The 55402-nt window shown below is 70.2% G+C and carries 55 protein-coding genes, 1 tRNA gene and 2 pseudogenes (1 of these 58 cut by a window edge); 27 read left to right on the top strand and 31 right to left on the bottom strand.

Annotation, left to right across the window (positions count from 1 at the left end):
* From C464_RS13210 to C464_RS13190, 5 genes are all read left to right on the top strand, one after another.
* A protein-coding gene (locus C464_RS13210; protein ID WP_006114250.1) for an anthranilate synthase component I family protein crosses the window boundary here: on the top strand, positions 1-366 show its final stretch. 1296 nt of this gene lie to the left of the window's left edge; 366 of the gene's 1662 nt are visible here — the last part of the coding sequence; its start codon lies beyond the left edge, outside the window; the stop codon is at positions 364-366.
* On the top strand, positions 363-1016 hold the full coding sequence (locus C464_RS13205) for an anthranilate synthase component II (protein WP_006114249.1): 654 nt from the start codon (positions 363-365) through the stop codon (positions 1014-1016). The genes C464_RS13210 and C464_RS13205 overlap by 4 nt, the downstream gene beginning before the upstream one ends.
* Complete coding sequence (locus C464_RS13200) at positions 1013-1954, top strand: aminotransferase class IV (RefSeq protein WP_006114248.1); 942 nt, start codon at positions 1013-1015, stop codon at positions 1952-1954. Before C464_RS13205 ends, C464_RS13200 begins: the two co-directional genes overlap by 4 nt.
* Before the next feature lie 79 nt (positions 1955-2033).
* A complete protein-coding gene (locus C464_RS13195; RefSeq protein WP_006114247.1) occupies positions 2034-2633 on the top strand; it encodes a DUF5789 family protein in 600 nt (199 codons plus the stop codon).
* Between the two features lie 79 nt (positions 2634-2712).
* Positions 2713-3183, top strand: a complete 471-nt coding sequence (locus C464_RS13190) for a Rieske (2Fe-2S) protein (RefSeq protein ID WP_006114246.1) — start codon at positions 2713-2715, stop codon at positions 3181-3183.
* Positions 3184-3222: 39 nt separating this feature from the next.
* Here C464_RS13190 and C464_RS13185 read toward each other — a convergent pair whose 3' ends face one another.
* Complete coding sequence (locus C464_RS13185) at positions 3223-3672, bottom strand: DUF5788 family protein (protein WP_006114245.1); 450 nt, start codon at positions 3670-3672, stop codon at positions 3223-3225.
* 48 nt (positions 3673-3720) lie between these two features.
* Positions 3721-4833, bottom strand: a complete 1113-nt coding sequence (locus C464_RS13180; RefSeq protein WP_006114244.1) for an ATP-binding protein — start codon at positions 4831-4833, stop codon at positions 3721-3723.
* A gap of 111 nt (positions 4834-4944) precedes the next feature.
* Here C464_RS13180 and C464_RS13175 point away from each other — a divergent pair.
* Positions 4945-5740: pseudogene (locus tag C464_RS13175) on the top strand (YkgJ family cysteine cluster protein).
* A 39-nt stretch (positions 5741-5779) separates the two neighbouring features.
* Here C464_RS13175 and C464_RS13170 read toward each other — a convergent pair.
* Together C464_RS13170 and C464_RS13165 are read right to left on the bottom strand one after the other, a co-directional pair.
* Positions 5780-6685, bottom strand: a complete 906-nt coding sequence (locus C464_RS13170) for a dihydrodipicolinate synthase family protein (RefSeq protein ID WP_006114242.1) — start codon at positions 6683-6685, stop codon at positions 5780-5782.
* A gap of 101 nt (positions 6686-6786) precedes the next feature.
* Entirely contained in the window at positions 6787-7890 is a 1104-nt protein-coding gene (locus tag C464_RS13165; RefSeq protein WP_006114241.1) for a bactofilin family protein, read from the bottom strand.
* Between the two features lie 137 nt (positions 7891-8027).
* On the opposite strand from C464_RS13165, the gene C464_RS13160 reads away from it, so the two are divergent.
* Positions 8028-8438, top strand: a complete 411-nt coding sequence (locus C464_RS13160) for a TRAM domain-containing protein (RefSeq protein ID WP_006114240.1) — start codon at positions 8028-8030, stop codon at positions 8436-8438.
* A 103-nt stretch (positions 8439-8541) separates the two neighbouring features.
* Here the strand turns inward: C464_RS13160 and C464_RS13155 are convergent, their stop codons facing one another.
* Both C464_RS13155 and C464_RS13150 read right to left on the bottom strand, forming a co-directional pair.
* The gene (locus C464_RS13155) at positions 8542-9261 is read right to left on the bottom strand and encodes a class I SAM-dependent methyltransferase (RefSeq protein WP_006114239.1); all 720 of its coding nucleotides are present in this window, start codon (positions 9259-9261) and stop codon (positions 8542-8544) included.
* 132 nt (positions 9262-9393) lie between these two features.
* Positions 9394-9786 (bottom strand): PPOX class F420-dependent oxidoreductase, encoded by a 393-nt coding sequence (locus C464_RS13150; protein ID WP_006114238.1) that lies wholly within the window; start codon positions 9784-9786, stop codon positions 9394-9396.
* A gap of 151 nt (positions 9787-9937) precedes the next feature.
* Here C464_RS13150 and C464_RS13145 point away from each other — a divergent pair, with 151 nt between their 5' ends.
* The 4 genes from C464_RS13145 (at position 9938) to C464_RS13130 (ending at position 12587) form a co-directional block, all read left to right on the top strand.
* The gene (locus C464_RS13145) at positions 9938-10210 is read left to right on the top strand and encodes a MarR family transcriptional regulator (RefSeq protein ID WP_006114237.1); all 273 of its coding nucleotides are present in this window, start codon (positions 9938-9940) and stop codon (positions 10208-10210) included.
* Between the two features lie 103 nt (positions 10211-10313).
* Complete coding sequence (locus tag C464_RS13140; protein ID WP_006114236.1) at positions 10314-11441, top strand: glycosyltransferase; 1128 nt, start codon at positions 10314-10316, stop codon at positions 11439-11441.
* Between the two features lie 46 nt (positions 11442-11487).
* Entirely contained in the window at positions 11488-12306 is an 819-nt protein-coding gene (gene hisF, locus C464_RS13135; protein ID WP_006114235.1) for an imidazole glycerol phosphate synthase subunit HisF, read from the top strand.
* Positions 12307-12401: 95 nt separating this feature from the next.
* On the top strand, positions 12402-12587 hold the full coding sequence (locus C464_RS13130; protein WP_006114234.1) for a DUF7511 domain-containing protein: 186 nt from the start codon (positions 12402-12404) through the stop codon (positions 12585-12587).
* A 374-nt stretch (positions 12588-12961) separates the two neighbouring features.
* On the opposite strand, the gene C464_RS13125 is transcribed toward C464_RS13130, so the two are convergent.
* The gene (locus tag C464_RS13125; RefSeq protein ID WP_006114233.1) at positions 12962-15073 is read right to left on the bottom strand and encodes a glycoside hydrolase family 15 protein; all 2112 of its coding nucleotides are present in this window, start codon (positions 15071-15073) and stop codon (positions 12962-12964) included.
* A gap of 104 nt (positions 15074-15177) precedes the next feature.
* Between C464_RS13125 and C464_RS13120 the strand changes: the two genes are divergently transcribed.
* Entirely contained in the window at positions 15178-17493 is a 2316-nt protein-coding gene (locus tag C464_RS13120; protein ID WP_006114232.1) for an alpha-amylase family glycosyl hydrolase, read from the top strand.
* A gap of 85 nt (positions 17494-17578) precedes the next feature.
* Positions 17579-18640, top strand: a complete 1062-nt coding sequence (locus C464_RS13115) for a TrmB family transcriptional regulator (RefSeq protein WP_006114231.1) — start codon at positions 17579-17581, stop codon at positions 18638-18640.
* Positions 18641-18717: 77 nt separating this feature from the next.
* Here C464_RS13115 and C464_RS13110 read toward each other — a convergent pair whose 3' ends face one another.
* The 7 genes from C464_RS13110 to C464_RS13080 form a co-directional block, all read right to left on the bottom strand.
* Positions 18718-19758, bottom strand: coding sequence for a DUF7551 domain-containing protein (locus C464_RS13110; protein ID WP_006114230.1), 1041 nt, complete (start codon positions 19756-19758; stop codon positions 18718-18720).
* A gap of 76 nt (positions 19759-19834) precedes the next feature.
* Positions 19835-21070 carry an ABC transporter substrate-binding protein gene (locus tag C464_RS13105; protein ID WP_006114229.1) on the bottom strand — a complete coding sequence of 412 codons (1236 nt, stop codon included), beginning with the start codon at positions 21068-21070 and terminating at the stop codon, positions 19835-19837.
* 84 nt (positions 21071-21154) lie between these two features.
* On the bottom strand, positions 21155-22048 hold the full coding sequence (locus tag C464_RS13100; RefSeq protein WP_006114228.1) for an ABC transporter ATP-binding protein: 894 nt from the start codon (positions 22046-22048) through the stop codon (positions 21155-21157).
* Positions 22049-23263 (bottom strand): FecCD family ABC transporter permease, encoded by a 1215-nt coding sequence (locus C464_RS13095; protein WP_006114227.1) that lies wholly within the window; start codon positions 23261-23263, stop codon positions 22049-22051.
* Positions 23260-24273, bottom strand: coding sequence for an FAD-dependent oxidoreductase (locus C464_RS13090; protein WP_006114226.1), 1014 nt, complete (start codon positions 24271-24273; stop codon positions 23260-23262). Before C464_RS13090 ends, C464_RS13095 begins: the two co-directional genes overlap by 4 nt.
* Positions 24270-25526 (bottom strand): ABC transporter substrate-binding protein, encoded by a 1257-nt coding sequence (locus C464_RS13085; protein WP_006114225.1) that lies wholly within the window; start codon positions 25524-25526, stop codon positions 24270-24272. The genes C464_RS13090 and C464_RS13085 overlap by 4 nt, the downstream gene beginning before the upstream one ends.
* 217 nt (positions 25527-25743) lie before the next feature.
* Positions 25744-26658: a serine/threonine-protein kinase RIO2 gene (locus C464_RS13080; RefSeq protein ID WP_006114224.1), complete on the bottom strand. Its 915-nt coding sequence runs from the start codon at positions 26656-26658 to the stop codon at positions 25744-25746.
* Between the two features lie 145 nt (positions 26659-26803).
* Here C464_RS13080 and C464_RS13075 point away from each other — a divergent pair, with 145 nt between their 5' ends.
* The 5 genes from C464_RS13075 to C464_RS13055 all read left to right on the top strand — a co-directional run bounded on the left by C464_RS13075 (position 26804) and on the right by C464_RS13055 (position 31198).
* Complete coding sequence (locus C464_RS13075) at positions 26804-27661, top strand: lipoate--protein ligase family protein (RefSeq protein WP_006114223.1); 858 nt, start codon at positions 26804-26806, stop codon at positions 27659-27661.
* Between the two features lie 76 nt (positions 27662-27737).
* Entirely contained in the window at positions 27738-28574 is an 837-nt protein-coding gene (locus C464_RS13070) for a deoxyribonuclease IV (protein ID WP_006114222.1), read from the top strand.
* A gap of 69 nt (positions 28575-28643) precedes the next feature.
* The gene (locus C464_RS13065) at positions 28644-29135 is read left to right on the top strand and encodes a hypothetical protein (RefSeq protein ID WP_006114221.1); all 492 of its coding nucleotides are present in this window, start codon (positions 28644-28646) and stop codon (positions 29133-29135) included.
* Between the two features lie 67 nt (positions 29136-29202).
* A complete protein-coding gene (locus C464_RS13060; protein ID WP_006114220.1) occupies positions 29203-30033 on the top strand; it encodes a class I SAM-dependent methyltransferase in 831 nt (276 codons plus the stop codon).
* A gap of 76 nt (positions 30034-30109) precedes the next feature.
* Entirely contained in the window at positions 30110-31198 is a 1089-nt protein-coding gene (locus C464_RS13055) for an aminopeptidase (protein ID WP_006114219.1), read from the top strand.
* A gap of 52 nt (positions 31199-31250) precedes the next feature.
* On the opposite strand, the gene C464_RS13050 is transcribed toward C464_RS13055, so the two are convergent.
* The 3 genes from C464_RS13050 to C464_RS13040 form a co-directional block, all read right to left on the bottom strand.
* On the bottom strand, positions 31251-31940 hold the full coding sequence (locus C464_RS13050) for a DUF7095 family protein (protein ID WP_006114218.1): 690 nt from the start codon (positions 31938-31940) through the stop codon (positions 31251-31253).
* A 60-nt stretch (positions 31941-32000) separates the two neighbouring features.
* Entirely contained in the window at positions 32001-32465 is a 465-nt protein-coding gene (locus C464_RS13045) for a Mut7-C RNAse domain-containing protein (RefSeq protein WP_080510460.1), read from the bottom strand.
* 68 nt (positions 32466-32533) lie between these two features.
* Positions 32534-34345 carry a helix-hairpin-helix domain-containing protein gene (locus tag C464_RS13040; RefSeq protein WP_006114216.1) on the bottom strand — a complete coding sequence of 604 codons (1812 nt, stop codon included), beginning with the start codon at positions 34343-34345 and terminating at the stop codon, positions 32534-32536.
* A 107-nt stretch (positions 34346-34452) separates the two neighbouring features.
* On the opposite strand from C464_RS13040, the gene C464_RS13035 reads away from it, so the two are divergent.
* Positions 34453-34872, top strand: coding sequence for a DUF2237 family protein (locus tag C464_RS13035; protein ID WP_006114215.1), 420 nt, complete (start codon positions 34453-34455; stop codon positions 34870-34872).
* A 34-nt stretch (positions 34873-34906) separates the two neighbouring features.
* Here the strand turns inward: C464_RS13035 and C464_RS13030 are convergent, their stop codons facing one another.
* From C464_RS13030 to C464_RS13020, 3 genes are all read right to left on the bottom strand, one after another.
* On the bottom strand, positions 34907-36124 hold the full coding sequence (locus tag C464_RS13030) for an MFS transporter (RefSeq protein WP_006114214.1): 1218 nt from the start codon (positions 36122-36124) through the stop codon (positions 34907-34909).
* 102 nt (positions 36125-36226) lie between these two features.
* Positions 36227-37618, bottom strand: coding sequence for a signal recognition particle protein Srp54 (locus tag C464_RS13025; protein ID WP_006114213.1), 1392 nt, complete (start codon positions 37616-37618; stop codon positions 36227-36229).
* A 77-nt stretch (positions 37619-37695) separates the two neighbouring features.
* Positions 37696-38604 (bottom strand): pantoate kinase, encoded by a 909-nt coding sequence (locus tag C464_RS13020; protein WP_006114212.1) that lies wholly within the window; start codon positions 38602-38604, stop codon positions 37696-37698.
* 119 nt (positions 38605-38723) lie between these two features.
* Here C464_RS13020 and C464_RS13015 point away from each other — a divergent pair, with 119 nt between their 5' ends.
* The 4 genes from C464_RS13015 to C464_RS13000 all read left to right on the top strand — a co-directional run bounded on the left by C464_RS13015 (position 38724) and on the right by C464_RS13000 (position 41835).
* On the top strand, positions 38724-39236 hold the full coding sequence (locus tag C464_RS13015; protein ID WP_006114211.1) for a zinc ribbon domain-containing protein: 513 nt from the start codon (positions 38724-38726) through the stop codon (positions 39234-39236).
* Positions 39237-39331: 95 nt separating this feature from the next.
* Positions 39332-40168 carry a phosphatase PAP2 family protein gene (locus C464_RS13010; RefSeq protein WP_006114210.1) on the top strand — a complete coding sequence of 279 codons (837 nt, stop codon included), beginning with the start codon at positions 39332-39334 and terminating at the stop codon, positions 40166-40168.
* Between the two features lie 132 nt (positions 40169-40300).
* Positions 40301-40786: a FlaD/FlaE family flagellar protein gene (locus C464_RS13005; RefSeq protein WP_006114209.1), complete on the top strand. Its 486-nt coding sequence runs from the start codon at positions 40301-40303 to the stop codon at positions 40784-40786.
* Positions 40783-41835 carry a cell division FtsA domain-containing protein gene (locus tag C464_RS13000; RefSeq protein WP_006114208.1) on the top strand — a complete coding sequence of 351 codons (1053 nt, stop codon included), beginning with the start codon at positions 40783-40785 and terminating at the stop codon, positions 41833-41835. Before C464_RS13005 ends, C464_RS13000 begins: the two co-directional genes overlap by 4 nt.
* Before the next feature lie 202 nt (positions 41836-42037).
* Here the strand turns inward: C464_RS13000 and C464_RS12995 are convergent, their stop codons facing one another.
* Positions 42038-42526, bottom strand: a complete 489-nt coding sequence (locus tag C464_RS12995; RefSeq protein WP_006114207.1) for a hypothetical protein — start codon at positions 42524-42526, stop codon at positions 42038-42040.
* 234 nt (positions 42527-42760) lie between these two features.
* On the opposite strand from C464_RS12995, the gene C464_RS12990 reads away from it, so the two are divergent.
* Positions 42761-43186, top strand: a complete 426-nt coding sequence (locus C464_RS12990; RefSeq protein ID WP_006114206.1) for a low molecular weight phosphatase family protein — start codon at positions 42761-42763, stop codon at positions 43184-43186.
* 118 nt (positions 43187-43304) lie between these two features.
* Here the strand turns inward: C464_RS12990 and C464_RS12985 are convergent.
* A tRNA-Gln gene (locus C464_RS12985) sits at positions 43305-43454 on the bottom strand.
* Between the two features lie 69 nt (positions 43455-43523).
* Positions 43524-44114, bottom strand: a complete 591-nt coding sequence (locus C464_RS12980) for an AsnC family transcriptional regulator (protein ID WP_006114205.1) — start codon at positions 44112-44114, stop codon at positions 43524-43526.
* A 117-nt stretch (positions 44115-44231) separates the two neighbouring features.
* Here C464_RS12980 and C464_RS12975 point away from each other — a divergent pair, with 117 nt between their 5' ends.
* Positions 44232-44426 carry a heavy-metal-associated domain-containing protein gene (locus C464_RS12975; RefSeq protein WP_006114204.1) on the top strand — a complete coding sequence of 65 codons (195 nt, stop codon included), beginning with the start codon at positions 44232-44234 and terminating at the stop codon, positions 44424-44426.
* A 200-nt stretch (positions 44427-44626) separates the two neighbouring features.
* Positions 44627-44845: pseudogene (locus C464_RS12970) on the top strand (NAD-dependent epimerase/dehydratase family protein); the annotation flags it as partial.
* A 229-nt stretch (positions 44846-45074) separates the two neighbouring features.
* On the opposite strand, the gene C464_RS17655 reads toward C464_RS12970, so the two are convergent.
* From C464_RS17655 to C464_RS12950, 4 genes are all read right to left on the bottom strand, one after another.
* Positions 45075-45686, bottom strand: a complete 612-nt coding sequence (locus C464_RS17655) for a TasA family protein (protein WP_080510459.1) — start codon at positions 45684-45686, stop codon at positions 45075-45077.
* An 89-nt stretch (positions 45687-45775) separates the two neighbouring features.
* A complete protein-coding gene (locus tag C464_RS12960) occupies positions 45776-46894 on the bottom strand; it encodes a hypothetical protein (RefSeq protein WP_006114201.1) in 1119 nt (372 codons plus the stop codon).
* A gap of 63 nt (positions 46895-46957) precedes the next feature.
* Positions 46958-47491: a signal peptidase I gene (locus C464_RS12955; RefSeq protein ID WP_006114200.1), complete on the bottom strand. Its 534-nt coding sequence runs from the start codon at positions 47489-47491 to the stop codon at positions 46958-46960.
* A 3-nt stretch (positions 47492-47494) separates the two neighbouring features.
* Positions 47495-48604, bottom strand: a complete 1110-nt coding sequence (locus C464_RS12950) for a twin-arginine translocation signal domain-containing protein (protein ID WP_152420958.1) — start codon at positions 48602-48604, stop codon at positions 47495-47497.
* 950 nt (positions 48605-49554) lie between these two features.
* On the opposite strand from C464_RS12950, the gene C464_RS12945 reads away from it, so the two are divergent.
* Entirely contained in the window at positions 49555-50088 is a 534-nt protein-coding gene (locus C464_RS12945; protein ID WP_006114198.1) for a DUF7344 domain-containing protein, read from the top strand.
* A 943-nt stretch (positions 50089-51031) separates the two neighbouring features.
* On the opposite strand, the gene C464_RS12940 is transcribed toward C464_RS12945, so the two are convergent.
* The 4 genes from C464_RS12940 to C464_RS12925 all read right to left on the bottom strand — a co-directional run.
* The gene (locus C464_RS12940) at positions 51032-52372 is read right to left on the bottom strand and encodes a DUF5305 domain-containing protein (RefSeq protein WP_006114197.1); all 1341 of its coding nucleotides are present in this window, start codon (positions 52370-52372) and stop codon (positions 51032-51034) included.
* Between the two features lie 5 nt (positions 52373-52377).
* Positions 52378-53541 carry a signal peptidase I gene (locus tag C464_RS12935; protein WP_006114196.1) on the bottom strand — a complete coding sequence of 388 codons (1164 nt, stop codon included), beginning with the start codon at positions 53539-53541 and terminating at the stop codon, positions 52378-52380.
* 152 nt (positions 53542-53693) lie between these two features.
* Positions 53694-54629: a hypothetical protein gene (locus C464_RS12930; protein ID WP_006114195.1), complete on the bottom strand. Its 936-nt coding sequence runs from the start codon at positions 54627-54629 to the stop codon at positions 53694-53696.
* Positions 54630-54778: 149 nt separating this feature from the next.
* Positions 54779-55402 (bottom strand): CARDB domain-containing protein (locus tag C464_RS12925; RefSeq protein WP_275039720.1); only part of this gene is annotated, 624 nt, incomplete at its 5' end.

Raw genomic sequence — 55402 nt, 5'->3', positions numbered from 1 at the left:
GTGGGGCTCGCGGACGCGGTCGCGGCCTGCTTCCCCGGCGGGACGATCACGGGCGCGCCGAAGCCCCGGACGATGGAGATCATCGACGAGCTGGAACCAACGCGTCGGGGGCCGTACACCGGGTCGATGTTCGCGGCCGGGTTCGACGGCCGGGCGACGCTGAACATCGTCATCCGGACGCTGGTGCGGCACGCCGCCGAGTACCACCTCCGGGTCGGGGCCGGGATCGTCCACGACTCCGACCCGGACGCGGAGTACGAGGAGACGCTCGCGAAGGCGCGGGCGCTGGTGGGCGCGGTCGACGACGCGCTCGCCGCCGGCGGCATGGCGGTCGACGAGCCGGCCGAGGAGGTGGCGGAGCGATGACGGCCGGCGGGGCCGACTCGGGGACCGCCACCAGACCGGCCGACGGGGGCTGGCGTCCGGGCGCGGGCGACGCCGACGCGCGGATCCTCGTCGTCGACAACTACGACTCGTTCGCGTACAACCTCGTCCAGTACGTCGGCGAGGTCGCCGGCGCGGTGACGGTCCGGCGGAACGACGCGGTCGACCTCGCGGCCGTCCGCGCGCTCGACCCCGACGGCGTCGTCGTCTCTCCGGGGCCGGGAACCCCCGCCGAGGCCGGGGTATCGACCGCGCTCTTCGAGCTGGACCGGCCCGTGTTCGGCGTCTGCCTCGGTCACCAGGCGCTCTGCGCGAGCCGGGGGAGCCGGGTCGGCCACGCGCCCGACGTGGTCCACGGGAAGCCCTCGACGATCACCCACGACGGCGAGGGCGTCTTCGCCGGCCTCCCCGACCGGCTCCGCGTCGGGCGGTACCACTCGCTGTGCGTCGAGCGCGAGGACCTCCCGGACGAGCTGGTCGAGACCGCCCGCACCGAGGACGAGCGCGAGGTCGTGATGGGCGTGCGCCACCGCGAGAAGCCGCACGTCGGCGTCCAGTTCCACCCGGAGAGCATCCTCACGCCCCGCGGGAAGCGCATGGTCCGGAACTTCGCGGAGGTGTGCGAGCGATGAGCGGCGCGGGCGGAGGGGCCGAAGCGACCGGCGACGGCGACTCGCTGCGATACCACGTCGACGGCGAGGTGGTCCCCGCCGGCGAAGCGACCGTCTCGGTGGAGGACCGCGGGTTCGCCTACGGCGACGCGGCCTTCGAGACGATGCGCGCGTACGGCGGCGACCTCTTTCGGTGGGACGCGCACGCGGACCGGCTCGCGGACACCTGCGAGACGCTCGGGTTGGACCACGGGATCGCCGACGCGGAGCTGAGACGGCGGGTCGACGAGACGCTCGCCGCGAACGACCTCGCGGACGCGTACGTCAAGCTCTCCGTCACGCGGGGCGTCCAGCCCGGCACGCTCGACCCGCGGCCCGAGGTCGACCCGACCGTGGTCGTGATCGCGAAGCCGCTCCCCCGCGGCGGCGTCGGGAGCGATCCGGTTCACGACGGCCCCGCGGCGCTCCAGACGACCAAGGTCCGCAAGCCCGCGAGCCGCGCGCTCCCGGCCGCGGCGAAGACGCACAACTACCTCAACGGGATCTTGGCGCGGCTCGAACTCCGGGTCACGGGCGCAGACGAGGCGCTCATGCTCGACCCGGACGGCAACGTCGCGGAGGGCGCGACCGCGAACCTCTTCTTCGCCGACGGGGCCGCGCTCCGGACCCCGTCGCTCGACGGTCCGATCCTGCCCGGCGTCACCCGGGCGACCGTGATCGATATCGCGGAGTCGGAGGGGATCCCGGTCGAGGAGGGGACGTACGCCCCGGACGCGGTCCGCGAGGCCGACGAGGTGTTCCTCACGAACTCCACGTGGGAGGTCCGTCCCGTCGCGACCGTCGACGGCATCGCGGTCGACGGCGACGGCGAGGGGGTGGCCGGACCGCTCACGACCCTCCTCTCGCGGCTGTTCGACCGCCGGGTCGAGGAGCGGTATTACGACGGCGAGCGGCTGTGATCGGCCGAAACGCCGCCGTTCCGGCTCTTTCGACCGATATCGGGCGCACAGTTATGCCGCCGGACACCGTAGATGACGGATGGCAGACAACAAGGACGGACGGGAGAAACAGGCGGCCGACGAGGAGCGACGACAGCGCGAGCGCGAGATCGACGAGGAGTTAGCCCGCGGCGACGAGGCCGAGCCGCCGGTCGACGACGCGGCCGTCGACGCCCTCGAGGCGGCGCTCGAACCGCTCTCGTTCCCGGCGACGGGCCGCGAGGTGGTCGCCGCGGTCGGCGACCGGGAGCTCGAGTCGCCGGCGCGCGCGTACACCGTCGCCGAACTGATCCCCGACGCCGACGTGGAGGCGTTCGACGCGCCCGCGGCCGTCTCGGAGCGCGTCCGGCGACCGGCGGTCGCGGCGGCGATGAAGCGGGTCGTCGAGGCGGCGGCGGAACTCCCGAACGAGGAGTTCGGGCGGTCGCAACGCGAGGCGTTCGAGCGGACGTTCCGCGCGCTGAGCGACGTCGACGAGCTAGACGACGAGGAGGGGGTCCGCGCCGTCGCCGACTGGGTCGTCGACCGGATCGCGGAGACGGAGTCGGTTCCGGGGTCGCGGGCGGTGCGCCGAGAGGGGGCGAGCTACTGCCGAGACCACGGCCACGAGGTCCGCGACGACGAGTGGCTCTGGGTCTGACGGCGGTCGCCCGGAGGCGACAGATCCGCTCGGCCGGGGAACGCACAACGTTCAAGCCGGTCGCCGGCCTCCCACGGACATGGACGAGAGCCGCCGGATCGCCGGCGTTGAGGAGGTTCCGGAGGAGAGCACGCTGCTCGCGACGCTGCGCCCGATCGACTCCGAGACGGTCGACGAGGGCGAGGGCGACCTCGGGGAGGGCGAGGACGGGTCGCCGGAGGTGGAGGCGGTCCTCACCCGGGCCGCGGGCGAGGTGCGCGCGTTCCGGAACTACTGCCAGCACTGGACGGACGTTCGCCTCGACAAGGACGACGGGGCGTTCGTGCGTAACGGCGAGGTGTTCTGTCAGACGCACGGGGCCACCTTCGAGGCCGACGGCGGCTACTGTAACTTCGGGCCCTGCGAGGGGGCCGTCCTCGAATCGGTGGGCGTCGCGGTGGCCGACGGCGCGGTGTACCTCGACGACGACGCCTACGAGTTCGTCCGGCTCGGCCCCTCCGCCGGGAAGGGCGACGGCAGCGGCTCGCGGATCGACTTCACCGGGAACTGAGCGCCTCGGTCGGCGAGCGTCGTCGACGCGTCGGCCCGATCAGAAGCGCGTCCGACCGCCGCCCCCGCCGCCGGCGTCGTCGCGGCCGAGCGCCTTCTTCAAGAAGTTCATCCAGCGCTTCCGGTCGGCGGCCTCCTGCCGCTTCGCCTCCGTCTCCGGGTCGGGCGCGTCGAGCCCCTCCAGCGCCTCCAGCGCGCGGTCGATCCCGATGATCGACGACGCCAACCGCTCGCCCTCCTCGTAGCTCACCTCGTTCTCCTCGATCGGTTCGAGCCGGTCGAGCCGCTCGCGTCGGAGGTTCCGCTTCGCGCGGTCGACGCGGTCGCGCTCGCCGGCCGGGACCGAGTCGCGGCGCTTGATCTCGAAGACGAACGACCGCAGGTCGATCGCCTCGCCCTGGATCTCGATCGACTCCGGGATGTCGACGCCGAGCGTCGAAGACTCTCGGTTGACCCGCTCTAAGAGCTGTTTCCGCTCGAACTCCTTCACGCCCGTCCGGTAGGCGGCGGGCGTACTTCGCTCCTTCGCCCGGCGCGGTCAGGCCGACAGCGCCGGCCGCTCCCGCGCCGGGAGGTAGAGCCGAACCACGTTGCCGCGGGGCTCCCGGCGCTCGAACTCGAGTTCGCCGCCGAGCGACTCGATACACCACTTCATGACGAAGAGGCCGACGCCCGTCCCGTGGCGCGTGTTCGTCACCTCGCCGAACGCGTCGAGCGCGTCGACCTCGACCGACGGGATGTGCGGGTTCGCGTCGGCGACCCGGATCTCGACCCGTCCCGTGTTCGGCGACGGACGGACGGTCACCTCGACGGTGGGCTCCGGCTCGTCGGCGTGCCGGACCGCGTTCTCGACCGCGTGCCGGAGCGCGTGGTCGAACGCGGCGTCGACATGGACCCACATGGGCCGGCGCTCCGCGACGACGAACTCGGCGTCGGGGTGCGACGGTTCGAGCGCGGCGACGACGTCGCGGACGGCGTCGGCGGCCAGTCGGTTCGTGCGGGGCGTCTCAGACCGGCTGACGGCCTGCTGTATCTCCTTGACCGAGGTCGCGACGCCGCCGAGCCCCACCGCGGCTTCCCGCGCGTCCGCGGCGGCCTCGCGAACCCCGTCGTCGTCGGTCGTCCGGAGGACCTCGCCGGTGTACCCGATGATCTTGTTCGCCTCGTTCCGGAGGTTGTGACGGAGCACGCGCCAGAACAGCGTCTCGCGCCGGCTCGCGGCGTAGTGGTCGGTGATGTCGCGGACCTCGGCGAGGACGTGTCTCGCGGTCGTCTCCGCTTCCGCGCCGCTCCCGCCGTCTCCTCGCACGGCGTCGGTTTCGCCCTCCGCCTCGCCGCGCCACGGCGAGAGCGAGACGCGGACCCAGACCAGCTCCCCGTCGGCCCGCTTGATCCGCCACGTGAACACCGGGGAGCCGCCGGCGGCGGCCTCGCGGAGGCGGTCGGCGAACTCCGGCTCGGAGAAGCGGTACGTGTTTGCGGTGTACCGACCGACGGACAGTCCGCGCAGCTCCGCGGTCGAGTACCCGACGAGCGACTCCAGTCGGTCGTTCGCGCTCTCCACGGTGCCGGCGGCGGCGTCGAACAGCGCGATACCGACCCGAAGCGAGTCGTACGCCGGGGGCAGTCGCGCGTGCGGCTTCGCGGCCATACGGGTGGACTCGTCTTCCGCCCGGTGATGGGGCTTGCTAAGAGGGCTATATAACGCTCCGGTGCCCTCGGGACCGCCGGGGTTTTGCGCGCGCGCCCCGAACCGCGAGGCATGGAGTCGCTCGAAGCCGAACTCGCCGCGGCCCGCGCCCTCGACGTCGCCGACCTCGCGGACGCCATCGAGTCAGTCGGGTTCGAGTGTACGCGCTGTGGCGGCTGCTGTACCGGCTACGCCCCCGACGAGCCGGGCGGCGCGCCCGCGGGAGAGGGGGTCGACGAGGCCGGGACCGACCGCCGCGACGACGGCGACGCCGAGTCGGGCTGCCACGGCGGCGACGCCGACCGCGAGCCCCACACCGCGACCGTCTTCCCGGACGAGGTCCGCCGGGTCGCCGACGCCGCCGAAGGCGAGTCCGGCGAGGCGTACGACTGGCGCGACGTGGCCCGGCCGATGCCGTTCGGACTGGAGACGGACGCCGACGGGGATCCGAGCGGGGAAACGTTCGAGTGGGCGCTCGCGACCGACGGCTGCGGCGACTGTACCTTCTACGAGGAGTCGGACGGGGAGGGCGCGTGTACGGTCCACGACGCCCGGCCGCTGATCTGCCGGACCTACCCGTTCAGCGTCGCCCTCGACGGGACGAGCCCTGTCTCTTATACACATCCTGATGGNGGCGGGCGTCGTCCGCGCTCACGAGTGCGAGGGGCTCGGCCGCGACATCTCCCGCGGGGACGCCGAGGAGCTGGCCGCCGCGCTGAAGGAGCGCGCGGTGCGGGAGTTAGAGGAAGCGATCGGCGTCCGCGACGGCTACGACCCGACCGCCGGCGAGCGGACCGACGGCGACGTCGTCGTCTTCGACTCCGAGGGACCGAAGGCGGCCGACGGGACCCCGATCGGCGGCGAGTAGCGGGCGCGGTCGGACTGGGTCGTTCCGCCGTTCCGGTTCTCAGACCACGTCCAGCGCCGCGTCCACGTCCGCGCGGATCGCCTCGCGGTCGGCCTCGTCCGGGAGCGTGAGCGGCGGCCGGACGCGGGGGTCGGGGACGAACCCGCGGTGCGCGGCCCCGACCTTCGTCGCGGGCGCGAAGCCGTGGTCGGCGCAGCGGGCGAACAGGGGCGCGACCGCGCGGCGGTGGAGCGTCAGCGCCCGCTCGTCGTCGCCGTCGCGGATCGCCTCGCCGAGCGCGACGAAGACCTCCGGGATCACCTGCGAGAGGGCGTGGATTCCCCCGTCGACGCCGAGGCTCGCGCTCGGGTAGAGCTGCGCGTCGACGCCCTGGAAGACGGCGAAGGAGTCTGGCGTCGCGCCGAGCTTCGCCTCGAGGTCGGTGAGGTCGCCGGTCGTGTCCTTCATCCCGATCACGGACTCGCGGCCCGCCGCGTCGGCGAGGACGTCGACGTCGATCGACTCGCCGACCGTCGCCGGGATGTCGTACAGGAGGACCGGGAGCGGCGGGTCGTCGACGACGCCGTCGAGGAACGCCCGCTGCCCCGCCGGGTCGGTCGACGCGTGGTAGTACGGGAGGGTGACGAGCCCCGCGTCGGCTCCGGCGGCCGCGGCGGCCGACAGGTGGTCGCGGACCCGGGAGACCGCGGTGTCGGCCGCGCCGGCGATCACCGGGACCCGCCCGTCGGCCGCGTCGACGACCGTCTCGACCGCGGTCCGGCGCTCGTCGTCGGCGAGGCTGGCGAACTCGCCGGTCGTCCCGCAGGGGACTATCCCGTCGAGGCCGACCTCGACGAGCGCGTCGACGTGGCTCGCGAGCGCGTCGGCGTCGACGTCGCCGTCGGCGTCGAACGGGGTGACGATCGGGGGCGAGACGGCGGCGCGCGGGAGGTCGAGGACCGGCATGGGCGGCCCTTCGCGCAGCGGCGACAAAGGCGTTGGTGCCGCGAGGGGTCGCCGGTCGCGAGCGCGCCCCCGAGTCGCGAGCGTGGCCTCGAGTCGCGCCGTCAGTCGGCGGTGACCGCGTCCGCTTCGGCGGCGGCGGTTCCGCGGTCGCGACCGCGGTACTCGTCGGACAGTCCGAGCGCGAGCGAGCCGAGCCCGAGCAACAGGACGAGCGACTCCGCGACCCCGCCGACCCACGGGAGGAGCCCGATCAGGGCGACCGCGACGACGCCGAGGAGGAGGGCGAGCCACCGGTTCGGACTGTCGAGCCGGTCGAGGACCAACGACCCGAGGGCGTACTGCCCGTAGACCGACCCGATCCAGATCGCGACGCCGTAGGCCGCGAAGCCGACGAGCGCCACCGGGAGCCCGACGATCGTGATCGCGACGAGGAGGAGGGCGAGCGGGGTGACCACGAGCGCGAGGAGGCCGACGCCGCCGCTGACGAGCGGGTCGGTGCCGACGCGGTCCCCGACCGCTCGGGAGAACCGGGGGAACGCGAACAGGAGGACCGCGCCCAGCGCGAGGTCGGCGGCGACGCCGTACGCGGTGCCGACCCACGAGGGCAGGAGGTCTCCGCCGCCGCCGATTCCGGGCCCGCCGCCGCCGAGGCTCGGATCCTCCACGACGCCGCCTGTGACCGACGCGTCCGGGCTCTCGGTGAACGTCTCGGCGTCGTACCGGAACTCGCCGTCGACGACCGCGTTCGGGCCGAGGACGACCGAGTCGGCGGCCGCGCGGACGTCGCCGCCGACCGCGCCGTCGACCGTTATCGAGCCCGCGCCGACGTCGAGCGAGCCGTCGACCCGTCCGGTATCCGTCAGTTCGAAGGAGCCGGCTCCGACCTCGGCGTCGCCGCCGATCGCCCCGTCGACGGTCACGGTGCCGGCGGCGGCTCGGAGGCTCCCGTCGACGCGACCCGTCTCGGCGATCCGGATCGACCCGGCCGCGCCGGAGACGTCCCCCTCGACGGTGCCGCGCACGACGATCGTCGCGGCCGCGGTCTCGACGCTGTCGACCGTCTCGCCCTCGGCGACGACGACGGAGCCGGACGGGCTCTGTATCGACTGGGCGGCGGCGATCCCCGTCGCGAGCGGCGAGAGGAGCGCCACCGCCGCGAGGACGAGGGCGATTCTGCGGCGCGTGCTGTCGTCTGAGAGGACCATGCGCGGGGGTTCTCCGTCGAAGCACATATGTCTACTCGTCAACTGGTCCCGGGGGAGCCGCGGGGACCGCCGCGACGCCTGACTGTGTCGGCGGTACAACTATACTGGACCGCGACTAGCCTTCGATGGAGTCTACTATGGAAATCTCCGAGAAGCTCCTCTGTCTGTTCAGCGCGGAAGTTCGCGAGACCGACGACGGCGAGTACGTCGTCGACGTGCCCAACCGAGAGGTCGACACCGGCTCGCTCGAACCGGGCGAGACGTACCGCGTCGCGCTCGTCGCCCACGACGGGGACGCCGCCTCGGCGGACGACGCCGACGCCTCCTCGACGCGGAGCGACGACGGGCCGCAACCCCCGGTCGAGCCGGGCGAGATGCGGTACGTCGAGATCGAGGACCTCGGCAAGCAGGGCGACGGGATCGCCCGCGTCGAGCGCGGGTACGTGATCATCGTCCCCGACACCGAGGTCGGCGAGCGCGTGAAGATCGAAGTGACCGAAGTGAAGTCCAACTTCGCCGTCGGCGAGGTCGTCGAAGAGGCCGGGTGATCGGCGGCGAAGCAGTCGGCGCGTCGGCGTCGATCGATAGGTGAAAAGGCGGAAAGTCGAGTACGTCGGCGGGACAGGCCGGATCCGGCGCGTCGCGCCGGGCTCACTCCTCGTCCGCCACCCGGGCGTCCCAGTACGACACCGAGGCGACGTAGTCGCCCGGGATCGTCTCCCCCGCGAGCTCGTCGGCCGCCCGGAACGGCCTCGCGATCGGGCCCGGCAGTTCGCGGTAGAAGCCGTACGGCAACACGAAGTCGTGCTCCTCGTTCGCGAGCGTGAGCCCCGCCTCGCCGAGCATGGCGGCGACCTGTCGCTCGGAGTAGAGCCGCGAGCCCATGGGGAGCAGCCAGGTGTACAGCGTCCGGAGGCTGCGGCTGTTGAACGTGTCGAAGAACACCTGATCGCGGCTCACTCGGCGGAGCTCCTTCGCGAACGGCGTCGGGTCGTCCATCAGGTGGAAGAAGCGCATCGCGACCACCGTGTCGAAGTGGTCGTCGGGGAACGGGAGCCGCGAGGCGTCGCCGCGGAGGAACTCGACCGTGTCGGCGTGGCCGGCGGCCGCCACCTTCTCGCGGGCCTGTTCGAGCATCTCGCGCGAGACGTCGAGCCCCACGATGTCCGCCCCTTGGTCGGCGAGCATCGTGGTGAACCGGCCGGTGCCGCAGGCGACCTCCAGCACGCGGTGCCCCGGGTCGATCGGTCCCAACGCGGCGAGAACGGCCGCTTTCTCCCGTCGATCGATGAGCTGTCCGCCCCCGGAGAACCGGAGGTCGTCGTACTCCTCGGCGACCTCGTCGGCCTGATACCAGTCCTGTCCCTTCACGTTGTCCGTGATGGACGCCGGACCGACAAAACCGTACTGGATGCGGTCCGCCGCGGACCCCGGTGCGGTCGGTCGGCTTCGACGCCATCGCGGGCGCTGCGATCGGTCCGAAGGCTCCGACGACCCGGCGGGTTAGCCGCTCGTGGCGACGTTCTCGGCGGGGATACGGACGATGACGCGCGCGCCCTCCTCCTCGTCGTGGTGGGGGTACTCGTCGACGCCGAAGTAGCGGCGGGCGAGTTCGTCGATGTGTTCGCGCGCGCCCTCCTCGGTCAGTTCGGCCTCGCCGCGGACGGAGACGTACCGGTACGGGTCGTCGGGGTCGAGCACGCTGACGCCGACCTTCGGGTTCTCGCGGACGTTCCGCTCCTTGCGCCGCCCGCGGGCGGTGTTCACGAGGACGTACTCGCGGTCCTCGTGGTCGACCCACACCGGCGTGACGTGGGGGAGCCCGTCCGGTCCGACGGTCGCGAAGTGCGCGTACGACTCGGCCTCGAGGACGTCGACGTGGGACTCGGGGATCACGCCGTGGGGTACGGGCCGCCTCCGGAAAATACGCCTGATCGATCGTCTATGATACTTCGGTGAGAAGTGATATTAACACATTATATTATCACAGGCGAATTCCCCTATATGTAGCCAACCTTTACCACTACTCGTGGAATTCGTGTGAGACATGAGTACCAGTCCCGCGGAGAGCGCTGACCAGGACCGCCTGTCGGAGACCGAGTACCGCGACCGCCTGCGCGAGCTTCCCCCGAGCGCCAAGCTCGTCGCGAAGGTACTGGAGGGGGACGCTCCCCTCTCGCAGGGCGGCCTCGCCGACGAGTCGCTGCTGCCCGACCGCACCGTCCGCTACGCGCTCAACCGCCTCGAAGAGGAGAGCCTCGTCGACTCGCGGTACAGCTTCAAGGACGCGCGGAAGCAAGTGTACTACCTGACCGTCTGAGCGGGTCGCGCGCCGTCGCTCCCGGCCCGCGGTCGGTCCGGATCCGATTCGGACCGAACGTACACGCGGTCCTTTTTACCTCCTCGCCCCGATAACGGCACGTATGGACCTCTCGGTCGTCGTCCCGACGCTCAACGGTCGGGACCGGTTGGCCGCCTGCCTCGACGCGCTGGCGGCCAACGCGCCCGACGCCGAGGTGATCGTCGTCAACGGGCCCTCGGCCGACGGCACGACCGGCATGGTTCGCGACCGCGGCGACGTCGACGTGTTGGTCGAGATATCCGACCGCACGGTGAACGTCGCCCGCAACGCCGGTATCGAGGTGGCGACGGGCGACGCGGTCGCGCTGGTCGATTACGACAACCGCATCGAGCCGGGGTGGCGCGACGCCGTCGACGACGGCCTCGACGCCGCCCCCGTGGCCTCCGGCCCGGTCACCCGGATACCGCCGAGCGAGGCGGACGGTGCGAGGTCGGACGCCGAGGCGAGCGCCGCGGAGTCGGACGCCGAGGCGGACGGCCCGGGGACCGATTCGGCGACGCCGGACGTCGCGGACGCGGCCGACCCGAGCGAGCCGGAGCGCAGCCGGATCGCGGGCCAAGACGTCACCTACTTCGAGAGCGGAAACGTCGCGTTCCGGCGGGACGCCCTCCGCGACCTCGACGGCTTCGACGAGTACCTCCGGGTCGGCGGCGCGCGCGACGCCGCGCACCGACTCGCGCGGATGGGCATCGAGGTGGCGTGGCGGTCGGAGTTGGCCGCGGAGAAGGAGCTCCCGACTCCGACCGCGGCGGACGGCGGACGCAGCGCGAGCGAGTGGGGCTGGAAGTACCGCGGGCTCGCCTACCGTCTGCTGAAGAACTACGGCGTCCGCCCCACGGCCCTCCTCCGGACCGGGTCGCACGCGCTCGCCGACGCGGTCGCCGCGGCGAAGGAGGTGGTCCGCGGCGAGTCGACCCCCACGCGGTGGGCCGCGACCGGACGCGACGTGCTCTTGGGCCTCACCGGCGGGACCTCCGACGGGCTGGTGGCGCGTCGCCGGGACCGGAGCCCCGCACGGAACCCGAACGGCATCTCGACGCGGGCCGACCGCGCCGTCGCGAAGTACGACCGGCGGGCGGAGCGGGACCGCGGCGAAGCGGACGACGGCGCGGACGGCGGGACGGAAGAGGACGGAGCGGACGACGGCGCGGACGGCGGCGACCGGGCCGCGGTCGACGACGTCGAGTGAGCCCCGCGCATTTTAACCGAGGGCGCGGTCAACGGACCAACAACGAATGGGACTCACGAAGCGTATCATCCCCTGTATCGACGTCGACCTCGACGACGAGGGCGACGCCGCGGTGTACACCGGCGTCAACTTCGAGAACCTGGAGTACACCGGCGACCCCGTCGAACTGGCGAAGAAGTACAACGCCGCGGGGGCCGACGAGTTCGTCTTCCTCGACATCACCGCCAGCGCCGACGGCCGCGAGACGATGCTCGACGTGGTGAACGCGGTCGCCGACGAGTGTTTCATCCCCCTGACGGTCGGCGGCGGTATCCGCACCAAGGCCGACATCAAGGAGACGCTCCGGGCCGGCGCGGACAAGGTCTCCATCACCACCGGCGCCCTGGAGCGCCCGGAGCTCATCGACGAGGGCGCGGCCGCGTTCGGCAGCCAGTGTATCGTCATCTCCGTCGACGCGCGGCGGCGGTACGACGACGCCGGCGAGCACTTCTACGAGGACGAGGACGGCGAGACGGTGTGGTTCGAGTGTACGAAGAAGGGCGGCCGCGAGGGGACCGGCATCGACGCCGTCTCGTGGGCGAAGGAGGCCGAGGAGCGCGGCGCGGGCGAGCTGTTCGTCAACTCCATCGACAAGGACGGCACGAAGGACGGCTACGACGTCCCCCTCATGAAGGCGGTCGGGGAGGCCGTGTCGACGCCGCTGATCGCCTCCTCCGGCTGCGGGAGCCCCGAGGACATGTACGACGTGTTCACCGAGGCGGACGCCGACGCCGGCCTCGCGGCCTCCATCTTCCACTTCGGCGACTACTCGATCGAGGAGACGAAGGCGTACCTCGACGAGCGCGGCGTCCCGGTGCGGCGCTGAGCGCGCCACGGTGTGACGCTAACTACCGCTGTAGTTTCTATCGTTCACCGACTGAAACCAACAGTTATTATCCGATCGGGAACCAATCGCGACGTATGTCCACGTCCACGTCATCCGCACGTGTTCGCGACGGGTCGCCGGAGCTCGTCTGTAAACGGACCGACGGCGACGGCGGCGGCGAGGTGACGTTCTTCGAGCGGGACGTCGACCCGGACGAGCGGACCACCCGGTGGATCACGGTCCGCGAGTCCGACTGCGTTCCCCGCGACGAGTGGCGATAAGATCGGGTTTGTCGTGGTTTTGGCGGTTATTTATAAACCGTTGCGAGCGAAGCGACCGAGAACACCTCCAAAGCCCCAGCCGCGGGGCGGGCGCACGCTCGCTGCGTTCCTCGGTCACTCACTCCGTTCGCTCCCTGCGGTACTTACGTCGCCTGCGCCCGCCCCGCGGCTGCCCCTTCGAGTCCCGCCCCGCACAGCACCGCAACCGCACCTCATGCCTCCCCAGCCTTGTCGGGCGCGTCCTGCGGGCTCCCTCCGGTCGCCCTCGTCGCGCCCGACTCCCTCGCACGCGCACCTCGCGGCCGCCGGTGGCGGCCGCTCGGAGGCGCGCGCCGCTCCGTCGATCTGATATATAAATAGTCCCCGCGGGTCGGTCAGTCGTCCGCGGGCGCGGCGTCGGCGAACTGCGACAGTTCGTCGTCGAGCAGCGCGACCGTCGCCAGCCGGATCGCGTGCGGCCAGCCGAGCGGCGTCGCGCTGTCGGCCGTCCCGTCGTCGAAGAACTGTTCGGGGAGGTACGTCGTCGGCTCGCACAGCGACCCGCCGGGCGAGACGTGCCCGAGCAGGTCGCGGGCCCGGGCCGTCATCTCGGCGGCGCGCGGGTCGTCGTGGGCCGCGAGCAGCGCGGCGAGCTCCGCGCAGGCGTTCGCGCCCCACGCGGTCGAGACGGTCCACACCTTCTCCGAGAGCTGGTCGGCCTTGCGCCAGCCGTCGCCCTCGTAGCGGATCAGCCCGGCGATGTCGTCGGTCTCGTGGGAGAGGCCGTCGACGACCGTCTCGACGTGCGAGACCAGCCGGTCCAAGCGCTCGTCGTCGACCGCGCCGAGCGCGTCGAAGGAGCGGTGGGCGGCCGCGAGCGCGAGCGTGGCCGAGTCGAGCCGGTCGTCGATCCCGCCGTCGAGCGTCTCGCGGACCGCGTAACAGCCGCGTTCGGGCACCCACAGGTCGTCGAGCGCGTCGTACACTTCGCGGGCCCGGTCGCGGGCGTGCGCGGCGAGGTCGTCCGGCAGCGACGCCGCGCCGGGGACGGAGTCGGGGTCGTCGAGCGCGTCGACGGCGAGCCCCTCGCCGCGGCGGCCGAGCTCGCTGTACGCCTCCAGGAACGTCGCCGCGGTGTGGGTGAACCGGCCGGCGGCGTCCTCCCACGCGTTCTGACAGACGACCGGGCGGCCGTCCGGTTCGAGCGTGCGGTCGAGGCCCGCGAGCGCGGCGACGAGGGTCGAGTCGAGCCCGTCGACGTCAATGCCCGCCGCCCGGGCCCGCGCGAGGTACGCGACGACGCTGCCGGTCTGGTCGGCCTGGTAGTCGACGTCCGGGCCGTCCTCGATCCGGGCGTTGGCCCACCCGGGCGCGAGCGCGCCGTCGCGGGGCCACACCCGGTGGGGCCACGAGCCGTCGGGGCGCTGCGCGGCGACGTACATCGCCGCGGACCGGGCGTGCCAGTCGTCGAGGTCGAGGTCGACCGCGTCGGCGGCCCCGAGCAGGAAGCCGGATATCTCCGCGTCGTCGCGGAACCACGTGTAGCCGTAGCCGCCGGAGTGCTCGTAGTAGGGGTCGAAGTCGGGCCCCGCGATCCGGAGTCCGGAGGGGGCGGAGAGCAGCGAGAGGACGCGGAGGTCCGCGACGACCGACTCGCGGGCGGGGGCCGACTCGGGCACCGAGGGGAGCGCGTCGGCGGCCGCGTCCGCGAGCGCGTCGACGCCGTCGTGGGCCGCGAACAGCTCGTCGAGGCGCTCGCGGGCGGCCTCGCGGTCGGTCTCCGCCCCGTCGGTCAGGAGCGTGGCGACCGTCGCCACCCCGTCGTCGAACGGCGCGTCGGCGATCACCTCGCCGGAGAGGCGCTCCTCCTCGTACCCGTCGCCGTCGCGGTCGCGCGGGAGGTCCGTGGGGTCGTCGGCGAGCAGCTCGGGGAACGTGGTCGGGAGCCGGCCGCGGAGGTCGGCGAAGCCGGTCGCGCTCGCGAGGAAGTCGTGCTCATCGGCGTGGTACACCTCGACGGCGTCGTCGAACCGGAGCTGCCCCACGCGGTCGTCGCGGCCGTCCGGCGCGAAGCGGGCGTAGACGACCAGCGAGGCGTCCGCCGGGTCGACGGGGGGCGCGTCCGCGTCGCCCGCGTCGTCGAACTCGACCGAGGCCCGCGTGAGGTGCGCGTCGCCGAGCGTCACGTCGTGGCGGGTGACCGTCGCGCGCGGCGTCTCGTGGACCGTCTCGACCAGCGCGGTGTCGCCGACGTACCGCTGCGTCGTGTCGGCCTCGTCGAGCCACGTCACCCCGTCGCCGACGGCGAGCCCGATCCGCGACCGGACGACTCCGGTCCGGCCGGTCAGCGGGTAGCCGAAGTCGCGGAGTTCGCCGTCGTCGCCGACGTGGACGAGCCGACCGTCGCCGCCCGAGAACCGACCGGAGACGGTGCGCCGCTCGCCGGGGAAGCGCGTCCCGCCGCCGGCGTGGCGCTTGTAGTCGTCGAGCGCGTCGCGAAGCTGCATTACGCGAACAGACGCCACCGTTCGGTATTAACTTTTGGTGTAATTGTTATTCACGCGTTTTGCGAACGGAAACCCTCAAATCGCGGCGCGCCGACAGGCGGGGCGTGTACGAACCCGGCCCCCCGCGGACGACCAGCGTCGGCGAGTCGGTGGAGCTGGCGGCGCGGTCCCCGAACGCCGACGGGACGTATCGCTGGCGCGTCCGCGACGCGCCCGCCGAAAGCGACCTCTCCGCCGGAGACGGTCCGGACCCGAACGCGACCGGACCGCCGAGTTCGGCGACCGCGACGGGCGGCGACGCCGCGGTCGACCCGTCCGACGGCCCGGCGCTGCGGGCCGGCGAGACCGGCCGCGACGACGACCCGGTCGTCCACCTCGCACCCGACGCCCCCGGGACCTACGTCCTCGCGCTCGACGCGCCCGACGGGACGCACCGACAGCGCGTCCGGGCCTTCCCGGACGAGCGACGGGAGACGGAGATCCGCGTCCCGGCCGCCCACCTCCCGGCGGACGGCGACGGCGAGCCCGACCGCGTCTCGCTGTTGTGGCCCCACAACGAGAACCGGCTCGCGCTCGACCGGGCCGAGCGCGACGGCGACGAGTGGGTCGCGGCGGTGCGGGTCCCGCCGGGGCGTCACGGCTTCGGCTTCGTCCCCGACGGCGACCGCTCGGCGGCGTCCCACGGCGAGTGCGAGGTTCCCGGCCCCGGTCGGCCGCGGCTGTCGCTCGATGCGAGGGTCGTCGAGGCCGACGCCCCGGCGGAGTCGGACCGGCTCCGCCTGACGGCCGCGGTCGAGCCCGCGCCCGGAGTCGACGACGTCGAGCGCGCGGGCGACCCGGACGCCCTCGGCGCGACGTTCCTCGTCGACGACCGCGACGCCGACCCGGAGACGGTCGCGGCGATCGAGTCGCGCGCCGACGGGCGGACGCTCTCGGTCCCGCTCGACGACCTCCCGGACTCGGTCCGAATCCACGCGGTCCCGCACGGGGAGCGGTACGGGGCCGCGGAGACGGTGCGGGTGGAGACGACGGCGGGCGAAGGACGGGAGGACGAAGGGCGGGAGGGGGAGGAAGCGACGGCCGCGTCGGTCGCGGTCGCCGACCCGAACCCGACGCCCGAGTGGGCCGAGTTGCCGACGATCTACGAGGTGTTCGTCCGGTCGTTCGCGGGCGACACGCTGCCGACGACGTTCGCGGAGATCGAGCGCCGGATCGAGTACCTCGACCACCTCGGGGTCGACGCGCTCTGGCTCACCCCCGTCCTCGCCTCGCCGACGGACCACGGCTACCACGTCACCGACTACTACGACACCGCCGCCGACCTCGGCTCGCGCGAGTCGTTCGAGTCGCTCGTCGCGGCCTGTCACGACGCCGGTATCCGCGTCGTCTTCGACCTAGTGATCAACCACACCTCCCGCGACCACCCCGCCTTCCAGCTCCACTCGGCCGGCGTCGACGCGTACGCGGACCACTACCGCCGGACCGACGCCGCGGCCGACGTGACGGGGATCGACTGGGCCGAGCTCGACGGGGGCGACGCCCCCGACTACTACTTCGAGTGGGGGCGCATCCCGAACCTCAACTTCGACAGCCCGGCGGTCCGCGAGTGGCTCCTCGACGTCGTCGACGAGTGGGCCGGCGTCGTCGACGGCTTCCGCGCCGACGTGGCGTGGGGCGTCCCGCACGGCTTCTGGAAGGAGGTGGCCGACCGCGTCCCGGACGACACCCTGCTCCTCGACGAGACGCTGCCGCACGACCCCTTCTACGGGGAGGGGGAGTTCCACCGCCATTACGACACCTCGCTGTACGGGACGCTCCGGGCGGTCGGCGCGGGCGAGGAGCCGGCCGACGCGGTCGAGACCGCCCTCGCGCGCGGCGAGTGGCTCGGCTTCGACGACGGGCGCTCGCAGATGCGGTACGTCGAGAACCACGACGAGGACCGCTACCTCGCGGAGTACGGCCGAGCGGCCCTCCGCGCGGCCGCCGCGGTGACGTTCACGCTCCCGGGCGCGCCGATGATCTACGCGGGGCAGGAGCGCGGCAACGAGACGTACCGCGGGCCGATCCGGTGGCACGACGGCGACAACGACCTCACCGAGTTCCACCGCGAACTGGCCGCGCTGCGCGGGGCCGAACCGCTCCTCCGCGACGGGGACGTGACCTTCGACGGGCGCGCGACAGACGTGCGCGTCGTCGAGGGGGACGCGGAGCGCGTGACCGCGTACGAGCGGACGCCGGCGGGGAAGACCGAGGGCGAGGCCGACCCCCTGCTCGTCGTCGTCAACTTCGCGGCAGAGCCGGCGACGGTCGCCGTCCCCGAGGGGGTCGAGACGGACCTGTTCGGAGACGGAAGCGCGGTGGAACGCGACGGCGACGACGGGGTCCGGATCGCGGTCGACGCCGTCGCCGTGCTCCGGTGACCGGCCGCCCGCAGCCGGTCGGTCGCGGAGCGCCGAGGCCGCCCGGGACCGGCTCTTATAAGTGTCGCTCGGCAGAGGCGTGCGTATGGACGACCGGACGCTGACCGACCTCCTCCGTCGCTTCGGGCTCTCTGATAAGGAGGTCGACACCTATCTCAGTCTGCTCGAACACGGCGAGGCGAAGGCGAGCACCGTCGCCGACGCGGCGGGGGTCTCAAAGCGGTACGTCTACAGCGTGAGCGAGTCGCTGGCGGAGCGCGGCTTCGTCGAGGTGAACGACCACGTCGTGCCGACGACGATCCGCGCGAACCCGCCGGACGAGGTGATAGACCGGCTCCGGTCCGACGTGGACGCGATGCGACCCGGGCTGGCGGAGCGGTACTCCCGCGCGGAGCGCCAGGCCGAGCAGTTCGAGGTGATCAAGTCGCGGGTCACCGTCATCAAGCGGGTCCGGTCGCTGCTGGCGGACGCCGAAAGCGAGGTGACGCTCTCGATCACCGCCAAACAGCTCCCCGAGGTGCGCGAGGCGCTCGCCGACGCGGTCGACCGCGGCGTCCTCGTCCTGCTCGTCGTCTCCGACGCGGCCGCGGACCTCGACGCGGACGACCCCGCGCTGGCCGGCGTCGCGAACGTCGTCCGGACGTGGAGCGAGGCGATACCGACGCTGCTCACCGTCGACTCCGCGGCCGGGGTCGTCTCCCCGCCGGAGCTCCTCCGCCGGTCGACGACGGACCGGCAGGCCATCGCCTTCGCGCAGGAACAGCTCGCGCCCGTGATCGTCGGCTCCTTCCTCGGGAACTACTGGCCCGCCGCGACCGAGCTCGCCGTCGCCGACCCGGCTCCCCTGCCGGCCGAATACACCGACTTCAGACACACCGTCCTCCAGGCGACCCTGCGGCTCCGCGCCAGCGACCCGCCGCGGGTGACCGTCGGCGGCCGGTGGACCGACAGCGGCGAGGCGGCCGAGGTCGTCGGCCGCGTCGTCGAGACGAGACAGGGGATGGTGGAGCCGAGGAACAACGAGTTCCCGGTGGAACACTCGCTCGTCGTCGAGACCGACGACGGCGAGGTCACCGTCGGGGGGCAGGGCGCGTTCGTCGAGGACGTCGAGGCCGACCTCGTCCGGATCGAGTCGGACGACGGGTAGACCGGTTTCGAGCGACGCGACGACTCTGGTTTCAGGGGACGAGAATCCACACCGGCCGCCGAGCCGACCGGCCGCGATCACCGCTCCGACGGGATCGGCGCGCTCGCCGGTCCGCCGTCGGCGGCGGGGGCGTCGGCGACGATCCGGAACCGCCAGTCCGGGCCGCCGGGATCGCCGCCGTCCGGGAGGAGCGCGACGCCCGCGATCCGTCCGCGCGGGTCGCGACGACACAGCTCCAGCGCCACGGGGAGCGTCGGGACGCGCCCGTCGGTCGGCGACAGCGCGTAGCCGCGCACGCGGACCGCCGCGTCGCCCGCCGCCGAGCCGCCGGGGTCCGATTCTGCCTCGGCCTCGTCAGCCCGCTCGTACCCGTCGGCGAGGCCGACCGCCGCGAGGCAGTCGAACGCGGCGGTCACCGGGTCGGCGGCGGGCGCTTCGCGAGGCGCCGGGAGGCGGTCGGCGGCGTCCGACAGCACCGCCGCCTGCGTTGCCGGGTCGAGGTGGCGGTCCAGCGCCGCCGCCATCGCTTCGAGCAGGCACAGGCAGAGCCGGTCCGGGTCGGCGATCCGCTCGGCGTGCGAGAAGTACGCGTCCATCACCGCTGCCTCCGCGCGGTCGTGGCCGGCGGCGGAGAGCGCCTCGAACGTCGCCGCCGCCGTCGCGTGACAGAACTCGACGCGGTCGCGGCGTCGCCCGCGCCCCGACCGTCCGCCCGACTCGACGACGTCCGTTCGCTCCGCGTCGCCGACGCCGCGGGACCGACGTGCGGCGTCGTCGACGACTCGCTCCGTCAGTTCGTCCGGCGGCGAGTCGCTGGCGGCGGGGACGAACAGCGGAGATCCGGTATCTCGGTCCGTCGACCGCGGCGGCGGGTCGGCGAACTCCTGTCTGACGACGACGTCGTAAAAGGGCAGCTCGGGGTCGTACCGCCGGAGCGCGTCGCGGTACTGCTCCGTCGCGCGGGCGGCCGCACGAGCGGTCTCGCGGCTATCGAACCGCAGCCCCGCCGCAGGGACGGGCCGGTCGCCGTACCGCGCGCAGACCAGCGAGAACTCGCCGTCGGCGGTCGCGAGCGATTCGATGTGGTCCGCGATGTCGAGTAGCGTGGTTCCGATCACGGTGTCCTCCTCGGGTCGGTCTCCGTCACTTCTCGACGCTCCGGTGCGCCGGTCGCGGTGCGCTCCGCGGACGCACTTACAGGTCCCCGTTGACGACGTCCGCGACGCGCTGCCGGTCGAACAGCCGTTCGGCTTCGGGAATCTCCGGGTACGGCCCCTCCTCGTAGCGGGGCCACGCGCCGAACGCGTCGGGGTAGAGCTGCTTCGCGGTCATCTCCAGCTGGAACAGATTCAGTATCGGCCCCTGATACCGAGCGCCCTGCGGGTGGACGCGGTCGTTCCGGACGGCCGCGACCTGCGACCCGACCGGGTCGTCCTCGAAGGCGGCCCGCCGCCCGGCCATGTCGGTTCCGGGCTCGAAGCCGCCGAGGTAGAGGATCACGTCGGGGTCGGCCTCGAGTATCGCCTCGAAGTCGACGACCGTGCCGGACTCGACGCTCCCCTCGAAAGCGTCTCGCGGCCCGAGCGGGCGCGTGTGCGACGTGAGGAACCCGGGGTTGCTCAGCGTGTACGCGTAGATCTCCTCGATGTCGGCGGCGGCGACCATGATGGCGGTGGGGCGCTCCGACTCCGGCGGGAGGTCGCTCTCGATCGTGGCGAGGAGCTCCTCGCGGACCGCGGCGAGCGCCTCGTAGCGCTCGCGCTCCCGGAACGCCTCGGCGACGAGTTCGAACTGCTCCCAGAGGCCGTAGTACCGGTAGCCGTCGGCCCACTCGCCGGTCGGCTCTTGATGGCGGTCCGAGAGCGAGTTGCCGAACCACGGGGAGACGCGCTCGGCGATCTCGTCGACGTCCTCGCGGCTCCACGCGTCCTGCTGCGTGATCCACGCGGGATCCGCGAGGTGGACGTCGCTGTCGAGCTCGTACAGCTTCTCCTTGTCGGGCTTCCACGAGGAGTAGAGCCCCGACCAGTCGAGCGAAACGCCGGGGAGTCGCTCGACGAACTGGTTCCAGAGCCCGTCGTAGTAGTCCGGCGCGTGCATCGCCGTGAGCCCGTCGCTCCGCCCGAGGGCGAACGCCATGTCGGCGTGGTGGGTGAGCCGCGTGAACACCGTCTCGGGGGGCGACTCGAACGTCACCTCTCCGGTCGGCGAGATGGACGCGGAGTAGCTCTCGTCGCCGGCGTCGTTCGCCTCCGTCGCGGAGCCGTCCGATTGCCCGCCGCTGGAGTCGGGATCGTCGCCGTCGGACCCGGTGGGGTCGGACTCGGCGTCGCCGCCGGTACAGCCGGCGAGCAGCCCCCCGAGGGCGACCGTGCCGCCGTACTTCGCGAACGCTCTCCGAGTCTCTCTCTGAGCTTTCTCGTCGCGCATGCTTTTAGGCTGGCCTAAACCAATGTAACCGTTCCGGTTTTAGGCCAGCCTAAAATAAAGTGGCGTCCCCCGCGCCGGTCCGAGTCACTCCTCGTGACGCGCGCGGATCGGCGTGACTCGCGGCCCGCGATCGGTGTCGACGACGTCGGCGTCGACGCGGAACACCTCGGAGAGCAGTTCCTCGGTGACCACCTCCTCGGGCGGGCCGCGCGCCCGGACCTCGCCGTCCTTGAGCGCGATCACGCGGTCGGCGAGCCGGGCGGCCTGCTCGATGTCGTGGAGGACGACGACGACCGTCACGTCGCTCTGGTCGCGGAGCGTCTCGATGATCTCCATCACCTCCATCTGGTGGTGCAGATCGAGGAACGTCGTCGGCTCGTCCAGGAGGAGCACGTCGGTGTCCTGCGCCAGCGCCATCGCGATCCACGCGAGCTGTTTCTGCCCGCCGCTCAGACTCCCCACCTCGCGGTCGCGCAGGTGCCCGCAGCCCGCCAGATCGATGGCGCGCTCGACGGCTCGCGCGTCCTCGCTTGTCGTCCGCTCGAAGAACCCGCGATGCGGGTAGCGGCCGTGGTAGACCAAGTCCTCGACGGTGATGCTGTCGGGCGACGCGCGCTCCTGCGAGAGCAGGCCGAGCCGCTTCGCGAGCGCCTTCGTGTCCATCGAGTGAACGTCGCGGCCGTCGAGCAGCACCGAGCCGTCCTCGGGCTCGATCTGGTTCGCGAGCCCCTTCAGGAGGGTGCTCTTCCCGGAGCCGTTCGGCCCGACGAGCGCCGTCACCGCCCCCGGCGCGGCCGCGATCGACTCGCCGTCGATCACCGGCTCCGGAGCCGTCGGGTAGCCCAACGCGAGGCCCTCGGCGTCGAGGTCGCTCGCGTCAGCCGCGCCGTCGGTCCCGCGGGGGCCGTTCGCACCCCCTGTCTCGGTCTCGCCGCTCGATTCGCCGGACTCCGTCGCGTTCGCGCGTTCGGTCGCCATTCAGATCTCACCCATGTTCTGCCGTCGCCGCATCAGGTACAGGAAGTACGGCCCGCCGACCAGTCCGGTGACGATCCCCACCGGGATCTGCGCGTCCGCGCCGGTGAGGACGCTCATCCCGAGGCGCGCGCCGACGTCGGCCCCGACCATCAGGGCCGGGCCGACGAACAGGCAGCCGACGATCACCCGCTTGTAGTCGCTACCGACGAGGTTCCGGACCACGTGGGGGACGATGAGGCCCACGAAGCTCACGATCCCCGCCACCGCGATGCTGGCGGCGGCCGCCAGCACGGCGACGCCGGAGAGCGCGAACCGCACCCGCTCGATGGACATCCCGAGCGACTTCGCCGTCTGCTCGCCGAGGAGGAGGAGGTTCAGCTGCCGCGAGCCGGCGAGCGACAGGACCACCGCCACGAGGGTCCACGGGAGCGCCATCCGGACCTGCTCCCAGTCGGTCCCCGTCAGCGAGCCGGTGGTCCACTGGATCGCCGACTGGACGACGCCGATGTCGTCGGCGAAGAAGAACAGGCCGGTCTGGAGGCTGTTGAACACGGTCCCGACGATGACGCCCGCGAGCACGAGCCGGACGGGGCTCGTCCCGTTCTTCCACGCGATGGCGTAGACGATCAGGAACGCGACCGAGCCGCCGAGCGCAGCGATCACCGGTAGGAACGCCGTGAGCCCGCCGAACACGACGAGCGTGAGGAGGATCATCAGCCCGGCACCCGAGGAGACGCCGAGGATGAACGGGCTCGCGAGCTCGTTTCGCGTCACCGCCTGGAAGATAGCGCCGGAGACGGCGAGGTTCGTGCCGACCACGACGGCGACGAGCACCCGCGGCAGGCGGATGTTCCAGACGACGAGCGTCTCGCGCGCGAGCGCCGGCAGCTCGCCGTGGAATCCCGTGACCGCCCGCATCAGCTCCTCGCCGAGGAGGAAGTTGAGGACCCACCGCGGGTCCAGCAGGACGGCCGGGTCGAGGACGGCCCGCCACGCCTGCCCGACCGTCATCGAGTACGCGCCGAAGCTCACCTGAACGAGCCCCGCGACGGCGACCACGGCGAGGCTCCCCGCGGCGACCGTCAGCAGTCGCGGGTCGAACAGCCACCCGAGCCGCCCGCCCGTCGACCGTCGAATCGGCGAGTCGCTGCCGACGGCGCGGCCCTCGTCGCTCGTCGCCGGTCCGCCGTCGGTCCGCGGCCCGCCGCGGCTCATCGATCTCCCCCGTCGCTCGCCGGGTCGCCGGCGCTCGGCCCCGACCCGTCGCCGGCCGCGTGCGCCGCGATCGCCCCGTCGTCCATCGCGTCGAGCAGCGCGTCCGGCCCGTGGGCGTCGACGATCGCGTCGGGGTCAAGGCGCTCGGCGAGCGCGCGCTGGCCGGCCGCGGCGCGGACCGCCTCGTCGTCCGCGCCGACGTACGAGGAGCGCGCGTCGTCGACCGCGGCCTCGCGGACGCGCGCGAACCGGTCCGAGTCCGGGTCGACCGGGCCGTCGGCGTGCTCCGCGTCGAACCACTCGACCCACCGGTCGCGCTCGGCCCACTCGTCGTCGAGTTCGGCCTCGCGGCGGACCCAGTCGACGCCGGCCGCGGCCTCGGGCCACCAGCCGTCGTCGATCCGCGCGTCGGCGACGACCCGCTTGCCGACCCGAGCGCCCCGGCCCGCCGCCGTGATCGCCTGCCGGTCCGCGTCCGAGGGAGAGGCGACGTACAGGCCGTCGACGGGGGTCGTCCCGTCGCGGTCGGCGTACTCTCGGTCGAAGTGTTCGTGCGTCTCGTCGCCGTGGTCGCGGACCGCGAACATCGCCTCGTCGTCGTCGAGGCCGCGGAGGTACTCCCCGTCGTAGCGCGTCGCCGCGACGACCCGCCGGGCGGTGACCGGCTCGCCCTCCTGCGGGGTGACGACGAACCGCGGTTCGTCGGCCTCGGGACGTCCGGCGGGTCCGCCGTCGTCGCCGGCCGCGCGCTCGACGGACTCGACGAGGTCGTCGACGACCGCGCACCCCGCCCGCTCCGCCTGCGCGCGAAACAGATCCGAGAGCGTCCCGACGTCGACGCCGGCCGGGAATCCGGGGTAGTTCTCCAGGTGCGCGCAGCGGGCGAGCGACGAGCGACCGCGGTCGAAGACGGCGACGTCGAGCCCGTCGCGCGCGGCGAACACCGCGGCGGCGCAGCCGGCCGGCCCGCAGCCGACCACGGCGACGTCGCGCTCGGCGGCGTCGCTCACTCCGCCCCTCCGGCGACGATGGAGGCGACCTCGCCGCGGTCGAACAGGCGCTCGTCCGCGGGGACGTCCGGGTAGTCGTCGCCGTGATCGTAGCCCGGCCACTCGCCGAACCGCTCGGGGAACAGCTGCTTCGCGGTCATCTCCAGCTGGAACAGGTTCATGATCGGCCCCTGGACCGGGTCGCCCGAGGGGTAGAGGCGGTCATTCGCTATCGCGGAGAGGTCGCCGGCGACCGGGTGGGCCGCCAGCTCCTCCCGGACCGCGCCCACGTCGTAGTAGGAGGCGATCCCGTACTGGTGGAGAATGACGTCGGGGTCGACCTCCAGCAGCTGCTCGTGGTCGTAGGCGGTCTCGTAGGTGACCTCCTCCGCGGCGAACGCGTCCGGCACGTCGAACGGGCGCACGTGCGCGTTCGCGAACCCCGGCACGTCGGTCCGCGAGGGGTAGTAGGTCCCCTCCATGTAGATGAGGGCCGCGACGGTCGGTCGCTCCTCGGTCGGCGGGAGGCCGCGTTCGATCGTCTCGACCAACTCCTCGCGGACCGCGTCGAGCGCGGCGAAGCGCTCCTCTTCTCGGAACGCGGCCGCGACCCGCTCGCCGATCTCCGGGAGTGCGTAGTACTCGTACCGCTCGCGGTACGCCTCGGGCGGCTGCGAGCGCCGGCGGCTGTAGATGTTCCCGAACCACGGCGCGATCGCGTCGCGGACCTCGTCGACGTCGTCCTCGCTCCACCCGTCGAAGGAGGCGAACAGGGAGGGGTCCGCGAGGTGGAGGTCGGAGTCCAGCTCGTAGAGGAGCTCGCGGTCGACGGAGATGCCGCCGCCCGAGCCGGAGTTGAGCTGCGCGAGTCCCTCGCGGTCGAAGGAGACGCCGTCGAGGTCGGCGTAGTAGGCGTCGAGCGTGTTCCCGCCCGCGTCGGCGTCGAAGCCGAACGAGTTGACCGCGTCGCCGTGGCCGAGCGCCACCGCGAGGTCGGCGTACAGCAGGCTGTACACCATGACGTCCTCCGGCACCGCGTCGAACTCGACCTCGCCGGCCGGAGCCATCTCGGCCGTGTACGAGCCGCCGGTCGACGAGTCGGTTCCGGAGCTCTCCGACGACGAACCGGTGCCGTCTCCCCCGCCGGAACCGGACTCGCTCGACGCCTCTTCCCTCCCGCTACATCCGGCGAGCAGTCCCGCGCCGGCGGCGGCCCCGCAGTACTTGACGGCCTCGCGTCGCGTGCCGGCGAGTCGGTCCGCGTCTGGGTCCATACGGTTTAGGCCACCCTAAAGGATTAAGTCGGTTTCGAATCTTAGGCCCACCTAATCTTTTGCTCGCGGTCGCGGCACGTGCGCTCGGAGGACGGAGACGACCGAACGGACGGCGAACCGGCGGGAGAGCGACGACCGGGCAGAGACGTCCCGAGACGACAGTTACAGCCGGCCGCCGATCGGCGTCGCCCGCAGATTTCATATCGCGCTATGCGATTTATTCCGCGCCGAACGCCCGAACGCCCTGGAACGAGTCGTCGGCGATGGCGGCGGCGATCCCTTCGATATCGGCGTCTCGGGGCACCTCGTGGGGATACTTCCGGCCGAAGTACCGGACGAGGTTCTCCACGTCGCGTTCGAGGAACTCCCGGGCGTTCTCGTGGTCGACGGGCACCGCCTGCGGCCAGTCGAATATGGTGACGCCGCTCTCGGCGACCGCGACGTTGTGCTCTGAGGCGTCGGCGTGGATCCAGCCGAGCTCGTGGGCGGTCGCGAGCTCGCGGAGGATCAGGTCGAGGACGCCCACCGCCTGCTCCGGGTCGAGCTTCGCGCGCGAGAGTTCGACGCCCGCGAACTTCTCCATCACGATGGCGTGGCGGTTGTGGTCGACCGGCCGGGGGACGGAGACGTCCGGGTACATCGCCTCCATCGCCTCGTACTCCCGTTCGGCCGCCTTGCGCGCCGTGTACAGCCACGAGACGTGGTCCCGGTCGGCGGTGTACTCGCGCTCCCGTTTCACCTCGCGGAAGTTGGTGTACCCCTCGCGGTGGTACTTGAGGGCGAGCGGCCGGAACGACTGGGCCTCGTACACGTCGCCCTCCTTGCCGAGCCCGAGCGGGGACCCCACCCCGTCGATGGTCTCCCGCTCCGAGAACGTCCGGAGCGCTAAGGCGTCGTACCCCTCGAAGGTGAGCTGGTACCCCTCGTACTGGATCGTCTTCCGCTCGATCAGCTCGCGGTCGAGGCAGCGGTCGATGCGGTAGTCGACCTCCTCGCGCGTCAGGTCGGCGTAGTCCGGGAGCTTGTCGCGGCGTACCCACTCCGAGAAGCGCATCCCCTGCTCGACGCCCGAGAGGAGGTAGAAGTCCTCGGGGTCGAGCTCAGCCATGTCGCCGGCGACGTTTCGCACCATACGCGCCCCTACTCCGGCGATTCCTAAAAGGGACGCGCGTTCGACGGGAGCGCACGTATAGCGTATATCGCGATAGCAAATCTCGTCCGGGCAGGCCGCGGAGCCGAACGCAACCGCTTTCGGAGCGGCGGTCGATTGGGCGGACATGAGCGCGCCCGCGGTCGACTGGCGGCTGATCCGCGAGGAGGCCCGCCCCGGACCGAAACAGATGGCGTTGGACGAGGTCGCCGCCGAGACCGCCGCGGCGGGGGGCCCGGCCACGCTCCGAACCTACCGCTGGGAGCCGAGCTGTCTCACCCTCGGTCGCCATCAGGAGCCGGCGACCGTCGACTGGGGCTTCTGCGAGCGAGAGGGGATCGAGGTGTCGCGCCGACAGACGGGCGGGGGCGGCATCTACCACGACGGAGCGGGGGACATCGCCTACTCGATCGCGGTCCCCGCGGAGACGGTCCCCGGCGAACTGCTCGATTGTTACCACCTGCTGTGCGAGCCGGTCCTCGACGCCTTCGACCGGCTCGGGATCGACGCGGACTACGTCGACGAGCCGATGCCGGAGCTACACCGCCCCGCCTGTTACCTCCGCGAGCTCCACCCGGCGCACGACGTGGTCGCGGCGGGACCGAGCGGCGGCGAGCGGACCGGCCCGCGGAAGATCGCCGGCAACGCGCAGTACCGCAAGCGGGAGGCGGTGATCCAGCACGGCTCGCTGACGTTCTCGGTCGACGCGGCGCGGCATCTCGGCGTCTTCGCCGACCCGCCGGTGACGGCCGACGAGTTCCGCGAGCGCGTCGTCGGGATGGACGACCTCGTCGACGTCGACCGCGCGGACGCGGTGGCGACCGTCGAGGCGGCGCTCGCCGACTGGGCGGGCGCGGCCGCCGGATCGACCGTCGACGCGGACGGCTCGTGGACAGACGCGGAGCTGGAGCGGGCCGAGGAGCTCGTCGCGGAGAAGTACCGGAACGAAGAGTGGATCCGGAGCCGGCCCGGCGGCGGCGCGTGACGGCGGGGAAGGCCGCGCGCGGCCGCCGGCCGACCGGTTCCGAAGAGGCTTTTCCGACCGCCCCCGTGTGAAGGGTATGAGTCTCAAGGTCGGCGCGCACGTCTCCATCGCCGGGGGCGTGGACAACGCCGTGGCGAACCAGATCGAGGTCGGCGGTAACTGCGGACAGATCTTCACCCACTCCCCGCAGGTGTGGCAGGACCCGGGCATCGGCGACGAGGAGGCCGAGCGGTTCCGCGAGGGCACCGAGCGCGACTTGGAGGGGCCGTGGGTGATCCACACCTCCTACCTCGTGAACCTCTGCACGCCGAAGGAGGGGCTCCGCGAGAAGTCGCTCGACTCGATGCAGAAGGAGGTCGACGCCGCGGAGAAGCTGGGGGTCCCGTACGTGAACGTCCACCTCGGCGCGCACACGGGGGCCGGCGTCGAGGGCGGCCTCGACAACGCCGCGTCGGTGATCGACGACATCGACGTGCCCGACGGCGTCACGATCCTGATCGAGAGCGACGCGGGCGCGGGGACGAAGCTCGGCGGGGAGTTCGAGCACCTCGCGGGGGTCATCGACCGCACCGACACCGACATCGACGTCTGCGTCGACACCGCGCACGCGTTCGCGGCGGGCTACGACCTCTCGACGCCCGAGGCAGTCGACCAGACGGTCGGGGAGTTCGACGACGTGGTCGGCCTCGAACACCTGGAGTACGTCCACCTCAACGACTCGAAACACGAGTGCGGCACCAACAAGGACGAGCACGCCCACATCGGCGAGGGCCACATCGGCGAGGCGGGGATGGAGCGGTTCCTCAACCACCCCGACCTCGCGGACGTGCCGCTCGCCTTGGAGACGCCGACCGAAGGCGGGAAGAGCTTCGCGTGGAACATCGACCGAGTGCGCGAGCTCCGCCGCGACTGAGCGGCGTCGTCCGCGCCGACGCCGCCCGTCCGACGCGGTTTTAAGTCGTCTCGCGGCCGATCCACTGACATGTCCACCACGAGAGCGCTGCTCGTCGGCCGCCGCCGCGGCCGCGCGGTCGGACTGGTGGTCGGGTTCGCCGGGGTCGTGGCGCTCGCGCTCGTCGCCGCGTTCGTCGCCGAGTCGGCCGGCGCGACGGCGGCGGCGGCGCTGACCGACCGGCTCCTCCCGCTGCTGGTGTTCTACGCGCCCGGGCCGCTGGCCGCCGCCGGGGCGTACGCTCGCTGCGGGGGGCCGGCCTGTCTGACGGTCGGCGTCGTGCCGGCGGTCGTCCTCGGCGGGTTCGTCCTCCTCGGGACGGTCGTCGGCGTCCCCGGCGTCAACGGCGGAAATCCGGCGCTCGGCGACGTGACGGTGAGTTTCGCCGCGATCGGGCAGACCAGCGCGTTCGTCGGCTACTGCGCCGGCGTGACCGCCGTCCTCGTCGTCGACGTGCTGGGATTCGGCGGCGACGGGGGAGACGAGACGGACGGCGGCGAGGGAGACGCCGACGAGGAGTGAGTCGGATCGCGGGTCGGCCCGCGGTCGATCTCCGGACGTTTATTTTCGCCCGCACCGAATCGGAGGCGTGCGACGCTTCTCCGCCGAGTACCTCGAACACACCCGCCGCGGGATGTGGGAGGACGACCGCGACGCGCTCGGGGAGCTGAACCTGCCGAGCCGCGAGCGCGTCCTCGACGTCGGCTGCGGCACCGGAGAGCTGACTCGCGTCCTAGCCGCGGAGACGGACGCGACCGTGATCGGGGTCGACGCCGACTCGGAGCTCCTCTCGGTCGCCCGCGGGGAGGAGCGCGGGGCGGGGGCCGGCCCGCAGATCGGCTACCTCGCCGGCGACGCGACCCGCCTTCCCGTGGCGGACGGCGCGGTCGACCTGGCGGTCTGTCAGGCGCTGCTGATCAACCTCCCTGACCCGACCGCGGCGGTCCGGGAACTCGCCCGGGTCTCCTCCGACCTCGTCGCCGCGGTCGAGCCGGACAACGCCGACGTGCGGGTGGCCTCGACCGTCGACGCCGAGGAGCGACTGGAGCGCGAGGCCCGCGAGGCGTACGTCGCGGGGGTGGAGACGGACGTGGCGCTCGGCGACCGCGTGCGCGACGCGTTCGACGCGGCGGGACTCGTCGACGTGCGCACCCGGCGCTACGTCCACGAGAAGCGCACCGAGCCGCCGTACGCCGAGGCCGCGCTGCGGTCGGCGGCGCGGAAGGCCTCCGGCGCGGGGCTGGCCGACCACCGTGACGAGCTGGTGGCCGCGACCTCCGAGGACGCGTACGACGACCTCCGCGGGCGCTGGCGCGAGATGGGCCGAGAGGTCGTCGACGCCATCGGCGCGGGCGAGTACGAGCGCGTGGAGTACGTCCCGTTCGACGTGACCGTGGGCCGAGTGGCCGGCGGCGACTGACGCGGCGGCGTTCCAGTTTCACTTCCGTCCCGGGCGCGTGGCTCACGATTTTCTTTCGGGTGACCCACCGGACAGTATGGACGACAGGATCCGTCGCCACGCCCGCGTGCTCGTCGACCACTGCACCGACGTCGCCCCCGAGGACGACGTGGAGATCCGCGCGCCGACCGCCGCCGAGGACCTCGTCGTGGCGCTGTACGAGGCGCTCGGCCGCCGCGGTGCGCGCGCGACGACCCTGTGGCGGAACCCCCGCGCGACCCGGGCGTACGCCCGCGAGATGGACCCCGACGACTACCGGCCGAAGGAACACCGCGTCGCCGCCCTCGCGGAGACGGACGTCGTGATCCTGATAAAGGGCGCGCGCAACGCCGCCCAGACGAGCGACGTCGACGCGGCGGTGGGACGGGCCGCGAGCCGCGCGAAGGAGCCGCTGCTCCGGGAGCGGCTCGACTCGCGGTGGGTGATCACGCAGCACCCGACGCCCGCAGACGCGCAGCGCGCCGACCTGAGCACGGCCGCGTGGCGCTCGCTCGTGTACGACGCCGTCGACCGCGACTGGGCCGCGATGCGGGAGCGACAGGCGTTCGTCGCCGACCGGCTCGCGGACGCCAACGAGGTCAGGGTGGTCGCGGGCGACGACACGGGCCTCCGGCTCGACGTGGCGGAGATGGACGCGTACAACGACGCCGGTCGGGAGAACATGCCCGGCGGCGAGGTCGCGACCGCGCCGGCGGTCGACGGCGTCGAAGGAGAGATCCGATTCGATCGCCCGTTGCGGCGCGGCGGTCGAGAGGTCGAGGGGATCCGCCTCGCGTTCGCGGAGGGGCGAGTCGTCGACTCCGAGGCCGAGCGCGGCACGGACGCGCTCGACTCCCTGCTCGAGACGGACGAGGGGGCCCGCCGCGTCGGCGAGCTCGGGATCGGCACCAACGAGGGCGTCGACCGCGTCACCGGGAACGTCCTGTTCGACGAGAAGGCGGCGGGCACCGTCCACGTCGCGCTCGGCGACGCCCTCTCGGAGTGCGTCCCCGAGGGGCGGACGGGAAACGAGAGCGCGGTCCACGCCGACCTGATCCGCGACGTGAGCCCGGACGCGCGGATCGCGTTCGACGGGGAGACGGTCTACCGGGACGGGGAGTTCCTGATCGGCGACGGGGGCGACTGATCGTGTGGAGGACGACCGAGCGACGCGGCGACGCGAACCCGGCGAGGCGGCGTCAGATCATGTCGCCGCGGACGGACGTGCCCTCCTGATCGGCCCGCTCCCGCTTCAGCACGTCGGCGGCCTCGTTCGCGGCGCGCTCGTCGGCCCCGAGCATCCCGAGCGCGGCGGGCAGCGTCGGCATCGCGAGGTCGGCCGCGCGGAGCCGCTCGAACGCCTCCTCGTCGCGGGTGCCGTCCACCCACAGACAGACCCCGCGGGGGTCGAGCACCTCCTCGTAGGCGTCCCGGGCGAGCGCCCCCTTCAGGCGCTGGCGCACGTTGTCCTCGAAGCCCGCGTTACACACTTCGAGGTGAATCGGTTCGTCGTCGCCGGACTGCGTCCGGCTGCCAGAGGGACTGCGTCCCTTGCTGTCCTCAACCAGCTCGGCCGCGAGGCACTTCTCCGGGGCCGCGTACCCGTTGTCACTCGTTCGCACGCGATCAGGGTGCGCCTCGGCCCACTCCGCGTCGATCGTGGTGCCGACACCTTTCACGCCGTACTCGGCCTCGAACTCGGCGGCCGCGTCGGCGTCGCCGCCCATGATCACGTCCTTCGTCAGGTAGACGTCGAGCCGGTCGACCGGGTCGAGCCCGAGCGCGACGTCGCCGAACGCCCACACCTCGCGGACGGGCACCGGCATCGGCTCGCTCGCGACGCGGTCGACGAGCGATTCCAGGCGGTCGACGGCCCGTGCGCGTTCCATTGCCGACGGGTACGCGGCGGGCGGGCAAACCGGTTACGCTCGGCGGGGCCGCCGCGCCGGTCAGACCTCGTCGATCCGCGCCGCCACGTCGTCCCAGTGGCCGCCCTTCCAGAACCACTGGCCGCAGTCCGCACAGCGCCACCCCGGCCGCTCCGCGCCGACGTCGTCGGGGACGTAGTCGGGGCGGTCGGCCGGACCGCCGCCGACTTCGGGGGAGTCGGCGCGCTCGACGGGGCCGTTACACGAGCCGCACCGCGTCGGCTCGGCGGCGAGTTCGACGGGGAACCCGGCCGCGGCGAACTCGCGGAGCTGGTCGATCACGTCGCGCTCGGTGAGGAGGACGGCGTCGACCGCGGGGTCGCCGCGGGGGGCCCGGTCCGCGAGGTCGCGGTCGCGGGTGAGGAGGACGCGGTCCTCGGCGGCGGCGAGCTCGCGGAGCCGGTCGTCGGCCTCGATCCCGCGGTCGAGCGCGTAGGCGGCGTCGTAGCCGCAGATCCGGAGGTAGGTGGCGAGTTTCCCGCACATCACGTCGAGGAGGACCGGCGGGCGGTCGCCGGCCGGCGGCTCCGCGGCGTCGCGCTTCTCGCCCCCCGTCACGAGAGGAACGACCGCAGCCCGTCGAGCGAGCGCGCGTTGAGCACGTCCGCGGTCTCGGCCCACCCCCGCCGCGCGGTGTGGATCCCGTACCGGGCGTTGTCGAGCTCGCGGGGCGCGTGCGCGTCGGTGTTGACCGCGATCGTCGCGCCCGCCTCGACCGCGGCCCGGACGAACTCCCCGTCGGCGTCGAGTCGGGCGGGGTTCGCGTTCACCTCGATCGCGGTCCCGGACGCGGCGGCCGCCTCGGCGACCGCCTCGACGTCCGGGTCGAGCCCCGGTCGCCCGTTGATGAGGCGACCGGTCGGGTGGCCGAGGACGTCGACGTGCGGGTGTTCGACCGCCCGGACCAGCCGCTCGGTGGCCGCGTCGCCGTCCTGCCCGAGCGCCGCGTGCGGGGACGCGACGACCAGATCGAGGGCGGCGAGGGTCTCGTCGTCGGTCGAGAGGCCGCCGTCGGCGTCGACGTTGGCCTCGATCCCGTGGAGGATCGGGACGTCGACCTCGTCGGCCGCCTCGGCGATCGCCGCGGCCTGCTCCTCGACGGCCGCCTCGTCGAGGCCGACCCCGCCGACCATCCCGGGCCCCGTCGCGTGGTCGGTGACGACGTGGTAGTCGTAGCCGCGCTCCGCGGCCGCGGCGGCCATCTCGGCGATCGAGAAGCCGCCGTCGGACCAGTCGGTGTGGGTGTGGAGGTCGCCGCGGAGGTCGCCCGGCTCGACGAGCGACGGGAGCCGCCCCTCGGCGGCGGCCGCGACCTCGCCGCGGTCCTCGCGCAGCTCGGGCGGGACCGGGTCCATGTCGAGCGCGCGGTAGACCCCGTCCTCGCTCTCGCCCGCGACGCGCTCGCCGACGCGGGTCGAGTCGGGCTCCGCGGCGTCGCCGCCCTCGCCGTCGTCGGCCTCGTCTTCGGGTTCGGCGTCTCCGGAGGGCTCCTCGTCGACGTCTCTCACGTCGAAGAGGCCGTACTCGTTCAGCTTGAGGTCGCGGTCGATCGCCCGATTGCGGACGGCGACGTTGTGCGCGCGCGACCCCGTGAAGTACTGGAGCGCGGCCCCGAACTCGTCGGGGTCGACGATCCGGAGGTCGACGCGCGTGCCGTCCGCGCGGACGCTCGCCTTTCCGGTCCCCGCCTCGATGGTCGCGTCCGCGGCGGGCCAGTCGGTGAACGCCTCGACGATCGGCTCGCGCGCCTCGCTGGCGACGAGGAGGTCGATATCGCCGATCGTCGCCCTCCACCGCCGGATCGACCCGCAGACCTCGACGGACTCGACGGCGTCGCGGTCGGCGAGGTACGCGAGCGCGTCGTCCGCGACCGGGCGGGCGTCGCCGAGGCGAGTCCGCTCGCGGGACTCCCGCGCGAACGGGATGTTGTCTAAGATGTTCTCCTCGGTCTTGGCCCCGAACCCGGACACCGTCTGGATCTCGCCCGCCTCCGCGGCGGCCTCCAGCTCGTCTAAGTCGGTGACGCCGAGCGCGTCGTACAGCGAGCCGACCGTCTTGGGGCCGACCCCTTCGACCGCGGTTAGCCCGGCCATGTCGACCGGGAGCTCCTCGCGGAGCCCGGTCAGCTCCTCCATGTCGCCGGTCTCGACGTACTCGACGATCTTCGCGGCGATAGCGTCGCCGACGCGATCGATCTCGGCGACCGCGTCCTCGCCTTCGGCCGCGAGCCCCTCGATCGGCGCGGGGTGGTCGCGGACGTTCTCGGCCGCCCGTCGGTAGGCGGTCGGCTTGTACTCGACGCCCGTCGCCTCGAGGAGGTCGGCGAACTCCTCCAGCCGCGTCGCGACCTCGTCGTTCCGGCTCATCGGGGACAGTTCGGCGGCGTCCCACTTATACCGCGTGGCGGACGACCGCCCGACGGGCCGCGGCGGCTCGCCGGCCGCTTATTCCGTCGGAGACCGTACCCGCGTCCATGTCGACCGACGACGCGAACGGCGACCGCGACGAGCGCAACGTCCTCGGCGGCGAGTTGGCCCCCTGCGGCCACGAGCCGACCACCGGCTACCTCCGCGACGGCCGCTGCCGCGACGTCGACGGCGACGCCGGCGAGCATACCCTATGTGCGGTCGTCACGGCCGAGTTCCTCCGATACAGCCGCGACCGCGGCAACGACCTGATCACGCCGCGCCCCGAGTTCGACTTCCCCGGGCTGACGCCGGGCGACCGCTGGTGTCTCTGCGTCGGTCGGTGGCTGGAGGCCGCCGAGGCGGGCGTCGCCCCGCCGGTCGTCCTCGAAGCCACGAACGAGTCGGTGCTGCGGTCCGTCGACGCCGACCGACTCCGCGAGCACGAGTTCGACCCGGAGGCGTTCGACCCCGAACGCCTGGACTGAGCCCCGAGCGCGGACCGGGGCTCGACGCGCCGCCTCACTCGGTCAGCCAGAGCCCGGCGGCTCCGACCGCCGCCACCCCCATCGAGCCGGCAAGCAGGGCGAACGCCGGGCGGAACCCGACCGCGTCGGCGATGACGCCGACCGCGGCGGGCGCGAGCGCGCCGCCGCCCATGAGGAGGGTCCGGACGACGCCGAGGCCGCCGCCGGCGAGCCTGTCGGGGAGGGCCTCGACGAGGTACGCGCCGCGGACCGGGCGGAACCCGTGGGACCCGAGCCCCAGCGCAACGACGAGGACGCCGAGGGGAATCGCGCCGGCCCCCGCGAGCGCGACGAGGCCCGCGAGGGCCGCCGTCGCGAGTCCCAGCGCGGCGACCATGACCGGGAAGCGGCCGAGCCGGTCGGAGAGATCCCCGGAGACGAGTTGGACGAACGTGACCGCGAACAGCGCGGAGTACAGCAGGCTCGCGGTCGACACGGGGAGCGCGGCCGCCTCCGAGAGGTACAGGGGGAGGAACGCGACCGTCCCGTTGTACGCGAACGAGAAGGCGACGGTCACCAGCACGAACGCCGTGAACCGCGGCTTCCGGAACAGCCGGAGGTACGCCGCCGCGCCGGGGCTCTCGTCCCCGTCTGTCGGGGCGGTCGCCGCGGGCGACCCGGAGAGCCGCAGCGCCGTGGCGACCGCGAGCCCGACCGCGAGGACGCCGGTGAGCAGGAACGGCGCTCGCCAGTCCGCGCCCGGCAGCCGGGCGAGGACGACCGCGAGCGCGGGCGGGGCGGAGAGGACCGCGGCGACGACCGCGGGCGCGGCGACTCCCCCCATCGCCCCGAGCGTGTCGTGCGCGCCGAGCATCCGCCCGGTTCGGGCGGGGTAGACGCGGGCGATCAGCCGCACGGAGACCGTCTTGTGGACGCCCGTGCCCGCGCCGATGACGAGCATCGCGGCGACGAGAACGGCGAAGGGGGCGTCGACGACGACCGCGAGCGACCCCGCGCCGGCGACGAGCGCGCCCGCGACGATCACCCGCACCGGGCCGACGCGGTCGGCGACCGCGCCGCTCGGGAACTGTAACAGCGCGTAGACGATCATGAAGCCGGTGAACGCGGTCCCGACGGTGGCGTTGCTCACGCCGTACGCGCCCCGGATCGACTCGAACAGCGGCGGGAAGAGGTAGCGGACGAATTTCCCGAGGAACCAGACGAGCGAGACGAGGACCAGGGCGTCGTACTCGCCGATCCGGTCGCGGTTCATCGACTCGTCGTTGCGGAGTCACTGAATTAAAAGGGCGGAAGGCGGCAGGAGTCGGGTCGGCGGGTCGACGCGGCCGGATTCGACGGTCTCGGGGCGAGCCGTTCAGAACGGGCCCTTGCCGCCGCCCATCATGTCGCCGAGGCCGCCGCCCTCGCCGCCCATCTTCTTCATCATGCGCTGCATGTCGCCGTCGCCCATCCCCTGGAACTGGCTGATCGTCTGCTCCATCATCGAGTGCTGTTCGAGCAGCTGCTGGACCGTCTCCTCGTCGGTGCCGGAGCCGCGGGCGATCCGTTCCGTGCGCGACTGACCGACGACGCGCGGGTTCTCTAACTCCTCCTCGGTCATCGAGTCCATGATGCGCTCGAACCGGCGCATCCGGTCTTGGGTGACGTCCATCGCGTCGTCCGGGAGCTCGTCCATCATCCCGCCGCCGAGCCCGGGGATCATGTCCATCACCTGGTCGAGCGGTCCCATCTTGTTCATCGCGTCCATCTGCCGTTTCATGTCATTCAGGGTGAAGTCGCCCTGAAGCATGTCCTCGGGGTCCCAGTCCTCGTCCTCCTCCTGGGTCTCCTGCATCGCGCGCTCGACGCGCTCGGAGAGCTGCTTCAGGTCGCCCATCCCGAGCAGCCGGGAGATGAACCCCGACGGCTCGAACCGCTCGATGTCTTGGACGGTCTCGCCGGTGCCGAGGAAGGCGATCGAGGAGTCGGTCTCGTTGACCGCGGTCAGCGCGCCCCCGCCTTTCGCGGTCCCGTCGAGCTTGGTGATGACGACGCCCTCGATGCCGATCGACTCCTCGAACTGGCGGGCCTGTTCCTTCGCGCCCTGCCCGATCGCCGCGTCGAGGACGAGCAGCGAGCGGTCGGGGTCGACGACGCCCTCGATCTCCTCGATCTCCGCGATGAGGTCGTCTTCGAGCGCGTGCCGGCCAGCCGTGTCGACGATGTGGACGTCGGCGTCGGCCGTCTCTTCGAGCCCCGTCCGCGCGATGTCGACCGGGTCGTCGTTGTCCGGGTTCCCGTAGAAGTCGACCTCCGCGCGCTCGCACATCTGCTTCGCCTGATCGTACGCGCCGGGGCGGAAGGTGTCGGTCTGAACGACCGCGGGGCGGAGCCCCTTCTTCGAGAACCACCACGCCATCTTCGCCGCGGAGGTCGTCTTCCCCGACCCCTGGAGGCCGGCGAGGAGGATCGTCTGGTTCTCGAGGGGGAGCCGGGTCGAGTCGCCGACCAGCTCGACCATCTCCTCGTAGACGATCTTGAGGACGTGGTCCTTCGCCGTGGTGCCGCCCGGCGGCTCCTCTTCGAGCGCGCGGGACTTGATCGAGTCCGACAGCTCCATGACGAGGGAGACGTCGACGTCGGCGGACAGCAGGGAGCGCTGGATCTCCTTGACGATCTCCTCGACGTCGCTCTCGGAGAGTCGGGACTTCCCCTGGAGCTTGTCGAGGCTGCTCCGCAGGGACGTGCCGAGGTCGTCGAGTACCATTTGCCGGAGCTAGGCGGGCGACGGGCTAAAGCTTTGTTCGTCGGCGGGCACGGCGACGCGTCCCGGACCGGACGGGCTCAGTCGTCGACGAGCCGCGCGCCCGCGGCGTCAACCCGACAGACCTCCGGGTCGTAGCCCGCGTCGGAGAGGCCGGTGTCGAGCGCGAACGCCGTGCGACCGAGCATCGCCATCGCGGCCTCGCCGCCGGCGGCCTCGACGGCGGCGATCGCCTCCGCGACCTCGGGGACGAGGAGGTCCGCCTCGCAGGCGAACGTCCGGGCCGCGTTCATCAGCGTCGGGAGCCGCGGGTCCGCGCGGAGCCGGTCGAGGGCGTCCTCGCCGGCGGCGGAGAGGGTCGCCGTGTCGCCGCCGAGGACGCGCTCCGTCGACAGCTCGCCGAACGTGACGTACTCGACGCGCGCGGTCGCCGGCACGCCGTCGAGTTCGCCGACGCCCGGCGCGCCGGGTTCGAGCCGGATTGGAATCCCACCGCGCGCCTGCGCGACCACGTCGCCGAGGCCGGTCCCGCGGCCGACCTCCGCGGCGTGCGCGATCCGGACGAGCTCGTTCTCGGAGCGCCCCCGGCCGAACGCGTCGTTCGCGGCGAGCGCGGTCCCAAGCGCGGCCGCGCCGGAGACGCCGAAGCCGGCCCCGATCGGGAGGTCGGTCTCGACCGCGACGTCGGCGGCGACGCCCAGTTCGGCGAGCACGTCGTCGACCGCGCCGATCGACCCCGGCTCGCCGTCGATGGTCGTCACCCCGGCGTCGGCGTCCGCCGTCGCCGCCTCTGTGCCACTCGTCGCCGACCCTCCGTCGCCGGCCGCGGTCTCACCGGCGTCGACGGCCAACACCCGGACGGCCACCCCGTCGGTGAGCGTCACGCCCGCGCCGCGCGACCCGGCGACCGCCGGATCGTCGTCGGGGTGCGCGCTGAAGAGGGCGGTGACGTGACCCGGGACGAACGCGGTCGCCCGCTGGCTGCTCATGTGGCCGCCGACGAGCGGGCCGCGATTAACGGTTGTTATCCGGGCCGAAGCGGCCCCAATCGGCGCGCGACGACATCGACACCGCAGGCATAAGTACCGGCCGGGCGAACTCGGGCCGTATGCGAAGCCAGCTGCGCCCCGTCCTCGCCGCCGTGCTCGCGTTGGTCTTTCCGGGGCTCGGGCACCTCACGCTGCGCCGGTGGGGTCGGGCGCTGCTGTGGCACCTGACCGTCGTCGGCGGGGGGATCGCGCTGTTCGCGCTGTACGACGTCGAGCCGGTCAACCCCCTCGCCGACCCCGCGGCAGTATCGGCCGCGGTCCCCAGCGACGTGGCGCTGCCGATCGTGGTGTTGACCGTGCTGTCGGCAGTCGACGCGTACCTCGTCGGACGGGCGGACGTCGCGGAGCGCGAGCGGGTCGACGCCGCCGCGGAGGCGATGCGGCGTCGCACCGCGAGCGCGGACGGCAACGAGGGGCCGGGGACCGGCCCATCCCCGCCGTCCGCGGCGGGCGATGCGGGGGAGAGCCTCGACGTGACCTGCCCCAACTGCGGTCGGGAGACCGACGCCGACCTCGACTTCTGTCACTGGTGTACCGAGCCACTCCCGTGGGCGGAGCCCGACGGCCGGTAACGCGGACAACTCGACCGGTATCGGGAGACTGATTGCTCGGCCGTCCCGCGTGCCGATCGACAGATGACGGGTGACGCAGTGACGGGTGACCGCCGATGACCGGCGGGGCACCGACCGGGCTCATCGGGCTCGTCGCCGTCGTCGGCGGGGCTGTCCTCGCCGCGTTCGCGGTGCTCCTGCCCGCGTGCGTCGGCCGAGCGCGGATCCGGAGCGTCCTCGGGGACCAGGACCTGCTCCGCGACCGCGCGGTCGGGGCGGCCCCGTACGTCGGGGGGCTCGCGCTCGTGCTCGCCGTCAACAAGGGGTTCATCCGGCGCATCGAGGCGTTCTCCTTCGAGTACGGCTACCGTGCGACGACGGCTATCTACGCGGTCGAGGGCGACCTCGTGGCCGCGGTCCAGGACGCGATCCCGCGGTGGGCGGTATACTACTTCGGCCCGGCCTACGTCGTCGGCTACGTCGTGTTGCTCGCGTTCCCGGTCGCGGCGTACGCGTTTGCCGAGCGGCTGCGGCCCCTGAAGCGGCTGATCGCTGCGTACGCGGTGAACTACGCGGTCGCGATCGGCTGTTACGCCGGGGTCGTCGCGTACGGGCCGCGGAACTACCCGAATGTCGCGGGCGCGGACCCGAGCGCGGCGAGCGTCGAGCCGCTGCTCTTGGACTGGTTCGGCGGGGTGACGGCGCTCACCTCGCAGGTGAACGCCGCGACGAACGTCTTCCCCTCGCTCCACACCGCGCTGTCGGTGACGGTGGCGTTCGCGGCGGTGACGACTCACGGGGAGTTCCCGCGGTGGACTCCGGTGGCCGCGTTCCTCGCGGGGAGCATCGTCGTAGCGACGGTGTTCCTCGGGATCCACTGGGTGACGGACGTCGTCGCGGGGGCCCTGCTGGCCGCGGGCAGCGTCGCGGCCGCGGACCGGATCGTCGGCTGAGCGGCGGCCGAATCGCTCCACTACGGTCAAGTCGAGCAGTCCGGTAGTTTCTCATCGGTGATAACTGAGGGCTAACTATGATATGACCCCGCCGCGAGTGTCGAGGTACGGACGCGAACGACGGACGGAACCATGAGTCTGAATCCACGACGATACGACGTACGAGAGCTGCGCCGGATCGCGGACGCCCCGCGAGACGGTGCGGACGGAGCGCCTCGGGAGCGGGCGCTCCGGCGGCCGAACCGGAACCGGGCCGAGCAGGCGGCGCGCTCGGCCGCGTTCACGGAACTGCTCCAGCGTCAGCGTGGTGCGCGGCACGACGGCGAAGACCCGGCAGATCGACCGTACCTGACGGCGATTCCCGCTTCGCCCGCGGCGGAACGCGAGATCGGCAAGTGGCTCGGCTACCTCGTCGACGTCGGCGGCCGCGTGCGGAGCCGGGACGCGCTGTCCTATTACGGCGAGGTCGACTGGGTCGGCGACGACGCAGTCGCGGCGCTGACGCGCCGCCTGGAGGGGTTCGACGCCCCGACGCGGGACCGGCCGTTCACCCCCGCGGACCACCGGATCAGCCTCGTCTCCATCGTCCGGATCGCTTCGTGTGCGAGTGACCAATGAGCGACGACGAATCCACGGACATCAACGAATCGGACGAATCGGCAGCGGTCGGCGTGAAACTGGGCAGCACCCGAACGGTGCTCGACATCCCCGACGGACGGGGAGGCCGCGAGCGCCACTCAGTGCTGACCTGCCTGGCGACCTACGAGGACGCCATCACCGGCGAGGAGAAGGTGCTGTTCGGCGAGGAGGCCGCGGTCGAGTACCCCGACCGCGTGCGCTTCATGCTGCGCTCGGGACTCCCCGAGGACGACGACAGCGTCGCCGACGCGGAGCGCTTCTTCGAGGCGGTCGTCGACGCGCACGACGTGCCCGAGGACAGCGCGGTCGTCTACGCGGTGCCGACCATCGACAACGAGGCGGGCGTCGAGAACCTCAAGTCGGTGATCGAGGGCTCCTCCATCGGTCAGGTCGAGACGCGGAGCTACCCCGAGTCGCTGTGCGGGGCGATCCCCGCCTACGGCGACGGGCTCGACGCGATCGACGAGGTGTTCGTCTCGGTGAACCTCGGCTCGACGACGATGGAGGCGTGCGCCTACCGGCGCGGCGAGCAGCTCTCGCCGTTCTCGACCGGCTCTGTGACGGGCAACGAGGTCGACCGCCGGATCGTCGCCGCCGTCGAGGAGGAAACGCAGGGACGGGTCCACATCGACCGGACGACCGCCCGGGAGTACAAAGAGCAGCACGGCGACGTGTACGACTTCGAGCCGTTCACCGACGTGGTCCAGCAGCCGGGCGGCGGAAGCCACGAGTTCACCGTCGACCGCGGCGTTCAGGAGCCGATCGACCGGTACATCGACGAGGCGGTCGACACGGTCGCCAACGAGTTCCTCCCCGAGCTCGCAAACGACCACATGAAGCCCTACCAGCTGGCGCTCGGCCGCCCCATCGCCGCCACCGGCGGTATGGCGTGTATTCCCGGGCTCACCGAGGAGTTCGAGAAGCGCCTCAGCGAGGAGCTCGACCGCGACATCGAGATTGTCTCGCCCGAGGAGCCCGCAGTCGCGGCCGCAGACGGCGCGGCGCGGATCGCGGCGCGACTGGTCTGAGCGACGAGCGAGCGGAGCGGTTTCTCGATTTTTTCGAGCCCCGCAGCGGCGCGTCACGCGAGACCGAGTATGGTCGGTGGCGCGTGCCTGCGGGGCCGCCTCGCGACTGGGGCTACGGAGTCGTTCACGCCTGATTTCTAGTGGACCACGTATTGTCGAGGGGTTGGGACTTTGGCGGTGTTCGCCGTCGATCCGCGGTCGGTTATACGTCGAAGAGCCGCTCGGCGTCCTCGGCCTGCCGGCGGTAGATACCGCGCCCCTTCAGCCGCGGCACCTCGTGTCGGTGGAGCTGCTCCGCCGCGGTGTCGTACACGAGTGGGAACACGTTCGTCCGGCGCTCCGCGACCGTGAAGCCGGACATCGCCTCGATCAGCGACGCGTCGGGGTCCGGAGCCGCGAACGTCACGTACCCGATCAGCGTCGGGGACGCGCCGCCGTCGGCGCGCCCGGGTTCGGCGTCGACGCTGCCGGCGAGAACGTCGCGGAACGCCGCCGCGGTGTCGCGGAGCGCCGGCGCGTCGAACCCCTCGGCGTCGACGAGCGTCGCCAGCGCTACGACCGCGCCGAGCGACTCGTCCGTCTGCCGAGCGATCCACAGGTGTTCGAACTCGTCCGTCCACTCGTCAACCGCCTCGAAGCCGTGTTCGCGCCGGTTCGCCGCGACCGCCTCGCGGTACTGGGTCATCTCCATACCCCGTCCACGACGCCCATGGTAAAAAATGACATACATGGTCGGGAGACCTGAGGCGTCCCCGCAGCGCGGCGGCCGACGGAGGAACAGCCGACATGGGAGCGGCCGATACGAGGACGATCGAGACGAGAACGGCCGAGACGAGAGCGCTCGGATGGCGGTCTCGCTGCCGGATATATATCACTCCATATCGCTCTTAGCAACCGTTAATCCGGCACGGCGAGGTCTCCGAGTATGAGCGACGACGATGTCGTGACGTTCGGGTTCGTCTGCGTCCAGAACGCCGGTCGCAGCCAGATGTCGGCGGCGTTCGCCGAGCGTGAGCGCCGCGATCGTGGCCTCGACGACCGCGTTGAGGTCGTCACCGGCGGGACGCACCCGGCCGACGAGGTCCACCCGGAGGTCGTCGAAGTCATGCGAGAGGTCGACATCGACATCGGCGACCGCGTTCCCCAGGAGGTCTCGACCGACGAGCTCGACGGCTGCGACGTCGTCGCCACGATGGGGTGTTCGACGCTCACTCTCGCCGACGGCGTCGAGGGGCGCGACTGGGCCCTCGACGACCCGCACGGGCAGGACGTCGAGCGCGTCCGGGACATCCGCGACGAGATCGAGGGCCGCGTGATTGGCCTCTTCGACGAGTTCTTCGCGGAGGAGTAGTCGATTCGGGCGGCGATAGTTCCACGAGATCGTTCGCGGTAGAGGTACTCTCTCCCTTCGCTCCGTTCCTCGCTTCGAATCCGGAGGCGGGACTGTTCGCCTCACTCTGTTCGGAGAATAGTCCCGGGCGGATTCGAACCGCCGTCAATGGCTGACTTCGGGCACCCGACCGAGCTCTTGGCGAGAGCGGCAATGTGCCGCTTTGAACGCGCGTCGCGGTCGAATTCCCTCCAAAGGCCATTATGATTGGCCACTACACCACGGGACTTCATATCCGACTAACCGGCGGGCACTCAAGTAGGTTACTCTCCGCGACGAGACCGGTTCCGTCCCCCGGCTACGCCCCCTCTTCGATCCGGTCGAACCGCTCCTCAAAGTTCTCCCGACAGGAGCCGCAACAGAAGTGGTACAGCGTCCCATCGATCCGCGCCGACTCCCCCTCGGCGGTGACGGTGTTACCGCACTCAACGCACTCAACCGCGAGGTCGGCGTCGCCGACCGCGGGCGACCAGTCGTGGGCGTCGAGCGGCCGCACCGACAGGTCGCGCACGGCGTCCAGTCCGACCGCGTCGTCGACGAGGTCGCGGGCCGTCCCCACCTCGGCGCGCGCGACGAGCGTCACCTCGCCGTCGGCGGTAAGGAACGCGTGCTCGACGCGCTCGTGGCCCGCGACCGCTCCGTGGACGCGCTCGGCCTCCGCGGGCGGGACGGCGAGGGTCACGAGCACCCGTAACCCGTCGGAGAGAGCGTCCCCGTCGATCCGGAGCGTGAAGCCCTGGATGACGCCCACCTCGCGGAGGCGGTCGACCCGGTCCGACACCGCGGGCGCGGACAGGTCTACGCGGTCGGCGATGTCGCTGTACGGCCGTCTGGCGTCGGCCAGCAGCAGCCTGATGATCTCTCGGTCCGTCTCGTCGAGCGTGCGCATGGCCGGGCGTTCGGCCGACGCGGGCAAAAGCCGTCCGGGAGGTCAGACGGTCGCGGAAAACGGTCGGCATCGGGGGCGACAGAAAGGCAGTTGTGTCGGCGGCGTCAACAGTCACGTATGACGACGATAGAGGTCGACGGCATGTCGTGTACGGGCTGTGAGGACAACGTGACCGACGCGCTCGGCGAGTTGCCGGGCGTCGAGTCCGCGAGCGCGGACCACGAGGCGGGCACCGCGACCGTCGAGGGCGACATCGACGTAGACGCCGTCGTGGCCGCCATCGAGGACGCCGGCTACGAGGCGTCGGCGTAGAGGTCGACGACCGCGACGAGCGTCGCACGCACCCGGATCGCGCTCCTTTTTGTTCCAATCGCGCTCGCTGAGACATGGGCACGGTACTGCTCACGGGATCGAGCGGCGGCGTCGGCGCGTGGATGGTCGACGCGCTCGCCGATGCGGGCCGCGAGGTGGTCGCCGACGACCGGAGGACGCCACCGACCGAGGACCGCCACGACGACGTGGTCCGCGCCTGCGAGCTCGCGGCCGATCACGAACTTCAGGGCATCTACAACGTCGGTACCGCCGAAAGTCACGCGTTCAACGAGATGGTCGCGCTGATCAACGACGAACTCGGCACTAACGTTGCGCCGAAGTACACCGAGAATCCGCTTGCGGTGTACGTCCACGATACAATGGCTGACCACTCAAAGCTCCACGAAGCCACGGGTTGAGAACCCCAGATCGGCTTCGAAGAGGGTGTCGCCCGGGTCTGTGACTCGTATCAGTGATCAGTATCCACGCAGATGAATTGATCTAGCTCTGAAAACTCGAAATTTCCCCGTTTGATCGGCTCCCTACTACACCGTGCTCAGTTATCCACCCGGACACAGACCTGTGTCGTTCTCCCAGAAGAATCTGGAACACGGGTTCTGTCTGCGGTTTGGATAAAAATTGATCGGATCAGAGAGGCTCTTGTTTGCCAATGAGGTCCACCGACGCATTGACACTCGCATTATCAGGAACATCGGACAGCACGCTGTAATCCATCTCCGTTTTGATGACGAGCAACGCACACTCGCTGCCACCGGCATCAGTCCCGTTGAGCGTGCCTTGGCCCGTCGAGTCAGTGAGGCTGAGGCTCCTGTCCCCCAGCCAAGTATTGAGGTCGTCGAGATCAGTGATGCCATTGCTGTTGGCGTCTGTGATATCCGACGGATCGGCCACGGTATCGCCGCCGTATCTCACCTCACGGATCTTGATGGCTTTCGCAACCTCGGTGTTGCCATCTATCGTAAGCCCGGCGAGGATGACGTTCCTGATCGGGAGCGAGCCGCCGTTACACACGTCTATGGTTGACGAGTTCTGTTCGCCTTCTGCCAGACTCTCGAATTTCAATGCTCCGTCGCTGGGAGTGGTCTCCAGAACGAGACTCCCAATTTTGAATGTGGAGTCAACTGAATCTGAGTCTGTGAGGTACGCGAATGTCCCTGCGCCGCCTCCACCTGCTGCTATACCCGTCAGCGCGATACCCCCGAGTGCTTTTCGTCTGCTTATTCCATCGTCATCTGTCATTGTTGTGTTACGGTAGTCCGTCAACCAGCACCGTATTGGTGCAAAGCCCTCCTCAGGAGTCGAACCTGAGTCGCTCCGAGAGGGTGCGATCAGACCCAGGGATTAGTTGGGTCAACGTTGTGCCTCCGCTGTTCCGCGTACGCGTGGAAGCTAATCGTCAATTCATCGCCCTGAATCTCGTTTCCAACCGCTTTCGGAATGCGCCACAAGAGTGAGAAATTCTGTGTCCCATCAATGTCCCATTCTGGCATTATCCCACCCGTCGATGGAGCGATGTTATTGGCCAAGTTTCTGAGCGTGATGTCTCTGAACAACACCGTATCATCGCTGTCGATCTTACAGTCCCCGTTGGTATCCCAGAACGCATCAAGGAGAATCCTATCAGCGAGCGAATATTCTTCGGCCGGCTGCGCCAACTCCGTCGGCGAGCAACAGTCGATTGTGTGGTCGATTGCTAACGCCCAACTTCCTCCCTGACCCGAGTTCACTTCCGTGGCACCAGCCCAACAGGTCTCTTCCCCGTCAAGCTCTTCCGCGTGAACTGCGATGACAGGGGTGTCTCCACATGAGAGACTGTAGTTCGAGTTCTCGAATGGAATCTCATACGTGTCCGTAGTCGCATCGATATTCTCATGACTGTAATCGAACTGACCCGGAGACGGACCACCAGGGATACTCTCGATAGAGTCGGTTATGTGGAGATGCGTCTCTCCGAGTGACTGGCCAGAAGCAGACTCGATTTCTACGATGAGGGTACCCCCATCGTTAGCGATCGTAACGCTCCCGTCTGTTGTAGTCTGCCCACACACCCACGGATACTCTACCGGTGGACATTCGCTTTCGTGGGGATCATCTTGCGGCTGGTCTCCACCATCTGTCTCATGTTCGATATCCATCGCGAGCCACACGTACGCAGGATTCGTCTCGTTGTGGATACTGAGACTGAAACAACCAGCATCCCCAGGCTTGATGTCTGTGAAGTGGGCCGCTACCTGACCGCTCGTATCCGCTGGAGCCTGCATAGCGATCTGAGTCCCGTTGTGGAACGCCTTCCAATCCAACTGAATATCTAACTCACCAGCAGTTGCGATGACTGCGACTTCCTCTGTGTCGCTGAGGAGCGCCCTCGTCCCGACACCTCCCGCCACGCTCCCGAACCCGATGAGTCCGAGCCCACCGAGCACGCTGCGTCTGGGTATTTTAGTCATGTTTGATGCCCATCTGAGGAATCGAACCTCAGTTATGCCAATATGGTATTGATTGGTTGATTGCTATCCGTCCTTCTCGGGCTCGTACGCGAGGTAGACCTGCCAGAGGCCGTCCATAAACAGCAGCGTCATTGGAAGGATAACCAGTACGGCCAACCCGGTACTGGTCCCAGCGAACCGAGCTACGTATCCCATCAGTGGGACATCAAGCATCACCTTCCCAACAATCTCATTTCGGAGGACCGGTTCCCCATCTCGGTTTTCGTTCGCGTCGCCTTTTGTGACGAAGGCGACGCTATCGGTGATGTCGCCGGTTTGCTTCTCAACCACCCGATGCGTTGTGGTCTGGCTAATGCTCCCAGACTTACTGAACGTAATTACGTCACCTTCCTCAATACGTTCGTCTGCTTGGTCCGGAGGTATGGCCTCCACGAACACCACCGAGCCGGTTGAGATTGCTGGTTCCATGCTGCCTGATTGGACGATGAACGAGTAGTCTGCTCCCACCAACCCCGGAAAGGCGTTGATGGCCGACAGAGCTACTGCGGTCACCAGTGCGGTGAACCCGAGAATCTTGATGATTCTCAGGTAGTTCACGCGTTACTCGGGCGTGTTGTTGCCGGGGGCGAACTCGTTGAAGTTCGGTGCTTCGGTATGTCTGCTCTGGAGGAACGCAAAGTCCAGCACGATAGACGCTCTGTCGCCCTGGATCTCGTTCCCAGTGCCGAAGGGGATGTGGAAGTCGTAGCCGAAGTTCAGTGTCTCACTGGGCTGGAGCGGCGAGACGCCCTGGGTGTTGTTCCCCGTCGTCCCGTCAGTGGCGGCAGAGCCGTCGAGCATCACACTGCCAGTTGCGACAGACGCACTCCCACCTGAAGCCGTCTGGTAGCCGAGACTGCCGTCACCTGACGTCCAGTGAGCGGTATCCACGGCATTGACATTCTGGGAGATGTCCACAAGGTCGCGCGGAGCTAAGTAGTACTCTTCAGTCCCGTCTGGACCGATGAAGGGCTCTCCGTTGACGAGTTCATCGCCACTCTGGGAGTTCGACCAGAATGCACTCGGGCCAGAACCGTCGTAATTGGTAGCGTCGAACTGGTCCGAGCCGGCATCGAAGAACTTACACGAGCCGTCACTATCGTAGTACGGCAGCGCGTAGATGTTTTGTGCGAGTTCTCCCTGTGTGAGCTGTTCCCCTTCGAGGTCATCGTAGCTGGTCGCAGTAAACTCTGAGTCCGCTTCGGGACCTGCGTTCGCAGACGTGACGTTCGGGTCTGCGCCGAGTTCGGGCTCGTAGTTCTTGTAATCGATGTTCTCTACAACGTTGAGACCTGACGCAACCCACGCAGCGTTGCTCTGTACTTCGATACTGAAGTTGACACAGCCGAAGTCTCCCGGCTTTACGTCGGTGAACGAAACGTCGATGGGGATGGAAGTGTCCCCGTACAGCCCACCGTTGTCAGCGGTCGTGCCGGACGTATCCATGCTGATTAGCGAAGACTCGCTAACAGGCTTCCCGTTGTAAGAGCCCGACCAGCTGATCTCTCCGTCAAGTCCACCGGCCGTGAACGTGACCGCGTTCGATTCAGTGTCGCTCAGTTGTGCAACAGTACCGATACCTCCGAGCCCTACCGCAGCACCGGCTGCGCCAATGCCTGCGAGGGCCTTCCGCCGTGACAAGTTGACCTTGCCGCTATTATCTTCTGACATCGTTGACCTCCAACGGTAGTCCGTGAGCCAGCCTCCCCGGTCCCGAAACCTCCGGGCAGCGAGGCGGACGGCCTGCCGAGGAGTCGAACCCCGAAACGCCGATCAGGCTATTATTCGTGTTGCGCGTTCTACTCTGCCCAACGACTGACGCCGCACCCGCGTGCGGAACGTGGTCCAGATGCTCGTCTGAGAGTGTGGCTGGCACTCCGTGGTGGAGGGGGGTCGTCGTCCTGCTGTCGCCAGGCGCGGTGACTCCGATCTCGAAACCACGCTCGCTCTGTGTGACCACCCCAAAATGCTCGACGTACAGGCACAACCTGTCCGCGAGGACCCGAGCTGACTCTTCCTCGCTGACGTTCGCAGTTGTCCTCGTACCGACTTCGACGGAGGTGACGCTACTGGTACTGAGGCCGGGTAGCGCGTTCCACCGTGGCGGTTCGAAGCTCTCGGTTGGCATCGTGATCGTCCCGACGCGTGTCCCCGCCGGGCGTACCAGACGCCAAAACGCCCATCCCCTTAGCTAATCACTTAATTTCTGACATAATAGCTAGTTTGGATCTCTGAACCGGGGATTTGAGGAGCCAATGAGCGGTTTAGGAGGCTACAATCAGAGCGTGACCTTCGGTATCTTCTCGAACCAGTGGACGGCCAAAACGAACCTGCGATGGCCTGTCTGTATAAACGAAACCGGCTTATACGCCGGTATTTGGCCTGTTAGGAGCAAACTACTCCGAGAAAAAGTACTAATAGCTCAATGCGCATGGGGAACAGAATACGGTCGGAAACTACTGACTTTGACCTGAAAGCATCGTCTTCCGAGAACACCCCTAGTTTGCGACCGAAGGGACCACCTGAAACGGACTGATGTCTATTAGGACACAATTACCTTTGAAACACTATTGTGTGTGTCTTGGTGTTCGGCTGGAGAGACCAGAAGGAGAACTCAAGATATGGCCATCAGAAGTCGATCCCAAGAGATTCCTGAAACGGACATCCACGATCTGCTTCGCAACGAGCGCAGGCGTCAAGTGATCAAGCAACTACAAGGTACAGTTGGCAAGACGACTCTCCGAGACCTTGCAGAAAGCATCGCCGAACGCGAGACCGGTGAGTCGCCGCCGCCAAAGAATATCCGCAACAGCGTCTACAACTCGCTCCACCAGACGCATCTCCCGAAACTCGACAACAGCGGAATCGTAGAGTACGAGTCCAACAGGAAGACAATCCGACTCACCGAGAACGCCCGCTCTGTCGACGTGTACATGGAAGTCGTCACTCCATACGGGATCACGTGGAGCGAATATTACAGCATGCTTGGCACGCTCTCGTTGCTCATCGTCTTCGCAGCGCTCGTTGAGGTCCCCGTCATCTCCATGATCGATCCGGTCTTGTTCGTGAGCGTGTTTCTTGTCGTTTTCAGCGTCTCAATTGGATACCAACTGTGGATGTCCCGCTGGGTGTATCTTAATGCAATGTTTGACTGACGGAGCACGCGTTCAAATGTGTCCAGAACTTTTTCACACAGGTATGGTCTGGGTGGCCACAGAGTTCGCTGAGGGTGCAAACATCCGAGGGTTCTACGTATCTGGTGGGAGAGCGACAACGTCGACACCGAGGAGAACTACACGTTCGATATGAAACCGGCCACAACTGACGCTACATCAACGCCACCACCCACACGATATCGCCGCGAACAAGCCAATCTTCCGGGTCCAGCGAATGCTGGCTCCGCACGATCAGTGTTCTCGGCCGACAAACTCGACAGTATCCTCAAGACAGTGCCACCGGATACGATCGTTCGGCTGGATTATGGTGAAACATTCTCGGTACGGCTCGCATGGTACCTCACCGGTGGCGAGAGCATCCATGAGGGAACACTCCCAGAAGTCACTACGCTTGTTGCCCCGCATGAAAGCACTGGGATCGCAGTTTCTAGCGCATCCGAGCCAGAATGAGTCGGCAGGGTCCACGCACAGGAATCTGCCATCTCCTTGGTCTGCGTTGGCTATTCAGACGTCGCAAGTTGCAGCCGAGAGTTCGCGATTAATAGGAACAGAAACAAAACCAAAGCGACGTCGGCGAACCCACGCAGTGGCGGGCGGTAGGTTGGCCCAGATGGGATTATGAGATGAGGGGGGCTATCATAACCACTTTGCGCCTGCGGAGGACGACGTCAAAATGTGGCTAAAGCTATGGGTATTCTCCTTGCTCTTTCTAATGACGGTGATCCGAGTCGGGGTACTGTTGAAAAGCACAACACCGAAGGAATCGAATCCGACTGCTCGAAGGCTGAGCGGCTACTCGGATGGGGGCCAGAACGCTCGTGGTACAACGAGGAGAACCCAGACGAGGTTGACGGATCCGACACAATCTAGCGATCAACGACAACCAAGAGGCTTGATCCGAGGCGGGCCGTCCGTGGTCGTCTCAGACCGTGTCGTCCGTCACGTTCTCGTCGTCGTTGCTGGGTTCTGCGTCGCGGGCGGTCTCCTCACCGCTGTTGGGCGCGGCCGCAGCGTCCGGATCCGCAGATTCGAATGAGACCGCCCCGCGGACCCAATTCATCATCGACTCGTCGCCGTCGGTGGATTCTGGGTCAGCGAGTTCACCGTCCCGCTCGGCTGCGTCGCGGTCGCCGGGGCCACTCTCCGGGTCGATCGCGTCGCCGTCGGGTTGGTCACCGGATCCCCCGCCTGAGTCCGTCGGTGCCGGCGGGCGGTACGTGTAGACGAAATCCCCGGAGACGGCGTGAAACGCACCCGTCTCGGGGTCCTCCACGACGCCGGTGTCGTTGTCTATCGCGAAGTCGACGAGGTCACGCAGCGACCCTGCCTCTGCGGTCGGGCGCTCGTGGACCGAAGTGGGGAGCCGGAACGTCGTGATCCACTCCGCGAACTCCGAGCGGTCGTCGCGATACGAGAGGTAGTTCCGCTCCGCGGGCGTGAGCGCGAGGTCGAACTCCCGGGCCGCGTACCTCATTCCGGCGGCCCCAACGAGGCCGACGAGCAGGAGGAGCGGGCCGCCCAGCGATCGGAGCACGCCGTACTCCCGCTCAACGGTGACCGGTTCGCTCCGCGACGTAGTGTCCGATTGGACGCCGGGCTCGTCGACCGAGTACGTGTCGCCGCTGTGCGCGACCGTCATGTCGAGTGTCTGTGTCGACGCCGTTGGGACCCCGCCGATCGACCCGTCGACGGCGACTTCCGTCGTGACAAACGTCTCCGTCTCGCCGGGCGACGCGCCGAGTTGCTCTTCAATCGACGCCACGCGCCCGTCGATGGCGGTGCTGTTGAGCGTGAACGTGGTGTTGACGGTCTCGCCGGGCCCGACCCCCGAGACGGTCTCCGACGCGAGCGGCTCTGTCTCACGCCAGTAGACCGTGTCACCCTCGCCGACATTCCGGATCACGAGCACGGAGTCGAGCTCGACGGTCACGTTTTCGGCGCTCGACGCGGCGTAGCTCATCGCCACGTCCACGTCGAGCTCCGGGGCGATCCGCGTGAAGTACGTGTTCCGGCCGTCGAGCACCGCGCCGGTCTCGAAGACCGCGTTCGGCTCCGTCACCGTCGCGCTGTGGCGGTACTCGCTTTCGACGGTGAGCGAGGAGACCGTCCGGCTCTCCGTCTCCGTGCCGGGGTCGACATGCGTCGTGTACACGAGCCCCGCCCCGACCGCGGTGAGAACGAGACAAGCGACGAGAATTGCGGTGGACTGTGCGTTCAGGACGGCGCGGAGTCGGAGTCGGCGTTCGTTGGGATCTGAAGACATGCGTGTTACTTATACAGCTCGCGGAGGAGTCGCCGGTGGAGCGGGGGACGCTCGCGGGAGTCCCGCGACCGGATCCGAGCGGGTTCGCCGCGCAGGAGCAGCAGTCCGATCGCGACGACGCCGCCGCCGAGCAGCCCGTTTATCGCGACGAGCGGGACCCAGGGGTGAACGCCGTACAGTTCGTCGACGATCCCAGGAGGCAACACAGCGAGGTAGCGGTGTTCGACGACGAACAGGCGGTAATACCCCGTCTCGTCCGGTGCCGACAACGTCACTGTCGTCGACGCCTCTCCGCGGCTCCCCACCGAGAGCCGCTGCGGGTCGACGTTGACGCCCGGGCTCGCGGGCGTGACGTAGGCGTACACCGGGACGATCCCGGCGTTGGGGACGACGTACTCGAGCTCATGGCTCGTGCCGCTCTCGATGACGGTCGGGTTCTCCGACTCAAACTCGGCGCTCACGACGCCGTACTCCTGCGTTCCAGCCGGCACGATCATCGCCGCCGTCGCCGTCGCCATCAGCACCAGCGCCAGCGTGCCGAGGATCGCCAGCACGGAGGTCCCATCGTCGCGGGACCGGTCGCGCGTCTCCCGGTCCCGGCCGCCGGCGGTGAGGTACCAGTCGACCGCGTACGCGACCGCCGACAGCCCGAAGATGATGTACGCGAGCCCCTGCGTCCCCTGGAGCGACCGGACGCCGAACGTCACCGCTAACTGCGTCTGGACAGACTGTAACGCGGACTGGAACCCCATGGCGGCGGTCCCGAGGTGGGGGATCACAACGACGCCGCCGCCCACTTGGAGTGCCTTCGCGACGACGTCCGCGTCCTGAACGACCGGCTCGCCGCCGTCTTGGTCGGTGAACGGGTTGTTGTCGCCGCGGGTGATATAGCCGCGTTCGGTCTCCTCGACGACCCGGTGAGTCGTCAGCCCGCCGCCCTGGATCTCCTGTGCGTCGAACGTCACGATGTCTCCGGGCCCGATCCCGCCCGCGATCTGGGCCGGGATCGCGATGAACCCGTCGCCCGGGTCGAGCGTCGGCTGCATGCTGCCGGTCTCGACGTAGCTGAGGAGGACCGGCTGGCCGAGGAACTGCCCGACGACGAGCGAGAGAACGACCAACACCGCGGCCACCTGTAGGGCCACGGACAGCGTTCGTTTGATCGACATGGTATCAGACTCGGCTCGGAGACGGGGTTGAAGCGGCTGCCGCCGCACCGATATTTCTGTCGCGCAAGCGTCAGGTAGCCGTCGATCGCTGAACGGCGGCGTGTGCTAATAAGTTCGTGGGTGGAGGCGAGTTCGCCGGGGAACGGGCGTCGCTACTCGTCGAAGGCACCCCCCGCGAGCAGCGCGAACGGGCCGATGAAGCCGAGACAGAACCCCAGAAGGTGGACGTAGAGGTTGACGACGCTGCCGCCGCCGGCGGGGTCAGCGGGGAAGCCGACGACGGGGTAGCCGACGGCCACCACCGCGCCGACGACCAGCAGCTCCCCGTAGCCGGGACGCGACGCGACGGCGGTCGCGTGCGTCCGAATCGCCGGCGGGAACCGGACCTCGCTGCTGGCCACGTACAGCACCGCGAGGAGCGCGCCCGCGACGCCGATCGCCAGCCCCGCGATCCCGATTCCCTCAGTCGAGACGGGTAGCGCAAGGAGCGCGATCCACCCGACGAGCGCGAAGAAGACCGCCGGCAGTGCGCGTATCGAGGCCGCGGGCGCGAACCACTGGCGAGCGTAACAGTACCACAGGATCGGGAGCAGTCCGGCGAGCGCCATGTTGATCCCGGAGAAACCGAAACCGATCGCGTTCCGTGGGACGGCGAGGTTCAACGCGGACAGCGCGAACGGGAAGGCGAGGAGGTACGTGACCAGAGCGGTGAAGAAGAGGCGCCGGCGTCCGCCGAGGACCGCGAGCGCGTAGCCGACGCCGGCGAGGAGTCCGTACCCGACGAGGTTGCCGAGGAGATGGTCGGTCCCGAGGTGGACGTAGTGCGCGGCGAATGCCGACAGCACCGTCGGCTCCAAGTACGCGAACGCGAGCGATCGTCGGGTCGCCTCTGGCAGCGCGAACACGGCGACGAGCGCGACCGGGGGGGCACAGAGCGCGACGAGGTCGCGGGGGCGAGCGCGGGCGGACAGCTCGGCGAAGAACGCCGCGTACCCCGTCCGGTCGCGCGCGCTCCGGTCGCGGACGGGGCCGTCGCTCGCGTCTGGCCCCGAGATCGAGCGGTCCGACTCCGACGAGAGGTCGCTCACGACTGTTCGTGCCCCGACGGTGAGTTAACGACTGTGGTCCGGCTTCCAGCGGTGATAACGCTCGACGCAGTCTGCGTGCTGGGCCGATCGTCGGGGTGCCCTCCCGTTGTCTCGGCCGCGGCTGCGTCGTCGGTTCGCGCGGGCGGGCGTCACGATTTTGGCATGCGGCGGACGAGCGCAGCGCTCGCGAGGACGATGAGGAGGAGGACGCCGAGCCCGGCAATGTTCGGCGGATCGATCCCGCTCGGCTCCTCGGTTGGCGAGTCGGCCGCGGGACCGTCGGGCTCCGCCGGGCCGACGTCGTTCGCGTCGCCGTCGCCCGAGTCGCCGTCGCCGCCCAGATCGCCGACGACCAGCGTTCCCGCGGGCGCGCCGTCGACCGCGAGGTCGTACGTCCCGGGCTCGTCGAACGTCGGTTCGAAGGCGACGGTGGCGCGCTCATTGAGATCAAGATCGACCCGCTGGGTCGCGACGGGCTCGCCGTTGGCAGTGAGCGTCACCGTGCGCGAGCCTGCCGTGCCACCGCCGTTCCGCAGAGTCGCCCGGACCGTGGCGCGCTCGCCGGGGTCGACTGCCTCCGAAGAGATCGTCACCGTTCCGACGTCAAATCGGGGTTCGCGCGTTGCGATCGCAAACGTCGAGAACACGGTCGTCGTCGCACGGAAGTGGACGCGGTCCTCGGGAAAGTCGAGGATCTCGACGACGTCCTTGTCGACGACCTCCGCGGGCTTCTCCTCCCACTCGCCCGCGTCGGTCTGCCGGTAGAGCGTCAC

Source organism: Halorubrum coriense DSM 10284 (assembly GCF_000337035.1).
In the GTDB taxonomy this organism is placed as follows: Archaea; Halobacteriota; Halobacteria; order Halobacteriales; family Haloferacaceae; genus Halorubrum; species Halorubrum coriense.
Note: the sequence above shows the minus strand (reverse complement) of the source record. Positions and strands in the feature narration are given on the sequence as shown.

Excerpts from the sequence above, each read along its gene's own strand:
- C464_RS12960 (WP_006114201.1), bottom strand. The coding sequence starts at position 46,894 with ATGACTAAAATACCCAGACGCAGCGTGCTCGGTGGGCTCGGACTCATC.
- C464_RS13200 (WP_006114248.1), top strand. The coding sequence starts at position 1,013 with ATGAGCGGCGCGGGCGGAGGGGCCGAAGCGACCGGCGACGGCGACTCG.
- C464_RS13075 (WP_006114223.1), top strand. The coding sequence starts at position 26,804 with ATGAGCGCGCCCGCGGTCGACTGGCGGCTGATCCGCGAGGAGGCCCGC.
- C464_RS12975 (WP_006114204.1), top strand. The coding sequence starts at position 44,232 with ATGACGACGATAGAGGTCGACGGCATGTCGTGTACGGGCTGTGAGGAC.
- C464_RS13130 (WP_006114234.1), top strand. The coding sequence starts at position 12,402 with ATGTCCACGTCCACGTCATCCGCACGTGTTCGCGACGGGTCGCCGGAG.
- C464_RS13025 (WP_006114213.1), bottom strand. The coding sequence starts at position 37,618 with ATGGTACTCGACGACCTCGGCACGTCCCTGCGGAGCAGCCTCGACAAG.
- C464_RS12950 (WP_152420958.1), bottom strand. The coding sequence starts at position 48,604 with ATGTCAGAAGATAATAGCGGCAAGGTCAACTTGTCACGGCGGAAGGCC.
- C464_RS13195 (WP_006114247.1), top strand. The coding sequence starts at position 2,034 with ATGGCAGACAACAAGGACGGACGGGAGAAACAGGCGGCCGACGAGGAG.
- C464_RS17655 (WP_080510459.1), bottom strand. The coding sequence starts at position 45,686 with ATGACAGATGACGATGGAATAAGCAGACGAAAAGCACTCGGGGGTATC.
- C464_RS13065 (WP_006114221.1), top strand. The coding sequence starts at position 28,644 with ATGTCCACCACGAGAGCGCTGCTCGTCGGCCGCCGCCGCGGCCGCGCG.
- C464_RS13140 (WP_006114236.1), top strand. The coding sequence starts at position 10,314 with ATGGACCTCTCGGTCGTCGTCCCGACGCTCAACGGTCGGGACCGGTTG.
- C464_RS13055 (WP_006114219.1), top strand. The coding sequence starts at position 30,110 with ATGGACGACAGGATCCGTCGCCACGCCCGCGTGCTCGTCGACCACTGC.
- C464_RS13030 (WP_006114214.1), bottom strand. The coding sequence starts at position 36,124 with ATGAACCGCGACCGGATCGGCGAGTACGACGCCCTGGTCCTCGTCTCG.
- C464_RS13015 (WP_006114211.1), top strand. The coding sequence starts at position 38,724 with ATGCGAAGCCAGCTGCGCCCCGTCCTCGCCGCCGTGCTCGCGTTGGTC.
- C464_RS13045 (WP_080510460.1), bottom strand. The coding sequence starts at position 32,465 with ATGTGCGGGAAACTCGCCACCTACCTCCGGATCTGCGGCTACGACGCC.
- C464_RS13145 (WP_006114237.1), top strand. The coding sequence starts at position 9,938 with ATGAGTACCAGTCCCGCGGAGAGCGCTGACCAGGACCGCCTGTCGGAG.
- C464_RS13180 (WP_006114244.1), bottom strand. The coding sequence starts at position 4,833 with ATGGCCGCGAAGCCGCACGCGCGACTGCCCCCGGCGTACGACTCGCTT.
- C464_RS12995 (WP_006114207.1), bottom strand. The coding sequence starts at position 42,526 with ATGGAGATGACCCAGTACCGCGAGGCGGTCGCGGCGAACCGGCGCGAA.
- C464_RS13105 (WP_006114229.1), bottom strand. The coding sequence starts at position 21,070 with ATGCGCGACGAGAAAGCTCAGAGAGAGACTCGGAGAGCGTTCGCGAAG.
- C464_RS12945 (WP_006114198.1), top strand. The coding sequence starts at position 49,555 with ATGGCCATCAGAAGTCGATCCCAAGAGATTCCTGAAACGGACATCCAC.
- C464_RS13080 (WP_006114224.1), bottom strand. The coding sequence starts at position 26,658 with ATGGTGCGAAACGTCGCCGGCGACATGGCTGAGCTCGACCCCGAGGAC.
- C464_RS13020 (WP_006114212.1), bottom strand. The coding sequence starts at position 38,604 with ATGAGCAGCCAGCGGGCGACCGCGTTCGTCCCGGGTCACGTCACCGCC.
- C464_RS12990 (WP_006114206.1), top strand. The coding sequence starts at position 42,761 with ATGAGCGACGACGATGTCGTGACGTTCGGGTTCGTCTGCGTCCAGAAC.
- C464_RS13095 (WP_006114227.1), bottom strand. The coding sequence starts at position 23,263 with ATGAGCCGCGGCGGGCCGCGGACCGACGGCGGACCGGCGACGAGCGAC.
- C464_RS13125 (WP_006114233.1), bottom strand. The coding sequence starts at position 15,073 with ATGCAGCTTCGCGACGCGCTCGACGACTACAAGCGCCACGCCGGCGGC.
- hisF (WP_006114235.1), top strand. The coding sequence starts at position 11,488 with ATGGGACTCACGAAGCGTATCATCCCCTGTATCGACGTCGACCTCGAC.
- C464_RS13160 (WP_006114240.1), top strand. The coding sequence starts at position 8,028 with ATGGAAATCTCCGAGAAGCTCCTCTGTCTGTTCAGCGCGGAAGTTCGC.
- C464_RS13035 (WP_006114215.1), top strand. The coding sequence starts at position 34,453 with ATGTCGACCGACGACGCGAACGGCGACCGCGACGAGCGCAACGTCCTC.
- C464_RS12980 (WP_006114205.1), bottom strand. The coding sequence starts at position 44,114 with ATGCGCACGCTCGACGAGACGGACCGAGAGATCATCAGGCTGCTGCTG.
- C464_RS13070 (WP_006114222.1), top strand. The coding sequence starts at position 27,738 with ATGAGTCTCAAGGTCGGCGCGCACGTCTCCATCGCCGGGGGCGTGGAC.
- C464_RS13085 (WP_006114225.1), bottom strand. The coding sequence starts at position 25,526 with ATGGACCCAGACGCGGACCGACTCGCCGGCACGCGACGCGAGGCCGTC.
- C464_RS13000 (WP_006114208.1), top strand. The coding sequence starts at position 40,783 with ATGAGCGACGACGAATCCACGGACATCAACGAATCGGACGAATCGGCA.
- C464_RS12940 (WP_006114197.1), bottom strand. The coding sequence starts at position 52,372 with ATGTCTTCAGATCCCAACGAACGCCGACTCCGACTCCGCGCCGTCCTG.
- C464_RS13165 (WP_006114241.1), bottom strand. The coding sequence starts at position 7,890 with ATGGTCCTCTCAGACGACAGCACGCGCCGCAGAATCGCCCTCGTCCTC.
- C464_RS13170 (WP_006114242.1), bottom strand. The coding sequence starts at position 6,685 with ATGCCGGTCCTCGACCTCCCGCGCGCCGCCGTCTCGCCCCCGATCGTC.
- C464_RS12935 (WP_006114196.1), bottom strand. The coding sequence starts at position 53,541 with ATGTCGATCAAACGAACGCTGTCCGTGGCCCTACAGGTGGCCGCGGTG.
- C464_RS13005 (WP_006114209.1), top strand. The coding sequence starts at position 40,301 with ATGAGTCTGAATCCACGACGATACGACGTACGAGAGCTGCGCCGGATC.
- C464_RS13040 (WP_006114216.1), bottom strand. The coding sequence starts at position 34,345 with ATGAGCCGGAACGACGAGGTCGCGACGCGGCTGGAGGAGTTCGCCGAC.
- C464_RS13190 (WP_006114246.1), top strand. The coding sequence starts at position 2,713 with ATGGACGAGAGCCGCCGGATCGCCGGCGTTGAGGAGGTTCCGGAGGAG.
- C464_RS13010 (WP_006114210.1), top strand. The coding sequence starts at position 39,332 with ATGACCGGCGGGGCACCGACCGGGCTCATCGGGCTCGTCGCCGTCGTC.
- C464_RS13115 (WP_006114231.1), top strand. The coding sequence starts at position 17,579 with ATGGACGACCGGACGCTGACCGACCTCCTCCGTCGCTTCGGGCTCTCT.
- C464_RS13205 (WP_006114249.1), top strand. The coding sequence starts at position 363 with ATGACGGCCGGCGGGGCCGACTCGGGGACCGCCACCAGACCGGCCGAC.
- C464_RS13100 (WP_006114228.1), bottom strand. The coding sequence starts at position 22,048 with ATGGCGACCGAACGCGCGAACGCGACGGAGTCCGGCGAATCGAGCGGC.
- C464_RS13050 (WP_006114218.1), bottom strand. The coding sequence starts at position 31,940 with ATGGAACGCGCACGGGCCGTCGACCGCCTGGAATCGCTCGTCGACCGC.